The organism is Anaeromassilibacillus sp. SJQ-1 (assembly GCF_046693725.1).
Taxonomy (GTDB): Bacteria; Bacillota; Clostridia; order Oscillospirales; family Acutalibacteraceae; genus Anaeromassilibacillus.
The window spans coordinates 1-47,500 of sequence record NZ_JBKEIV010000010.1 but is presented as its reverse complement, the minus strand read 5'-3'; the positions used below and the strand labels follow the sequence as shown (position 1 = coordinate 47,500).

Sequence of the window (47,500 nt, the reverse complement as noted above, 5' to 3'; positions counted from 1 at the left end):
GTAACTGGCAAGGTTAAGGACTTCAGGTCTGGAGCCGCAGCGAGAGCAAGTCTGAAGAGGGCGTATGAAGTCAGTTGTACACGACCCGAAACCGGGTGACCTACCCATGTCCAGGTTGAAGTGGAGGTAAAACTCCATGGAGGACCGAACCGACTCCCGTTGAAATGGTAGCGGATGAGGTGTGGGTAGCGGAGAAATTCCAATCGAACCCGGAGATAGCTGGTTCTCTCCGAAATAGCTTTAGGGCTAGCCTCGTATTAGATTACCGGAGGTAAAGCACTGAATGGTCTAGGGGCCGAGAGGCTACCGAAACCTATCAAACTCAGAATGCCGGATAATTGATGTACGGGAGTCAGACAGTGTGAGATAAGTTTCATTGTCAAAAGGGAAACAGCCCAGACCCACAGCTAAGGTCCCAAAATATTGTTAAGTGGAAAAGGATGTGGGGTTGCACAGACAACCAGGATGTTGGCTTAGAAGCAGCCACTCATTAAAAGAGTGCGTAATAGCTCACTGGTCGAGTGACCCTGCGCCGAAAATTTAACGGGGCTAAACAGTATACCGAAGCTTGGGATTCCGTGAGGAATGGTAGGAGAGCGTCGAATGAGGGGTGAAGTCATAGCGGAAGCGGTGGTGGACTTCATTCGAGTGAGAATGCCGGAATGAGTAGCGCGAAATGTGTGAGAATCATATTGGCCGAAAGTCTAAGGTTTTTGGAGGAAGGTTCGTCCGCTCCAAGTAAGCCGGGAGCTAAGGCGAGGCCGAAAGGCGTAGTCGATGCACATACGGTGGAAATTCCGTAGCCGCCAAAAGATTTAAGATAAGGGACACCCTAGAAAGGCATGACCCGGGCGATGGTCGCCCCGGGCGTAAGGGACCGAAATTAGAGTAGGGAAGCATGCTGGACGGGGGCGAGAAAAGCTTATTGTATATCTGAGGCGCCCGTACCGCAAACCGACACAGGTAGATGGGAAGAGAATTCTAAGGCCAACGGGAGAAGGGTAGTTAAGGAACTCGGCAAATTGGTCCCGTAACTTAGGGAAAGGGACGCCACGGAGACGTGGCCGCAGTGAATAGGCCCAGGCGACTGTTTAGCAAAAACACAGGTCTCTGCTAAATCGAAAGATGAAGTATAGGGGCTGACACCTGCCCGGTGCTGGAAGGTTAAGAGGAGATGTGCAAGCATTGAATTGAAGCCCCAGTAAACGGCGGCCGTAACTATAACGGTCCTAAGGTAGCGAAATTCCTTGTCGGGTAAGTTCCGACCCGCACGAATGGTGTAACGATCTGGGCACTGTCTCAATTACCCGCCCGGCGAAATTGTAGTACCGGTGAAGATGCCGGTTACCCGCGACAAGACGGAAAGACCCCATGGAGCTTTACTGCAGTTTAATATTGGGTTTCGGTAATTTATGTACAGGATAGGTGGGAGACTGGGAAGCCAGCACGCCAGTGTTGGTGGAGTCACCCTTGGGATACCACCCTTAAGTTGCTGGAATTCTAACCTGCGGCCGTGAATCCGGCCGGGGGACATTGTTAGACGGGCAGTTTGACTGGGGCGGTCGCCTCCAAAAAGGTAACGGAGGCGCTCAAAGGTTGGCTCAGCACGGACGGAAACCGTGCTTTAGAGTGTAAACGCGTAAGCCAGCCTAACTGCGAGGGTGACGGCCCGAGCAGTAACGAAAGTTGGAGTTAGTGATCCGGCGGTATGAGAGTGGAATTGCCGTCGCTCAACGGATAAAAGCTACCCTGGGGATAACAGGCTGATCTCCCCCAAGAGTCCACATCGACGGGGAGGTTTGGCACCTCGATGTCGGCTCATCACATCCTGGGGCTGTATTCGGTCCCAAGGGTTCGGCTGTTCGCCGATTAAAGTGGTACGCGAGCTGGGTTCAGAACGTCGTGAGACAGTTCGGTCCCTATCTGTCGTGGGCGTAGGATATTTGAGGAGAGCTGTCCTTAGTACGAGAGGACCGGGATGGACGCACCTCTGGCGCACCAGTTGTTCCGCCAGGAGCACAGCTGGGCAACTATGTGCGGATCGGATAAACGCTGAAAGCATCTAAGCGTGAAGCCGACTCCAAGATAAGATATCCCATAGCGTAAGCTAGTAAGGCCCCTTGAAGACTACAAGGTTGATAGGCTGCGTGTGTAAGCATGGTAACATGTTCAGCTTGGCAGTACTAATAGGCCGAGGGCTTGACCATAGTTCCTTGGTTCAAAGCTTTTTCAGTTAGCTTCTATCTTAAATCTTTATTCAGTTTTCAGTGTACTGGCAAAAAGTATGCTGGCGAATGGTAAGTCGCGGAGGCGGCGAGACCACAGGTCTGCACCATTAGCTCAGTTGGTAGAGCACCTGACTCTTAATCAGGGTGTCCCGGGTTCGAGTCCCTGATGGTGCACCATGAAAGAAGTCGGACGACGGAGGTCGGAGAGATCTCTGGCCTCTGCGTAAGACTGAAAGATGTGGCCCGTTGGTCAAGCGGTTAAGACAGCGGCCTCTCACGCCGTTAACGTGGGTTCGATTCCCGCACGGGTCACCAAAAGCAAACAAGGAAAGTGAATATAGAGAGCTATTTAGACAGGAATGTACTAAATAGAGTTGGTGTCGATGACGATGAGGGTCCACCCGTTCCCATCCCGAACACGGAAGTTAAGCTCATTAGTGCCGACGATACTTGGCTGGCAACGGCCTGGGACAATAGGAAGATGCCAACATAAACATTCCTCCTTAGCTCAGCCGGTAGAGCATGCGGCTGTTAACCGCAGGGTCGTTGGTTCGAGTCCAACAGGGGAGCCACTTTTTGAAGGAACTACATCTTTTGTAGTTCCTTTGGTTTATCCGGATTTTTAGGTTCTGTTTTGCTATGTTTTATAATATTAGTAAGAATTATACGGGCCATTAGCTCAGTTGGTCAGAGCAGCCGGCTCATAACCGGTCGGTCCAAGGTTCGAGTCCTTGATGGCCCACCAAAAAGCTCTTGAATGATTGAAATCATTCAAGAGCTTTTTTTGTAATCAATAGACATCTTGAGTAATTTTATAGACTTATGAGAGATATGATATGGAAGAATCGATATTGTCTTGATGGGTAATTTGAACAATAAGTAAAAGGCCTTCAGAGAACTGGAGGCCTTTTATTTTGATCTGCATTAGCGAAAGGAGAACCCCCGGCTAAGGCGGGGAGAGAAAAAAATATATAAAGTAACGCCCCTTCAGGGGTCCGCTATGAGTCAGCAATGCAGTTAGCCGACCCATTCGTGGCCCCTTTAGGGGTGGGACCCGTATCATGCACTTCTAGCGCTTTCTCAAGCCCCAGGCTTTGCCGGGGGGCCTGACTTGTATAATTATATATTACTCATCGCTTCGTTTATTGAGTACAAGCAAACGTTATAATTTGGTGGAGGTATTTGGATAATCCATCTCCTTCTCGATCGATGAACTGCTGAAAACGTTCATCAGAGATATAGAGTTCACTTAATTGAATAAGCGTATCTTTGGAGCATGGATAAAAATACTCGTCTATAAAAGATCGATATTTTTCAAGCCATTCTTGTACGACTGGGTCGTCCGGAGTTCGTGGTTTAAGACAATTTAGTTCTTGAAAGAAGTTTTGCATTTTTCTTTCAATCTCTTTCCATACCTCTTTGGTATAGGTTCGCGTTCTCTCATGATATTTTTTATAAGTTGACGTATCTTTCCATCGTTGTTCTACTTCTTTTCGGTATTGATCTTTCATAGTACTGATTTCTTGATTGTCAAAGATTTTAAAATCCATCTGTGCCTCTCCTTCTAAGATTTGATTTGTAAGGGAGATAAGTCGTGTGATTCGTTCCTTTTTTAATAATAGAAGGGATTGATGCTTCCGAAGAGCTTCCAAGAGGTTAAATCCTGGCAAATCCAATAGAATTTTAATCTCCTTAAGCGAAAAATCGAGTTCACGAAAAAGAGAATCTGTTGTAATCGAATCAGTTCAGCTTCCCCATAAAGTCGGTAGCCGGCATCCGTTCTTTCAGAGGGGGAAAGGAGGCCGATTTGGTCATAGTGATGTAAGGTGCGAACACTGACATTGCAAGCTTTCGATACTTCTTTTATGGTTTGTTTCACCGAAATCATCTCCTCTTACATTTTTTACTATAAAGGATTACGCAACGTGAGAGTCAAGAACAAAATTATAAAGTGAAGAAATTTTATATATAAGGCGTCAAATGAGTGGTTTTATTTAAATGTACCTAAAAATAGAGAAATTATGGAACACTTTTGGAACACTTCTTCTGCTACAATACTATTGTAATCAAACAGGCTTTGCCTGAAAACAAAGGAGGAGAAGAAAAAACATGAAGAAGAGAGCATGGCGATCGCTTCTGTCGCTTGTGTTGGCATTCACAATGGTATTTACCATTTGGACGCCTGCATTGGCAAAGAGCGAAGCCGCGGGAGAGTGGGATCCTTCCGCAGAGTATAAGCTTCTTACTGTGTTGAAAGACGCAGGAATTGAAGTTTACTCTGGAGACACAAATCCCGGCGCAAAAGTCGACCTATGGTGGAACTATGAGGGCGATGCATTGTGCTGGAGGTTGATTCCGGATGATGAGGCAGAATACTATCGGATTCAGCCCAAAAATACCAATGCGACGGTTTTGATGCCCAAAGAATCAAATGCCGTAGCAGGTACAGCATTAACCCTTGGAAACATTGATGATGCGGACGATTCACAGTGGTGGAAAATCGTTCCTACGGATCAAGATGGCGAGTATATGCTGTTAAACAAAGCTTCTGAAGGAAGTGCAGAAGCATATATCGCTCTGGAGAATGATGGGGTGAACGATGGAACTCTTGTTATTCTCTCCGATGGAACAACAGCTTCGAGCTACTGGAAAGTCAGTAAGGTTGAAGTTGCCCCTCCGGAACCAGTAGATCCGGTTGTCAATGTATCTGCGGGAAAGACGCTTTTGGATGTTGATGAAAGTACTTCGGTAAGTGCAACTGCTTTTGATGAGTACGAAGAACAAATTGCAGTTACAGAAGTAAAGAGTAGCAATCCAGAGGTCGCAGAGGTAACTTCATCGGAAGGTATATACACTGTAACGGCCAAAGCGAATGGTGTTGCTTCCATCGTTGCTTCTGCCACATTGAGTGACGGGACAAAGGTAGAAGGTTATACACCGATCATCGTAGGCACCGAGCCGGTGGATGGGGCTATTTATCAGTTGACAGCGCCAAAGACAGATGTTTCAGCTTTGATTGCTTATGATGAGGCTTATGGAGCCGTATCTTATGCCGCGTTAAGTGATAATTCTGTTGTAGTATCTGCATCTCCGATGGGAATCGTTACAAGTGAGGGAGATTTCCGCAGCGGTCTGGAGTTTGTAGATGTAGAGGAGAGCAACGGAACAGAAGAGTATGAACTGATTGGAGCAAAGGTAAAATATGTCAATGCTCCTTATAAGCAGATGACATTCCAGTTTGAAAAAGCGGGCGTACCGTATGCTATCATTTTGAAAGTATTTGATGATGGCGTTGCGTTCCGTTACAGTATCGATGGAGATGAGAACACAGATCTGTCGATCTCTTCAGAGCATACAGGTGTCCGTTTGCCAGATGGTGCGTATACTTGGGCAATGAACTACAGCCAATCCAATGAAGATGTGGAAATTGAGCATGCCTCCATCAAAGAACTTAATTATCAGTATTCTATGCCATTGCTCTATGAGACCGAAGACGATGTCTTTGCTTTGGTAAATGAAGCCGATCTCAACGGTACATACTGTGGCGCACAGATGACTGGTGATGGCACTGGCTTGTTGAACATTGTCTTTACCCCAGAGCAAACAGACGATGTTGAAACGACTTTACCGTTCGCCAGCCCATGGCGCTATGTCGTTATTGGCGACTTGCAGACTATTACCAACAATACTTTGGCAGAGTCCTTGGCGCCTGCAAGCAAGGTAGAGGACACCAGCTGGATTGAGGCGGGAACAGTGGACTGGACCTGGTTGAATGGTGATCTCCGTCACGACCAGCTGCCAGATGGCGTTTCCTTTGAAACTGCTGGTTTGGAATACTATAAAAAGTATATTGATTTTGCCGTTGAAATGGGTTGGAAATACCAGCTTTTGGATGAAGGCTGGCAGCCTCGCGGCAATACAGCAGCTGGCGAACATGAATACGAAGGTTATTATGATTGGATGCCCGACTTGATTGAGTATGCTGCAGAAAAAGGCGTCGGCTTGATTGTTTGGGCAAGAAAGGCTAATTTGACCGATGATGATTATCGGCAAAAGCTCTTTAAAGAGTGGGCGGATATGGGCATCAAAGGCATTAAACCAGACTTCTTTGATTCCCAGGATCAGGAGACGATTCAGCTCATCGAAAAAATGATGGCGGAAACGGCTGAAAATCATATGCTGATCAACGTGCATGGTGCCGGCAAACCGACTGGTGAACGCCGCACTTGGCCGCATGCGATTGCCCGTGAAGCTGTTCGTGGTGCAGAGGCTTATGCGGTTGATAATATCGAGACTTGGGGTGCCGTCATGGATGCCCATCATAACTGCTCGTTGCCGTTTGTTCGCGGCGCAGTAGGTCCGATGGACTACACTCCTATGGTATCGTATGGTGCAAATGACAATTTGACCAATCATAATCCTGGCCGTTTTACCGTAGCACATATGACTGCGCTGCCGGTGATCTACGAATGTGGTTTGCAGTGCTTGGCGGACAAGCCCGATGTCTATCGTGCACATCCTGGATATGAGCATTACTTTAAGAATATGCCATCTGAATGGGATGAAGGAATCCTGATCGATGGTTATCCGGGCGACTATGTAAATATGGCCCGCCGCAATGGTGACGACTGGTATCAGGGAATCATCTGTGATGGTAAGCTGGACGCAACCTTCTCACTCGACTTCTTGGGTGAAGGTGAATATGTTGCCTATATTTACAAGGATTCTCCGGAAGTTCTGGCGGAAGGCCCTGCTGCATACGATCAATTTGGCCGTCATGACCAGGATGGAAGCAATCTGGTAGTCGACCAAGCGACGGTTGACAGCAGTATTGTTGAAGAAATCAAGGTTGTTACAAAAGAAGATACCTTGACAATCCCGCTGGCGGAGACCGGCGGTGCAGCGATCCATTATGTCCCAAGAGACCAAGTTGAAGAAGAGATTCCGGCTGTTTCAGAGGCAAAGCGGATTACAGACCGTCTAATTGAACTGGACTGGAATCAAGATGTAACTGGTGCTGATGAAAAGTCTAGCTTCAAAGTCATGGTCAATGGCCAAGAAGCAGCGCTCAACGATTATGGATATAATGCAGGAAATGGAGCTCTCTACTTCGATCAAATGACCACTTTGGAACTGAAAGAAGTTCCTGCACAGGATGCACAGATCACCGTTCAGGTGGTTGGTTCTGTAACCAATGAAATGGGAGAAGCTGCTGATACAGAGACTGTCTATGCTGTTGTCGCTGCTCCGTTCTATACACAGTCTGTTAAGGCAGATTGTGGGATCACGGTGAAGTCCAGCGACGCTGTGGAAAAATCCACACTGCAAGCTGCGGCGGATATTGTGGATGTGATGCTTTCTGCACGTTCCGATGTTGTGGAAAAAATGATTGAAAATGGTGCGGAATTGGCTGTGTATGGTAAGGGCGAAAGTGCTTACAGCATTCCTGAGCATCGCGCAACCTATGATCCCGATATGTACTATGTAGAGGGATACGGCGGGATGGTTGGTAACCCGGTTGCCAGCATCTATGATGCAAACGTTCTCCGCCTCCTGCAAAAAGATTCGCCGGACCATTATACTGGTTATGAAAATGAATCCGTATTGGTACATGAATTTGGTCATTCCGTGCATTTGCTTGGCGTCGATTCCATTCCGGAGTTGAAAGAGGAATTTGATGCAGTTTATGCATCTGCCAAACAAAAGAATCTCTGGCCGAACAGCTATGCGATTTCGAATCGGGAAGAGTATTTTGCAACATGTACGGCAATCTGGTTCAATGTCATGTCTGAGTCTGCCGACGGTTCTTGGGATGGCGTTCGCGGTCCGGTGAATACCCGTGAAGAACTCAAGGCATATGATGTTGATATGTACAATTTCCTTGCAAAGATTTATCCGGAAACAGAAGCCGTTTCGGATGCATGGGCAGACGTACCTGACAATTTCCATCCGGGCGAAGAGCCTGAGGAACCAGAATGGGATACAGAAGCCAGCTATAAGTTCCGGACGGTCTTGAACGACAGCTGCATCGAATCCAACAGCAACAACTCCAGTGCAGGTGCAATTATCGATCTGTGGTGGGATTTCGATGGCGAGGCCCAATATTGGCGACTCATTCCGGACAGTAACAATGAATACTTTATGATTCAGTTGGAATCGGCCAGTTCCACCGTTATGATGCCGACGGACTCCAACGCCGCAGAAGGTGTGGCGTTGACTCTTGGCAACATCGATGAAGAAAATGATGCGCAGTGGTGGAAGATCGTTCCAGCAGAACAAGATGGCCAGTATCGTTTGATGAACAAGGCGTCCGAGGGTTCTCCTCTGTATATCGCTTTGCAGAATGATGCGACTGAAAGTGGGACATTGGTAATCTTGGCAAAAGATACGGCCCCGTCCAGTGTTTGGGTAGTTGAGAAACAGGAAGTCAATGAGAATGTTCATAAGGCTGATCCAGATGCCATTTATCTGAGCGATCTGGAGTGGCTCAATGCAGTGGACAGCTGGTTCCTCGTACGTAAGGACCAGACCGTCAATCAGACGGAGATTTCCTGGAACGAAAATGGCCAAACGGTTATCTACGAAAAGGGTATTGGTACCTTTGCACCGTCTCAGGTAACCTTCGACATCACTGGCCTGCATGCAGAAACCTTTAAAGCCATCGGTTGCTTCCCGGCTGGCGCAGGGAGCTGTGAATTTATTGTGCTGGCAGATGGAGAACAAATCCTCTCTAAGACTCTTTCCTATGATGGAAATCAGATCTCGCCAGACAATGGTGCTTTGGAAGTGGCGATTCCGGAAGGAACCAAGATTTTGACCTTGTATGCAAAGGGCAGCAGTAGCACAACATGGGCAGATGCTCGCCTCTATTGCGATAAGGAAGCTCAGAAAGACTTGGCTCGTGTTACCATCAAAGCAGAGGAAACTCATCTTCAGAAGGGAGCAAGCTCTGCCATCAATCTGACTGGTTACATCGGTCAAGTTGGCTGGGGCGGTATGCAGAATATCGAAGCGGATCTGACAAATGCCATTATCACCTACAGCAGCAGCGACGAATCCGTTGCAAAGGTAGAGGATGGAAAGATCGTAGCTGTTTCGGACGGTACAGCAACCATTACATGCACCGTAGAACTGGACGGCGTGAAACAGTCCTCGACTTTGGATATCATTGTTGGCAATGGAAATGAGAACTCTTGGACCGTGGTGTCTCCGGATGGAAATATTGAGACTCTGTTCACCTTGCGCGATGATGGATCGGTTGTATTTACAACTTCGAGAAATGGAAATACCGTTATCGGAACTTCCCCGACTGGCTTGGTCACCAACTTGGGCGATTTCCGTACCGGTTTGACCTTCGTCGATTCTAAGACAGAAACCGTCAAGGATTCTTATGACTTGATCGGCGCGAAGAAGAGTCATGTGGATGCAATAGGCACCGAACTGACTTTGAATTTTGAAAAGGATGGCGTGACCTATCGCATCATCAGCCGTGCCTATGATGATGGTATGGCGTTCCAGTATGAAATCGAAGGCCAGGATGGCGAAGAGTTGACGATTTCTTCTGAAGCAACAGGCTTCTTGATGCCGGACGGTTCCGTTGCACAGACGATGGACTTCGATAAGGCCAACGAGGAGCGGTATTATCAGAAGGAAATCGAAGAACTGGAGGGCGGTTATTGCATGCCGCTGCTCTATGAGACGCCAAATGGCGATTGGGCACTGCTGTCTGAAGCAGCGCTTACTCCACAGTATAGTGGCGGACAGATTGTTGGCCATGACACCGGTATGTTGGACGTCGTGTTCTCACCGGAGCAGTTCAGCGATGTCGTAACGACCGCGCCGTTCACCTCTCCGTGGCGTTTCATGGTTATTGGTGATCCGGCAGATATTGCAGAAAATACCCTTGCAGAAACGTTGAGTCCGGACAGCGTAATCGAAGATACCAGTTGGATCGTACCGAGTCCGGTCGACTGGACTTGGCTGAATGGCGATCTCCGCCATGACAATCTGCCGGAAGGCACAACATGGGAAGAGACCGCACCGAAGCTGTACAAGCAGTATATTGACTTTGCAGCAGAGATGGGCTGGAAGTATCAGCTTTTGGACGAAGGCTGGCAGCCGCGTGTATACAACCGCGGCAATGACCTGTATGACGGTTACTATGACTGGATGCAGGAAGTTCTGGATTACGCAGAAAGTAAGGGCATTGGCCTGATTGTCTGGGCAAACAAACGCGATCTGGATACACCGGAAGAGCGCGAACGCATCAAAGAATGGGCAGAGATGGGCATTAAAGGCATTAAGCCAGACTTCTTTGATTCTCAGAGCCAGGAGATCATCCAGCTCCTGGACATCCTGACCAAGGAAGCCGCAGAAAATCATATGCTCATCAACATCCATGGCGCCGGTAAGACCACCGGTGAAAGAAGAACCTATCCGAACGCAATTTGTCGTGAGGCGATTTCGGGCGGCGAGAGTTGTGTAAATGATGCATACTTTGATTGTATGCTGCCGTTTACTCGCTTCGCAGTAGGCGCTGCGGACTTTACTCCGATGGCTTCCTATGGCAATACCTTTGGAATGAAGTCGGTTACCCAGGCACACCTGGTTGCACAGACCATTATGTTTGAATGTGGAATTCAGACGATGGCGGATAAGCCGGATGTATACCGTGGACATGTAGCATACGAGAATCTCTTTAAGAATCTGCCCACCTCTTGGGATGACAGCATTCTGTTGGACGGCGATCCGGGACATTATGTCAATATGGCACGCCGTACAGGGGACGATTGGTATGTAAGCATCATGGGCAATGAAGCTCGTATTGCAGAGTTCGATCTGGACTTCTTGGAGGATGGTGCAACTTATACCGCATATATTTTCCGTGACAGCGATGATCCGACAAATGATGATAGCAATAAAGCAATCATCACAGAAACCAAAACGCTTACAAAGGGCCAGACAATGTCCATCGATATTAAGGCAACTGGTGGCGCAGTCGTAAAGATCATTAAAAATGCAGAGCAGACCGACTGGACAGAACTGAAGGCTGCACTGGATGAAGCAAAGAGCCTGGATTCGAGCAAATATACGGCAGCCAGCTGGAACGTTTTGGAAACAGCAGTTAAGGCAGCAGAGCAACTCCCAGCGGATGCAGATCAGGCGGCAATTGACGCATCTGTAAAGGCAATTAAAGATGCTATCGATAAGCTGGTTAGAAAGTCCAGCGGCGGTTCTAGCAGTAGCTCCAGCAGTTCTTCGAGCGCTAACAATACGATGGGGTCTGACGGAGTGGTTGTAGCGGTCGGAACGGGAGCAGCAACGGCACAGCCGAAGGTTGTATCCGACACAACGGTTGACTTTACGGTAAAGAGTGGCAGTGCATACTGCTTCAAGATGACCGTAGTCAATGGAAATAATTTGATGCCGAGCTTTACAGTGGGCAATGGCAATGTGCTGAAGACTCAATTCGTGACTCAGATTGGAAACGACTATTACTTCCGGGTATGGGCCGTTGGCACACCGGGCCAGAGCACAGGCGTTTATACGACCTTGCCTGGCTATTCCGCAGTGAAGCATTGCACGATTACCATTGGTTAAACGTATTGAAAAATTCTTCTGCGGGAACTTCCCGCAGAAGAATATCCCAAAAAAGTTGAATAGCAAGTAAAAAGCGCCTCCTGCCGCAGGATTGCCCTGAGGCAGAAGGCGCTTCTTTCTTTCACGACCGGTTACGAAGTAAAATCTGCATAAATATACTCATATTCCGCATTGATATAATAAGTTTCAAAGTTGATTAATTTAGGATTTTTTAGTAAGGCGCTTTGGCGTATTTGAAGAGGTATCAAGGCGGCGTCTTCTAACAAGATCGTTTCAGCTTGTGCAAGTAGACTCATCCGGCTCTGCGGGTCCATTTGGCGATTAGCCGTTTGAAAACATTCGTCGTACTCTTCACTCGAATAACTGGCACAGTTATAGGAGGAATCCGATGTCCAAAGTTCCAGATAGGTTGCCGGGTCCGCGTATTCAGGAATCCAACCGGAGAGTGACATTTCAAATTTATGAATGGTATCCAAATTCATATGTGTGTTGTAGGGAACAGACAAGATATCAATTTGAATCCCGAGCGTTTCTTCCAACTGCTTTTCAATAATTTGTGCTTCTGTTACGGACCAATAATCGTCTGTAACCAATAATTCCAATTGAATATCCTCTGCTCTTTCAAGATCCAGTTCTTGTAGAGCCGTTTTTAGATAATTTCGTGCCTTTTGTGTATCTCCATTCAATGGAAATGCTTCCAAGGGGTATTCTTCTCCAAAGGTTTTGTGAGCGCCGGGGAGAATAGGGAGAACATAGCGTGCGCTGGCAGTTACATCGTCAGAACCAAGAGAATCAACGTAGTCGTTCCGATTAAGTGCATAGTTGAGAGCTAAACGTAGATTTTTGTTGTTTAAGGGGCAGCTTCCGTCCATATTTAAGCGAATAAAATCATTCGCACCATTAAAGTAGTAATGAATATAAGGGGTCATATCTGGGGATACGTCGGTGGTAGCGACAGGCATAACGTCCAGTTTTTGATCGAGAAACATCTGATAAAGCTTGTTAAAGTCAGTGGAAATAACGATCTCGACTTGATCCAATTGAATCTTATCGGCATCCCAATAATAAGGATTCTTTTCCAAAAGGATAGAATCATTTTGCTTCCACTCCTTTAGGCGGAATGGTCCATTGGAAAGAGAGTATTTGCCTATTTCAGAGCTCTCTTTTTCAGAAGGAATCGGACTGAACGTTGGCAATGCCAAAAGTTGTAGGAAATAAGGGGTGGGATTTTCTAAAATAAATTGTAATGTTGCATCATCAATTGCGCGAACTCCTAAATATTCCTCTGAGAGTTCCTTTTTATGAACCTCTGCCGCGTTTTTGATAGGATATGCCATAAAGGGGCGGGTTGAGTTCTCATCTGCCAACATACGTTGAATTGCATAGACAAAATCCTGTGCGCGTACGGGTGTTCCATCGCAATAAAATGCGTCCCGCAGGTGGAAGGTATATACCAATCCATCTGTGGAGATTTCATAAGATTTTGCAATTCCATAAAGAAGCTGATCTCCGTAAGTGCGCATCAATCCCTCATAAATGTGGTACGCAATGGTTGCTTCAGAAGTGGCGTCCACCTTTTGTGGGTCTAAAGTACTTGGCTCTTGTAATAGCGCATATCGCAAAACTTTGGGATGTGTATTGTCCACAGAAAGGGGTTGTGGAGAGGAACAAGAGGTTAAACCCAAGAGTAAACAGAGAAGTACGGCAAAATAATTCGTTTTTTTCACATATATCACCTGAAATAAATAACACAAATTTGTATATTTTTTAGCATATCATAAACTATTTTTAATAACAAGGCACCTACGAGATATAAAAAAATAAATTCTTAAGAAATTATTGGAAATGATTATTCAGTAGAATTTTGAACTTTACAAACTACGTTAGACTAAAAATAGGGAGGTCCCGTTGAAAAGAGGCACGCACATGAAAGTTTTACGAAGAGAAAATCGAAGGTTTATCTGGACAGCTTGTCTGTGTTTTCTGACCATCGGCGCGATGTTTGTTTTCCATGTCTTGGAACTATCGCGTGGACAAGATGTGCCCCATATCGAAAATAGCACCGTGGACTTGCGCGGAGTCGATTTTAACACAGGGGAACCTATTTTTTTAGATGGCGAATGGGAGTTTTTTTGGCAGAAGCTTTTGGTGACCGATCATTTAGAGGGAGAGGAACCCGATGGTTTGATGTCCGTTCCATCCTATTGGACACAACAAAAACAAGATGGACATTATTTGCCTTCAAAAGGATATGCCAGCTATCGGTTGCGGATGATAAACTGTCCCCCGAAGCAGATGTGTTAGTGGTTGTCCCAAATCTTCCATCGGCTTACCGAGTGTTTTTAAATGGGGAACCGTTTTCTGGAAGCGGAACTGTTTTGAAAAATCTGCGGAATATTGAAGTTTTTCCAAGTTTAAAGGAAGAAACCACTCTTCCTTTGCGCTCTTCTGAATGTGAATTGGTGATCGAGGTATCAAGCCGGGTGTATCCTGGATTGTGTTTGACCCCTATTTTGATTGATCGTTCTACGTATGAACGAAACGCAGAGCGGGACATGATCTTTAGCTCTCTGCTAATGGGAATTGCGATTGTTTTTATTATTTTCTATGCAATGGATCTCATTCTAAAGCCGCGAAGCGGCTACTCTATATCCATCCTTCTTCTGATGCTATTATTTCTAATAAAGAGTTTTTCCAGAGGACCTATCTTTTCCGCGCTGTGTTCGTGGTCTCCTGTGCCGTTTGATTATATGCTGTTTCCTTTTCACATCTTTGGCGCAGCAGCCTGGGTGATTTTGATTTGTGCCGCCCCCAGGGCGTCAACAGCCCGAAAAAGGAGGCGGCGTGTGTTCTGCGTATCTATGTTGGTTCTTACAGATTATTTCATTACGATCAGTGTTGGATTAATTTTCCACATTACCTGGTGGTGGGTGATATTCGATTTACTATTAGCGCCGATCTTTTTCGCTGTAATGGTGGTGCCAATTCTTCAGGAGGACCGCTCCGCCAATCCTTATTTTTTCCCGTATTATATTGGTTGCCTCTGTGTGTATGTGGGAAGTTTCCTGGGAGATATGGCTTTGTCAGGGCTCTTTTTGATCGACGACAGCTTTGCATTTCCCATCGGGTTAGTCTGCTTAACAATCGCGATCAAATATATGGATGGAAAACGTTTGAACGCCATCCAAAATGAGGCATTAAAGGTAGCCGAGATGCGTGTTGAGTTGCAAAAGGCTCAGATCAACCTTGCTTTGCATCAAATACAGCCCCATTTTCTCTATAATGCGCTTCTGGCAATCAAGGTGCTCTGTCGAAAAGAACCGGAAAAGGCAGAAAAGGCGGTTTATGATTTTTCGACCTATTTGCGCGGCAACATGGATTCCATTGAAAGTACCGAACCGATTTTATTTGAAGAGGAATTACAGAATATACGCGCTTATCTAAATATTGAACAAATGCGTTTTGGCGAACGTTTGCACGTTCATTGGGATATTCGATGCAGTAATTTTATGGTGCCGCCGTTGACAGTCCAACCCTTGGTAGAAAATGCAGTGCGGCATGGAATCTGTAAAAAAATAGAGGGGGGAACCGTTTCGCTGATTACCTATCAAAAGGATGGCTTTATCTGGATTGAAATTCTGGACGATGGGGTGGGATTTGAGATGGAACACCTACAATCGCCTTCTTTTGGTGGAATTGGGATTAAGAACCTTCGTTATCGTTTGAAAACCTTATTGAATGCGGAGCTGGACATTCAAAGTGTGGTGAATCAAGGGACAAGGCAGGTCATTCAAATACCAGAACAGGAGGCGCGGCTCTTTGATGAGGACGATGATTGTTGATGATGAACCGTTGGCAGTGGAAGAACTGGCAGATACCTGCGAGCAATTTGAGGATGTACAGATTGTTGGACGTTTTTTGCATGCAGCGGAGGCTTTAGCGTATGCAGAAAGTCATCCAATCGATTTGGCATTTTTGGATATCGAGATGCCGGGGATTCGAGGTCTGGATCTGGCTCATCGGCTGCATGCGATCAACGATCGGATTGCCGTCGTTTTTGTGACGGGTTATAAGCAGTATGCATTAGATGCTTTCAATGAGGATGCTTATGGTTACATCTTGAAACCCTTTGAGCCCAAAGCGGTGAGAAAGGCGATTGACAAAGTGAGCCGAATCGTGAGACCTGTTGAAAAGAAAAAGGCCTTTATTCGCACGTTTGGACGTTTTGGTTTGTTTGTTGATGACAAGCCGGTGGACTTTCGAAGCAGTAAGGCAAAGGAACTTTTTGCTTTTTTGGTGAGCCAGGATGGGGCGCTGGTGGATATGGATTCAATTATAGGGACCCTGTGGGAAGAAGAACAGTACGACAGTAAGGTCAAAGCAAAATATCGGAAAGCGTGTATGTACCTGCGACAGGCATTGGAGAAAGTCGGACTGGGAGAAGCGCTTATATCCGTTCGAGGAAAAATTGGTATCAATTGTGAGCGATTTGACTGCGATTATTTTCGATTGGTAGATGGAGATCTTCAAACCGCAGCATCTTTTGCAGGAGAGTATTTGTTTGAATACTCGTGGGCGGAAGAGATGTTACCGAGTGTGCAGAGAATGGCTGAAACCGTCTTGGCTTCAGGCCAGAAACAGGACTCTTCGTATAAATGATTTAAGCAGAAAAGAGGACAGTCTTGTTCTTTTGCTTTGAAATTCTGCTTGAAAGGAGCAGCGCATGCAGACAAATCGACTCTTTACGATTTTATATCTGTTGATGGAACATAAAAGCATGACGGCGGCCCAATTGGCAGAACGATTTGAAGTTTCTCCAAGAACGATTTATCGTGATATTGATTTATTGTCTGGCGCGGGGATTCCGATCTATGCCAGTAAGGGTAGGGGCGGTGGAATTCGCTTGCTACCCCATTTTGTATTAGAGCGTTCCCTTTTATCCTCTGAAGAGCAGGATGAGATTTTATTTGCCTTACAAAGCCTGCGGGCTGCCAATATGCAAGACACACAGGTTTTAACGCGCCTAAATGGCTTGTTTCAAAAACATGGGACGGACTGGATCGATGTAGATTTTTCAACATGGAATGGGGGACCGGCAGAACGGGAAATTTTTAGCCAGATCAAGACGGGAATCCTGGAGCACCGAGAATTGGAGTTTTGTTATTCAAATAGCTTGGGCGAGACAACACAGCGTTGTGTTGAGCCCTTAAAACTGCATTTTCGAAATAGCAGCTGGTACTTGCAGGCATTTTGTCTGAGCAAAAATAATTTCCGGACATTTAAGATTTCTCGAATGCGTCAAGTTCGCTTAACCGACCGTCGCTTTGTAAGGGAACGAACGGTACTCCCGGAGATTGCTGTTCCTTCTTATGAACCAGGAGCGCAGATTTCTTTGACGCTAAGGTTTTCTCCAGCGATGGCGTTTCGTGTATACGATGAATTTCTGCCGGAACAAATTTGTCGGGATAAAGATGGCTTTTTCTTGGTAAATCTACAGCATCCGGAAGACCCCTGGCTTTGTGGGTATCTGTTATCTTTTGGTGCTCATGTCGAGGTTCTCTCTCCAACAAGACTGCGAGAGCAGATGGCGAATATCGCTCACAAGGTTGCAGAATTGTATCAAAAATAATTGCTGACCGCTTTTTAATATGACATACTCCTGTCCTATTTTGTTGGATATACTGATTCCAACAAAAACGGGGGATTCCCCGAGAAAGAAGGATATTGTCATGAAATATGAGGTTGTGGCCCTACAGGAAAAGATCATCGCTGGAATTGCGACACGGACCAGTAACGCCGATCCGGAAATGAAGCAAAAAATCGGAAATCTTTGGGAGCGTTATTATCAGGAGATTGATACTTCTCTTGCCGAAAAGAAGAATCAAACGGTCTATGGTCTATATACCCATTACGAAAATGGTGTAAGTGGATCTTATGAAGCTTGGGTGGGCAAACAAGTCCAAGACGGCGACTCAATGCAGGAGGGAACTCGATATGTGACCATTCCTGCCGGGCAGTATGCAAAGTTTTCTTTTCATGGGTGTGCAGAAAAAGATGTAGAACGCTTTTGGCAAGAGATTTGGAAGGAAGGACTCCCGCGTAAATTTACGTGTGATTTTGAGGAATACGCTTTTGTGGAGGGAAGCGATTGCCACGAAGCGGATATTGCTATTTATGTAGCGTTGGCTGATTTTTGTCAAAGCTGTGGGATGCCAATGACAGAGGATAGCCACCGAGGGACAAATGCGGATGGAAGCAAAAGCAAAGAGTATTGTTGCTACTGTTATGCAAACGGCGCTTTCGTTGCAGATTGTACAATGGAGCAAATGATTGATTTTTGCTTGGATATAGAAAAGGATGCAGGGAGGTATCAAGATCGTGCGGAAGCCAAAAGAGCGATGATGGCGTATTTTCCTCTGTTGAAGCGGTGGAGCCAGAGGTGACAGGGGGATTGCCTTTTCCACGGTGAGTATGATAAGATGGAAAAAACGTGAAAAGAGGCATGAACAATGAAATCTTATCGGAAAGAGCTGTGGTTCCATGTCCCGAGGCGCAGAGGGCTGGTAAATATCACGCCACAAGTGGAGGAAGCGCTACGCGAGAGTGGAATTCAAGAGGGTTTGATTCTTGTGAAACGCAATGAACATTACAGCAAGCGTTTTTATCAATGACGATGAAGCGGGGCTCCACCACGATTATGAGGTTTGGTTGGAAAAGCTTGCTCCAGAGAAGCCGTATGACCAATATCAACACAACGGTTTTGAGGACAATGCGGATGCCCATTTAAAGAGAACCGTTATGGGACGCGAGGTGGTGGTAGCTGTTACAAATGGCCGCTTGGATTTTGGAACGTGGGAGCAAATTTTCTATTTTGAGTTTGATGGAAAGCGCGATAAACATGCTTTGATTAAAATCATTGGAGAATGAATTTGAGAAAAAGGAGGACCGCCCAAAGATTTCTTTGGGGCGGTCCTCCTTTTTGAACTTATCTGCGTTTTACATGGCGAACTTCATTGGGAGATTCACCAAAGTGCTTCTTAAAGCAGAAGCTGAAATAATGGGGATCGGTATAGCCGACCGCATGTGCGATTTCCAAGATCTTTTTATTGCTGGATAAGAGAAGTTCTTTCGCATGCTCCATTCGAATTTGATTCAGCACATTGGTGAAAGAATCCCCCATAGCTTTTTTAAAAATACTGCTAAAGTAATTGGAACTGATATGTAAGTGCTCGCTGACTGTTTTTAAGGATAAATCCGGATCTGCATAGTGCTTCTTCAGATAGTTATATCCGCGGGAGGAGAGAGAGGCATCGTTATCACAGAGCTGATAGGCGACATAATCCATCACATTGTGGCAGAGCCGCCGGAGCCACGCCTGAATTTCTTGGGCGATTCTTCACTGAAGATCTGCATAATTAGAGTCAAATTGCGTTCAACATTTAGATCAAACTCTGGAATTAATTTTTTAGCCGTGCGCGCAATGATAAAGTACAGCTGAATCACCTGCATTTGACATTCTGATAAAGAGACGCCCGGCGCAGACATATTTAAAAAGATCTCATCAATAAAGGCAGAGGCTGCTGCTTTATCGCCCGAACGAATGATGGAGTAAAGCGCTTCATCGCGCTGTCCGTTAAAGAGGGAGTTGAGAATCTCCCGACGGCTTAAAGGGCGTGCATCCAGCGATTCTCGGACCTTGCGCATGGTTTCTTCCAGTTCTCCTGCTTGGACAGGTTTTAATAAATAGCGTTCTACATGGTAAGTAATGGCCTCTTGTGCATAACGAAAGTCGTGTTCGGCGGTTAAAATGATAAGCTTTGTCAGTGGATTTCCTTCTCGAAGCGCTTTTGCCGAGAGAGGCCGTCCAAAGAAGGGAGGTGTATGTCTGTGATGAGTACATCCGGTTTTAAGATTGCTGCCGCTTCGCGCGCTTCTTGCCCATCGGTAATACTGCTGATGATTTCAAAACCAAGATCTTTCCAAGGGAGGAGCTGTTGAAGTGTTTTACTGAAATTGCGGTCAGCGTCTACGATCATGAGAGAATACATGCTGGTTTCCTCCTTGATGTGATGAATAAGATAGAAAATAGAGGATTTTTTGATAAATATTGTGTATAAAATACATTATATCACTTTATTAAAATCAGTCAATTATAAAACAAAAAGTATCAAAGGAATGTAGGTTATTGCAAATATAGCCTCTATAATGCGACTCTCGAATCGATTCGGCAATCACTGTTCCCATAAAGGAGCGGATGACTGCTTGCTTTTGCCCTTAAACGCGCTATAATAAACAAGAGATGAAATGGGGAGAGGATGACGATTGCCAAAGTTATATTTCAAGTATGGAGCGATGAATAGTTCGAAGTCCGCCAATGCCCTAATGGTAAAATTCAATTATGAAGAACAAGGGTACCGTGTCGCGTTATTGAAGCCCAGCTTAGACGACCGCGATGGGGTAGATATTGTTAAATCACGCATAGGACTGGAACAAAAGTGTTATGTGATTGATCGGACGGTCAACCTGTTGGAGTGGTATAGAGCGCATCGTGATTATCAAGTAATGATTGTGGATGAGGCACAGTTTCTCACGCCAGAGCAGGTTGAACAGCTGAAGGATCTTGCCGTGGATGCTATTCCTGTGTTGTGCTTTGGATTAAAGACCGATTTCCAGACAAAAATGTTTCCAGCGAGTAAACGCTTATTTGAACTAGCGGATTCTCTTTCTGAGATCAAATCAGTGTGCCGCTGTGGCAGAAAGGCTGAAGTGAATGCCCGTATCCACAATGGAAAAATTGTCAAGGAAGGGGAACAGATTTTTATTGGCGGAAATGAGAGCTATATCGGCATGTGTTATAAGTGTTGGAGAGATAACCAGCTGTCTGTACTTATGGATTCGCAAAATTCATCTAGCTTGTAAAAGAGAAACCCCGCAGAATCCACTGGGATTCTTGCGGGGTTTTTGTTCACACAAATACGGAAATCCTTCAAAACGCAATAGAGTCAGTAGGATTTCAAACAAAACAGCAAACATTATCGATCCTGAGGACATTCCTCATCTGTTTCAAGAGAAGTTGTTTTTGGGGTATGGTCAGAGCGCTTTTCCAGAGAACCACGAAATTGCATCTGTTCCTTTGTAAAACCCTTTTTATACAGACGTCTGCGGACCGATTCGCGCAGAAGCGTGTACAGGACGGAAAAGGTCGGAATTCCTAAAAGGATACCGACGATCCCAAACAAATTGCCACATAGAATAATTGAAAGCAGAACCCAGATGGGCGGCAGGCCAATCGAAGTACCTACCACGCGGGGATAAATCAAATTGCCCTCGATCTGTTGAAGAATCAGGAAAAAGACAATATAGGTAACAGTGTACCAGGGATTCACCAACAGGAGAATAAAACCAGCAGTAAACATGGAAATATAAGGACCAATGATGGGGATTAAGCTGCACAGAGCAACGATTGAACTAATCAATATGGCATAGGGGAGACGTAGAATGCTCAAACCAATATACACCAGGAAAAACCAAATGCAGGCCTCTGTAAGCTGTCCTCGCACAAAATTGGAAAAAATACGATTGGCCATACTGGATATTTCGATGGTACGCCTGGCGGCGCGGTTGGGAAGGAAAGCATATAAAAGTCGTTTTAAGTGTGTCGTAAGCTTTTCCTTGCCAAACAGCATATACATACAGAATATGAAACTCATTGCCATAGTGAAAATGCCATTCGCTACACTGGCCGTAATATTGAAGATCGACCCCATAAAGTTCGAGGTGACCTCTGTTGCCTTGGATAAAAGGGAGGCCCAGTCGATGGAGATGGAATTAATCTGTTCCTGTGTAACATTGTACTTTTGCAGCAGGCGAATAATCTCGTTGGAAAGGCGATTGATATATGTCGGAGCATTTTTCACGAGGACTTCCAGAGATGATACGAGCTCCGGAACCACAAATAGGATAATTGCCCCGAGAATGACGATTAATGTTAAAAAAGAGAGCACGACACATACTGCGCGGCGGCATTTGTTCCACAGTTTCAGATCTTTTTTGTTTAAAAATAGAAAGACCTTTTCTTCGTAGAACTTTAGAATAACATTGACCACAAAGGCAATTGCAATACCAATAAAAAATGGGGATGCAAGCGAAAAGATCGAGAGGATAAAGCCAAAAAGCTTGTCCAAATGGAACAGCGCGAAGATCAATAAAACGGTATAGGTAACGACCAAAATGACTCGCTTGGTCAATTTAGAATCTTCTACGAGCTGTTTGAAATTCATATCGTTCACTCCTCAAGCCCATTATAATACGCGCCGCGAGCGAAGTAAAGAAAAGACCGTTTTGTTTTATCTATCATTTGACCGAACAAACGCCGGATGCCATAGGATGCCCATGGTATCCGGCGTTATACACTTGTTCTAATAAATTTATTGGAACAAGGAGCATATGGATTGCCACAATTGCTTAAAAATGTTTACCACGCGGTCCCAAAAGTTGGTGGGCTGCTCATCTGGATCGAGGTCTTCGATGGATTCTTCTGTATCATCGACGGAGATCTCTTCCGTCCGCAAAATCACTTGGATGCTCGAGGGCGTGGGATTTTTACGGGAGGTGAAGGAGATCATTTCTTCTTCTGCATCCAAATTTAGGAATTTGCTGTCATCTTCGTACTGACCTAACTGATCATCCACAGCTTCCTTGATTGAACCATTTGCATTACGAAGGTCGGTGGTGCTGTCCGAGGCATTCAATGCTTGGGAAAGTGCGCCGATTAATCCATCCAAAGTCTGTTGCGTTCCAGAATTCAAATGTTCTCCACTTTCTTTCATCAAGGTTTTCAGATCCTGTAGGAACGCAGAGGTGCTGGTCAGTGTTGAACTGAGCTGTGCCGTCAGTTCGGAACAGTCCGATAGAAGAGAGCGCGTTCCTTCCTTGTATTGATTGAGCGTCTCATTTAAAGTCGCAACCGTAGAAAGAAAAGAGGAGCAAGTATCAATGGCTGCTTTTAATGAAGTGCCAGAACGGTTGAGTTCACCGATGACATCGGCAGCAGAATCCAAGTCAGATAGCCCTTTTAAGTCCTCCAAAAGATCATCTATAGAACGGCCGAGTCCATCTAAAGAACCAATTGTGTTACGGATATTTTCAAAAAGATCGCTCAGCTTCTTACGGGTTTGATCTAGCTTTGCGATATTTTGTCCCAATTGGTCGCGATACTTTTTCAGCGGAGCCAAAAGCGTATCGGAAACTCCTTGTTGCGTGAGATCTTCGATTACCTGATTCAGTTGATCGTAAGCGCCTTGAAGGCTGGCTTGAAGCTTTCCAAGGGGGTCCTCCTGTTGATCGATGGCATCCTGTAAGTCATTCAGATCATCTTCAAATGGGAGAACCGAACCCGTTACATCTTCAATGGCATCCTGGAGGTTAGAAAGGTGCTTACGGCTGATGGTAGCGTTGTTCAATGCCTCCTGTAAGTCTTCCATGCGGTTTTGTAACTGGGAGAGTGATTGGTATAGACTGTCTAGGTCGGTGCGAAGGAAGTCCGTGGTTTTTATCATGGAATTGATGTCTGCATTGACATCGTTGACCAGCTGTTCCCCGTTTTGTAAATGGGGGACTAACGCTACGATTTTTTGAGAGAGTGCGTCCAAATTGTTTAAAGAGGCGTCCGCTTCCTCATATAGATCCCCTTTGGCGGACTGGATGGATGCACGGGCCTGTTGAAGCGATTGCAAACCCTCCTGTGTCATTTTTAAGCTGCCAGACATATCATCCAGGACTTCCAATATGCGATCCAGGCTGGTATAGATGGAATCGGCCGAATCGCCGATGGTGTCTTTGGCTTCCTTTAATGTCTTAATCTCCTTCATTTGCTCTAGGGTTCCGGGAATCATCAACATGACTATGCCGGGGGTTTCAAAACAATCTGTACCAATACGAATGGTAAAAGTGGTATGCTCACCGGGAAGCGCTGCGAACAGGATAGCCTTATACGTACCAATGGATTGGGTTTGCGAACCCGGCGCCTCTATACTGAGAACATCTTCGACGTTGACCATCGTAGCAGCTTGCAGGAGCATGTTATTTTGATAGTAAGCTTCCGCACTGCCGTTAGGGATACACTCAATGCTAATTTCAACGAGTCCGGATGCGCCAGCCAGCTTGGGTGCTTCCGTGGGGACGCCATTGAGCTTATACGAGACTTTGAACGTCCACGGAAGGACGATGCTGTTCTGCTTCGGCGTACATTCATAGAAGAAGTGTTCCTTTGTGTCTGGAGACAACTTCCAAACAACGCCGTCATCTGTCAATTCCGGTTGATCATACCCCGACATGTTCGTAACCTTTGTATAAGAACCATAGTCGGTGAATTCCCGATTGCCATTGAGACTACATCCTTTGACAACACTCGTTCCAGTGATAGCACCATAGTAGTCCATGTTGACATAGACAGCTTCGTCCGTTGTGACCGGTATATTGGCCGCATGTGCAGGAACCGTTGCAATGGGAAGTAGCATGGACAAACTCAAAATATAGGCGAGAAAACGGTTACTTTTCTTCATGATGGGAATCCTCCTTCCAAGCTTCGTTCGCGTGTTCAAGCGATTTTTGCGATTTCTTTTGTTTGCGTTTTTCTAGCCAAGCTTTTCGTTTATGAAAACGCATCGCTTTCCGAATGGCACGTCGGCGCATCCGGCGTTTCGATTCCAACGTAAGCTGTACTTTTCGCATTTTTGCTGCTCGTAGTTTTTCGTATTGTGCGCGGCGATACATTTGATTAAATACAAGTTGATCGCTTAATACCAACAAAACCGGGAGAAGGAATAGCACTAACGTTAGGCTCAAAAGGGCGCCTCGTCCAACGAGATGTCCCATATCGGCAATAGCGGATACAGTTGAAATATAGTACAAACCATATCCTACAATCGTCAGAATAGAGCCCGAGGTGAGGATGGACAATGCACTTTGTGCAATTGCATGAATCGCCGCCTCTTTTTTGGGGAGATTCGTACGCGCATCCAAGTAGTTGTTGGTCATCAGAATGGAGTAGTCCACCGTTGCACCCAGCTGCAAGCAACTTACGATAATATAACCCATATAAATCATGGTATCGCCGGTCAAATACGGCATAGCCATATTGAAAAAAATGGCCACTTCAATGGGAATCATCACGACAATTGGAATAATCGCAGAATGGAACGTAAAAAGAATCACAATGGCGACGCCTAACAAGGAAAGAACGTTGACAAAATTGTAGTCATTCGTGATGATGGATTGGATATCCTGCGTGGAAGGCGTCATACCAACCAGGTAGGAATCTTCTGGATAATAGGATTCAACAATGGATCGAACTTCATCAGTACACTGGTAGGCATATGTACTTTCGTCCTTCGTCTTTAGGTAGATCAGCATACGGCTGTAGTGATCCGTATGGAGCTGACTGGTGAGGGACTCAGGGAGAAAATCCTCGGGAACTCCTTCGGGCAAGGTGCCGGCCAACGATGTGACGGATTTGACATATTTTAAATCCTGTAATTCTTGGGTGAGGGCACGTTCCGTCACATTATTGGTGTTGGGAATCAATGCGAGTACAAGATTGCTGCGCCCAAAGCGTGTGTTGATTGCTTGTTCGTCTTCATAAACTTTTGTCCCAGGGCTGGAACCCAACGCACCATTTCCATAGCGGAATTGGTTCATATTTTGGGCTGTGAATGCTGGAACAACAAGTAGAGCGACTAGAATCAAGACTCCATAGCGAACCTTAAAGACGACTTTGCCAAGCCCTTCAAAAGAGGGCATAAAAGAACGATGTGCGGTTCGTTCGATTTTGTCGCCCCAGCGGAGCAACAGGGCTGGCATCAGCAATAAAACAGTCAACAGGCTGATGACAATCCCTTTTGCAAGTACCAGCCCCATATCGAACCCGATTTTAAACCGCATTAGCATCAGGACAAGGAATCCTACAATTGTGGTTGCTCCGCTGGACAGAATGGACGTTACAGAACTTCTCACCGCATTTGCAACTGCTTGCACCGGTTCAATCCCCGCATGCCGCTCTCTTGTGAAGGAGTGCAGCAGAAAGACCGAGTAATCCATAGCAATGGCCAACTGTAAAATAGCGGCTGTACTGAATGTAAGAAAGGAGATTTCGCCTAAAAAGATATTGGTCCCCATATTGATGATGATGGCAACCCCCATAATGAACAGGAAGAGGAACGGCTCAAACCAGGATGTTGTGGTCAAACAGAGAATGACTGCGATCATGATGACGCCCATTACCATAGCAATCGCAATTTCCCGTGTCAAAGTCTCATCCAGGGATTTGTTTTGTACAGCCGACCCCATCAAGTATCCTTTGTCGCCAGTGATGTCCTCAATCTCTTGGATGGCATCATGCGTTTTGGGGTCGGAATCCCCCTCGTCAAAAATGATGTCCATGACAGCATAACCGTCTTTGTAGTAGTCTTCGATATTGTCATAATTGACGAATAGGTTGGACTGATAGACATCGGTTGCCGTATCGGCCCAAGAAACCATGTTAACGCCGTCGATGTCAGCAATACGGTCTTTATACAGTTTTGCTTCATAGAGTGAAACCTCTCCAACCATCACGCGCGCGGTACCAGGATAACCGAATTCCTCTTCCATGACATTAAGGCCGGCCTTTGACGGCGCATCGTCGGGGAGATATTTGCTTAGGTCATAATTAACCTTGACAAAGCAGAAAGCGATGGCACTGAGGATCACGGCAATCGCAAAAATACGTTCAATCCAGTTGCGCTTGTTGATGATGAAGTCGATTAGATTATGGGAAGTGTGCTTTTTCTTTTCCAATTCCGATCGCCTCCAATGAAAAAGTACTAGGAATGTTTTAGGATGGTTCTGCCTTCATAGGAAAAGAACGTTAACCTGTATTCCGTTGGGCAATGCCAATGATACTGGATAAAAATCAGACTTGTATATAATAAAAATACATAATATATAAAATATTCCATCTGAAATTCAAAAGAAAGTTTGAAGCAAACATACAAATTGGGAAGGTTAGCCGAGGCGGTTTGCTTTGGACAACCGCTGGCCGCGCTTGCGATACTGCTGCGGAGTCATACCTGTATAGCGCTTAAAGATCTGGATGAAATAGCTTTGGGATACAAAGTGCAAAAAATTGCTGATCTCCAAAAAGCTCTGATCAGACAACAGAAGCAGATTTTGTGCTTCACGTACGCGTGCCTGTTGGATATAGGAGGTTATCGTAGAACCTGTTTCCTGTTTAAAGAGGTGGGAAAGGTATCGAGGACTCAGCTGAACCTGTTCGGCAAGAATCGATAGGGAGAGATCTTCATGTAGGTGATCTGTGATATGTTGAATGCACTGTGTAACCGGTTCGGAATAAGTATTCTGCTTTTGTAGATTGGCCACTCGTTCGGTCAGATCAAATACTAAGCGTGCACACAACATGTAAACGTCTTTGACCTCCGTACAAGATTCCACTTGTTGTACATAGACATCGCTGAGGCGACAGGCGGATTCTGCACTCATCCCGCCGGCGATTGCAGCGCGAGCGATAACAGCGGCAATGGCGATGCAGGTATCCTTGCTTTGCCGCAGTGGATTGGAGGAAAGTGTTCCGGCGGTCCCCGAAATGTAAGAGTCCAACAATCGCTTCAATTCGGCGGTATTCCCAGTCTTAACACATTCTGTGAACATCTGCTCATGTTCAAAAGAGACCGGCATATTCGTCAGCTCTTTCTGGGAAAAATAACTGGATTCCAGCGCGCGGTCGATGGCTTCTTGCGGAAGTTGTTCTTGTTGAGCAATGAAAAAATCGGAGAGGCCGATTCCCTCTCCGAGTATCGTTAGATGCAACATCTGCGTGTACCGAATAAACTGTACGGTATTGTGAATGGGCAGTTGCTTTGCCGCATTGTAGAGCCGGTGTGTGTCCTGACAGGTATACAGTGGGGCAACACTGCTGATCTTACTCTGGGAGATTTCTCCCAAAAGCGCTGGCCCTAAAATGAGATAATAAGGGCGGTTGTCCCGGAAAAAAGAAATACAAGCATACGATAAAATGGAATGATACGTTTGTAGGACGGGGCACTGCTTGGCATGGGCAATCAAATTTTCTGCGATGGATTGGGAAAGGCCAATTCCTTGAAATTCCGGTAAAGAAGGACAGAAGAAGCGCGAGGAACCGCACTCGTCGAGAATAAGAATGGGGATTTGCGATACTTCATAAAGTAATTTGCAGAATTCGCAGATTCGCTCCCAGTCATTATGAAATTTCATGTCGATCTCCATTTCCCGCTTTTTCAAAAGCGTCAAGAAAAGTTCAAAAACTGGTAACATATTTTGTGCTGCAAAAGTCTATAGTGAATATACTATATAGAATATATTATATATAAATGAAAACTATTTGAACAAATTATTGCCAACGGAGGTGCAGCATGGAGATCATTGCGTTTAAAAATATGGTATGGGATCTGACGCGACAGATTTCCGATGGTATGGACGAATTGTTTCGCCCGATCAGCGCCCATTATGGGTTAACACATATGCAACTTCGTATTTTGCTGGAACTCTGGGCCGAGCCGGAGTCGCAAACAATCGGCAGCCTTGGACGTGCGCTGGGAGTGACCAGCGGGAATATGTCCTCTATGTGTAAGCGTTTGGAACAGGAAGGATTCCTCATCCGATTTCGTGATATAAAGGACGAACGCGTGGTAAAGGTTGCCCTATCTGAAAAAGGACAGGACGCGGCTCTGGAAATTGACCGGCTAGCAGAAGAACGATATGCTTCCTGCCTACAGAGGCTCGGAAAAGAGCGAATGGAAGTGATCGCTTCTGATTTGAAGGAAATTAACGCACTGTTGCATGAGATGTTGGCGAGTCATCAGAAAGGAAATGTAGAATGAAGGAACAAAAATCACCCAAGAAGCCACTTGTCTACTATTATGTAATTGTAGTGGTGGTGCTCCTCCTCTTGAATGCATTGGTTTTTCCAAGCCTCTTTGGGACACGTGTCACAGAGGTCACGTATGATGCATTTCTGTCCCAGTTGGATGATGGAAAAATCACGCAAGTGGAGGATCAGGAAGACAAGATTGCCTTTATCGGCCAGGATGAAAAAGGTAAAGAAGCGGTTTTTGTCACAGGCAAGATGGAGGATGGAGATACTCTAAGTAAACGGTTGCAGGAAGCTGGCGTGCAATATGGCAAAGAGATTCCAAAGGAGGAATCTCCACTGCTGACCTTTATCCTTTCCTGGGTATTCCCGATCCTCATGTTTGTTATTTTGGGACAGCTTCTTACGCGATACATGCAGAAGAAACTGGGCGGTCCGAATGCCATGACTTTCGGAAAGAGCAATGCAAAAATATATGTAGAGGCCAAGACCGGCAAAACTTTTACCGATGTGGCTGGACAGGATGAAGCAAAGGAAGCGCTTTCTGAAATCGTAGATTTTCTACACAATCCCTCTAAGTATGCCGATATTGGCGCAGCTTTGCCAAAGGGCGCTTTGCTAGTGGGCCCTCCCGGAACCGGTAAAACCCTTTTGGCACAGGCGGTGGCAGGAGAGGCAAATGTGCCGTTTTTTTCGATTTCCGGCTCAGAGTTTGTGGAGATGTTTGTCGGAATGGGTGCAGCAAAAGTGAGAGACTTATTTAAACAGGCCCAGGAAAAAGCGCCCTGTATTGTATTCATCGATGAAATCGATACCATTGGAAAGAAACGCGAGAGCGGTGGCATAGGTGGAAATGATGAACGAGAACAAACCTTAAATCAGCTGTTGACAGAGATGGACGGTTTCGATGGAAAGAAAGGCGTTGTGATTTTGGCAGCCACAAACCGGCCCGACTCTCTGGATAGTGCACTCCTGCGTCCGGGACGTTTTGACCGCCGGATTCCAGTGGAATTGCCTGATTTGGCTGGACGAGAAGCAATTCTAAAAGTCCATTCCAAAAAGATCAAGGTAGCGCCGGACATCGACTACAATGCAATTGCCCGTGCAACAGCAGGAGCTTCTGGTGCAGAGTTAGCCAATATCATCAATGAGGCGGCCCTGCGTGCAGTACGTTGCGGCCATTTCAGTGTGACACAAGCGGATCTGGAAGAGAGTGTAGAGGTTGTCATTGCGGGTTATCAACGTAAAGGTGCAGTGATTTCCCCGAGAGAAAAAGAAATTGTCGCTTACCATGAAATTGGACATGCGTTGGTCGCCGCCATGCAAAGCGATTCAGCCCCTGTGCATAAGATCACAATCATCCCTCGAACTTCGGGAGCCCTGGGCTACACCATGCAGGTGGAAGAGGGAGAAAGGTTTCTGATGTCCCGTGAAGAGGCGTTTAATAAGATTGCTACGTTGACGGGAGGCCGCGCGGCGGAGGAGTTGATCTTTGGTTCCTATACCTCCGGGGCGTCCAATGATATTGAGCAGGCCACAAAGCTTGCTCGTTCTATGGTGACCCGTCTTGGTATGAGCAAGGCTTTTGATATGATGGCACTTGAAACCGTAAGCAATCAATATTTAGGGGGTGACGCCTCTTTGACCTGTTCGCCAGAAACTGCCGCAAAGATCGACCAGGAGGTCTTAGAGTTGATTCGCTCTGCCCATGAAAAAGCGATTGCTATTTTGAAAGAACACACAGAGAAGCTCCATGCGTTGGCACATTATCTATTGGAAAAGGAAACGATTACGGGCGACGAATTTATGGAGATCCTGAAAAAATAACCGAACAGGACGGCCGGGCGATTCCTTTGGGGATTGTTCGGCCGTCGGTCGTGGCGATTCCATTTTGCTTTTATCAGGGGCCTGTGTTATAATCAGACTCGGCTGATATGTGGAAAGGTTATTTGTGGTAGAAAAAGGCGTGATAATTGCCAAACAGGCATGGTCTATTCTTGTAGAGTAAAAGTGTAAGTAGTCAAAAAAACGGGTACTTCCCGGGAAATAGGAGCGTATCTATGGCAGAACAGTGGAAAATGGTGATCCCATGCCTACTCGGCGTTGAGGGTTTGGTAGGGGACGAATTGCGTGCAATGGAGGTACAAAATGTGGAGCCGCAAAATGGCCGTGTCTTTTTTACCGGCGATGCAGCGACGCTTGTACGTACAAATCTTGGCTCGCGATATGGGGAACGTGTTTTGGTCGAGCTGGGAAATTTTGAAGCGCGCAGCTTTGAAGAACTCTTTCAAGGGGTCAAAGCATTGCCATGGGAACAATGGCTCGAAAAGGATGATGCGTTTCCAGTCAAGGGCCGCTCGCTCAATTCAAAGTTGGCCAGCGTTCCGGATTGTCAATCCATTGTCAAAAAAGCGGTGGTGGAGAGACTAAAGGGAAAGTACCATTTAAATTGGTTTGAAGAGACCGGCGCATTACATCAGATTCAGTTTTTGATTATGAAGGACCATGTCAGTGTGATGCTGGATACTTCGGGAGCGGGACTTCACAAACGCGGATACCGGGCGAACGCCACGGAAGCGCCGATCAAGGAAACGTTGGCGGCGGCGATGGCGTACCTTGCCCGTGTGCGTCGTGACGGTATCGTCATCGATCCATTCTGCGGTTCAGGGACAATTCTGATAGAAGCCGCGCTCTATGCAAAAAATATTGCTCCGGGTTTGCAACGTACATTCACAGCGGAGCGTTGGAGGAATATTCCATCTGCTGTTTGGAAACAGGAGCGTGCACGCGCGCAGGACTTGGTGCGCCGGGATGCGGATTTTAGCGCATATGGGTATGATATTGATGGGGCTGCGGTTCATCTAACCTTGGAGAATGCACGAAAGGCAGGCGTGATTTCTTGCGTTCATGCGGAAAAGCGGGATGTGGCCTCTTTCCAGCCTTTGGGAGAACGCGGCGATGTGATCTGTAATCCACCCTACGGGGAACGCTTGTTGGACATCCGGGCGGCAGAAGAACTCTATCGGATAATGGGGAAGGTATTTACCCCAAAGAAAAAGTGGAGTTACAATATCATAAGCCCCGATGAGACCTTTGAAGAATGTTATGGTAGAAAGGCAGACCGGCGCAGAAAACTATACAACGGTATGATTAAATGCCAGTTTTATCAGTACTATAAAATGGGATTTAGCAAATAGGGAATTCGTTCGCTATGGTGAAAAGACGGGGTATACCGTGTAAAGAGACAAAAAGGACCGGACCAAAAGGGAGCGCGGATTGGTACAAAGCAACTTATTCGCCAGTGCCAAGACATAATGGCCGGAATTGCATGTGCAGTTCATCAAGCTCTCCTGGAAATCCGGCCCTTTTTTGCATATTTCTGGACGAATTGTAAATAATTTATGAAATTGCATTTTTTCGGGAAAAACCCCTTGATTTTTCAGCAGCAAGTGGCTAAAATAGTCTTAGCACTCAAAGATAAGGAGTGCTAAGATCATATCGTTTCAAGCGGCGCGATCAGAATACCGAGCAGTTTGAAAGGGTACGCATTGATTTTGTATGATATATTTCTGAAGGAGGAAATTTAAATGACAATCAAACCGTTGGCAGACAGAGTTCTGATTAAGATGGAAGAAGCAGAAGAGACCACAAAGAGCGGGATTATCCTGGCAGGTTCTGCAAAGGAAAAGCCGCAGGTCGCGGATGTCATCGCAGTGGGCCCCGGCGGTATGGTAGATGGCAAGGAAGTTGTCATGAATGTCAAGGTGGGAGATCGCGTAATTACCAGTCAGTACGCTGGCACAGCAGTCAAGATGGACGGCGAGGAATACACCATCGTTCGCCAGAGCGACATCCTTGCAGTGGTTGAATAAGTTATATTCGAACATTCATATCATCATATTTGGAGGAATGGATTATGGCAAAGCAGATCATCTATGGCGAAGAAGCAAGAAAAGCTCTGCTGAGCGGTATCAACCAGCTCGCAGATACGGTTAAGATTACATTGGGACCGAAGGGCCGCAACGTTGTGTTGGATAAGAAGTTTGGTGCTCCGCTCATCACAAACGATGGCGTGACCATCGCAAAAGAAATCGAACTCGACGACCCGTTCGAGAACATGGGCGCACAGCTGGTGAAGGAAGTTGCGACTAAGACAAACGACGTTGCTGGTGACGGCACAACGACGGCAACCTTGCTGGCACAGGCGTTGATCCGTGAGGGAATGAAAAATGTCGCGGCTGGTGCGAACCCGATGGTTCTGCGCAAAGGCGTACAGGATGCAGTGGACGCTGCTGTAGGCGCTCTGCGTAAGCATTCGAATAAGGTCACCTGCTCTGACGATATTGCCCGTGTTGCAACGGTTTCCGCTTCGAATGAAGAAGTCGGTAAGCTGATTGCAGATGCAATGGAGAAGGTTACCTCCGACGGTGTAATCACCGTTGAAGAGAGCAAGACAGCGGTCACCGACTGCGATGTTGTAGAAGGCATGATGTTCGATCGTGGTTACATCAGCCCCTATATGGCAACGGATACCGACAAGATGGAAGCGGTTCTGGATGATGCTTACATCCTGATTACCGATAAAAAGATTTCCAATATTCAGGAAGTTCTGCCGCTGCTCGAACAGATTGTACAGGGCGGTAAGAAGTTGCTGATCGTCGCAGAGGACGTTGAGGGCGAGGCGCTCACTACGCTGATCCTGAATAAGCTGCGCGGCACCTTCAATTGTGTTGCGGTCAAGGCCCCGGGCTTTGGTGATCGCCGCAAGGAGATGTTGCAGGATATTGCCGTATTGACCGGCGGCCAGGTGATTTCTTCCGAGCTGGGTTTGGAATTGAAGGATACCACCATGAACCAGCTGGGCCGTGCGCGCCAGGTAAAGGTTGACAAGGAGAACACGATCATTGTCGATGGCGCGGGCAATCCGGACGACATCAAGGCGAGAGTGCATCAGATCCGCAGCCAGATTGAGACCACCACGTCCGACTTCGACCGTGAGAAGTTGCAGGAGCGTCTGGCAAAGCTGGCCGGTGGCGTAGCAGTCATTCGCGTTGGCGCTGCAACCGAGATCGAAATGAAGGAAAAGAAACTCCGCATCGAAGATGCTCTGGCAGCAACAAAAGCAGCTGTCGAAGAGGGCATCGTAGCGGGCGGCGGTGTTGCATTGATTGACACCATCCCGGCGGTGACGAAACTGTTGGAGAGCGCAGAGGGCGATGCAAAGACCGGCGTGCAGATTGTTTTGAAGGCATTGGAAGAGCCGGTCCGCCAAATTGCAGCAAATGCGGGCGTAGAGGGTTCCGTGATTGTGGAGAACCTCAAGAAGGAAGCAAAGGTTGGCTATGGCTACAATGCTCTGAGCGGCGAATATGGCGACATGATTTCCTTTGGTATTGTCGATCCGACCAAGGTTACCCGTTCTGCCTTGCAGAACGCAGCTTCTGCTCGCACAGACCGTCCTCACCACCGAGAGCCTGGTGGCAGACAAGAAAGAGCCGGTTCCGCCGGCAGCACCGGCAGATCCGGGCATGGGTGGAATGTATTAATTATAAATACCGTGGATGTTTCAAAGGACTTGGATTCCAAAAATCGGAATCCAAGTTCTTTTTGCGTTTTTTCCAGTTTTTACCGAATAATAATTACAAATTTGTAAGCAATCTATGAAAAGCGCCTTTTTTCGCGATTGCGGAAGCCTGGATTCCCTCAGAACGTCCTGCTTAGGAGAAATGAGTAGCTTTTCTAAAGACGCCGAAATCCGCCTTCTCTGTCTTTTTCCGCGGTTTGAGGAATTCGACGGGGTATGATAAGATAAGCACATCACCAGAAAGGAGGTGCGACAATGGGAATGAGTTCTATTTTCTGGCTGGTGGTCATCGTCATCGCTGTCGTTGTAGAAGCTTGTACCGTTCAATTGGTTTCTATTTGGATGGTAGCCGGCGGCATTGGGGCGTTGATCGCCGATCTGTGTGGAGCGCCATTTTGGATTCAAACAGCTATTTTTGCCGGCGTGACAGCTTTGGCGCTCGTGATAAGCCGCCCCATGGTCAAAAAGGTGATGCACTTTCAAAAGGTGGACACCAATGCGGGTCGATACATAGGGAAAACTGGTATCGTAACCGCGCAAATTGACAACACAGAAGGTGTAGGTCAGGTGACTGTGCTCGGCAGTGTCTGGACAGCGCGCTCTTCGGACGGCTCCATACTTCCCGAAGGAGAAAACGTCGTAATCAAAGCAATTGAAGGGGTTAAACTGATTGTAGAGCCGGAACGCCGGCGTCCTGAGGCCGAATAACAACTGAGTTGAGAAGAATAAAGGAGAATTGTTTATGCCATATGTCATTATTATCCTTGTCTTGTTGTTGGTCGTAATTGTTATCGCCAACATCAAAATTGTTCCACAGGCCCACGCATACGTTATGGAACGGTTGGGCGCTTATCATGTAACGTGGGAAACCGGGCTTCATGTCAAAATTCCATTTTTGGATAAAATTGCAAAGAAGGTCTCCTTAAAGGAACAGGTGATCGATTTTCCACCCCAGCCGGTTATCACAAAGGATAACGTTACCATGCAGATCGATACAGTGGTCTATTTCCAGATCACAGATCCGAAGCTCTATGCCTACGGCGTAGAAAGCCCAATTTCTGCAATTGAGAATTTGAGCGCGACTACACTGCGTAACATCATTGGCGATTTGGAACTCGATCATACGTTGACCTCTCGCGATGTGATTAACACAAAAATCCGTCAGATTCTGGATGAGGCGACCGATGCATGGGGGATCAAGGTCAACCGTGTGGAACTGAAGAATATCTTGCCTCCGGCAGAAATTCAAGATTCCATGGAGAAGCAAATGAAGGCAGAGCGTGAACGCCGCGCCCGCATTTTGGATGCAGAGGGACAAAAACGCAGTGCAATTTTGATTGCAGAAGGCGAAAAGGAATCTGCAATTCTGCATGCAGATGCACTGAAAGAGGCTAAAATCCGGGAGGCGCAAGGCGAGGCAGAGGCTATCCTTTCTGTGCAGAGGGCTCTTGCGGACAGTATTAAAATGCTGAATGAGGCAAATCCCGGAGAAGGGGTCATTGCGATCAAGAGTTTGGAGGCATTCGAAAAGGCTGCGGACGGCAAAGCAACCAAGATTATTATCCCGTCCAATTTGCAATCTCTTGCAGGATTAGCAACGTCTTTCAAAGAATTCGTATCGGATGACTCGAAGCTCGCAAAATAATCCGCTTCTGTGTTAGAATATACAAAATACAGGATAAAAAGAAGGAAACGTCGTCCGAACTGGACGAAAACACGAATTCCCTGGAAATCGCTTGCTTTTGTACGAAAAATATCCTAAAATAGAGGTAGAAATTTGCCGTGCCGGCCGTGGCGTCCGGAAAAGCCGGAGGCAGAAAGCAGCGGAGGAATGGCAATGAAGAGGATTTTCGTTCGTAAAGGGGCATTCATGGGAATGGTTGACGGGATGGGTGTATCCTTATCCCTTTCTATATAAAAATTTAGGCTGCGTCGTTTTGCCGTCGCAGCCTTGTTTTTATGTCCGCTTCGAAACGAAAATTTTCAGACTACTAAGAAACAGGAGCGTGTAAAAGTATGGCAGTCAAAAAAGTGGCAGTGATTATGGGCAGTGACAGCGACTTTCCAACGGTGTCTGCGGCGATTAAACGGCTGAAAGCGCTTGCAATTCCGGTGGAGGTGCACGTGATGTCCGCACACAGAACGCCCCATGCGGCGGCGGACTTTGCACAGAATGCTGTGAAGAATGGCTTCGGTGTCATCATTGCGGCAGCCGGCAAAGCGGCACATCTGGGCGGTGTATTGGCAGCTCATACCACCCTTCCAGTGATTGGTATTCCGATTAAGTCTTCCACCTTGGATGGTTTAGACGCTCTATTGGCAACCGTACAGATGCCGAGTGGGATTCCGGTGGCAACCGTTGCCATCGACGGCGCCGACAATGCAGCGATTTTGGCAGCACAGATGCTGGCACTTTCGGATGAAACGTTGGCAGCAAAACTCCTAGAGATGAAGCAGCAGATGGCGGATGGCGTTGCAAAGAAGGATGCTGCGATTCAGGAAAAGGTAGCGGAATTATAATTTTGTGTGACCGGCTCTGCCGGAGAGGAGAAACGTATGAACAATAACAGCTATAGTGATCGTTATAAAGAGGCGGGCGTGGATGTGACTGCTGGCTATAAGGCAGTCGAATTGATGAAAAGCCATGTGGCGCGCACTGAAATCCCAGGGGTAGTTTCTGGAATTGGCGGTTTTGGCGGTCTCTTCCAGCCAGATCTCGGAGGGATGAAAGAACCAGTGCTTGTGAGTGGCACGGACGGTGTGGGAACAAAGTTAAAAATCGCTTTCCTGATGGACAAACACGACACCGTAGGAATTGACTGTGTTGCCATGTGCGCCAATGACGTTGTTTGCTGCGGCGCGAAACCGTTGTTTTTCTTGGATTATGTAGCCGTGGGAAAAAACGTGCCAGAAAAAGTGGCTGAGATTGTCGCTGGCGTAGCAGAAGGCTGTGTCCAATCCGGCTGCGCGCTGATTGGCGGCGAGACAGCGGAGATGCCGGGCTTTTATCCAGTGGACGAGTACGATCTGGCAGGTTTCTGCGTGGGAATGGTAGACCGTGAAAAGATCATTGATGGTTCAAATTTGAAGGCGGGTGACGTTTTAATTGGCCTTCCTTCGTCCGGTGTCCATTCCAATGGATTTTCATTGGTTCGTAAGCTCTTTGCGATTGACGAGGAAAATATAAAACTCTATGTTCCAGAATTGGGCGCGACCCTTGGGGAGACGCTGCTGACTCCGACAAAGCTTTATGTAAAGCCTGTGCTTGCCCTGTTGGACCGCTGTGAAGTAAAGGCGATTTCTCATATCACAGGCGGTGGATTCTTTGAAAATATTCCACGCATGTTGAAGAGCGGATTGACTGCCAAGGTGGAAATTGCTTCCATTCCGAAGCTTCCGATCTTCGACCTGATGCAGAAGAAGGGCGACATCCCCACCCGCGAAATGTACAATACCTTTAATATGGGTGTGGGAATGTGTATAGCCGTGGCAAAGGAGCAGGTGGATATAGCGCTGTCAGCCCTTAAAGAGGCGGATACCAATGCGTTCGTCATGGGTGAAGTCGTTCCTGGCGAGGAGGGCGTCATCCTATGTTAAATATTGCCGTTCTGGTTTCTGGAGGCGGCACCAATCTACAGGCGTTAATCGATGCACAGACCGTGGGGCAAATTCAAAACGGGACCATTTCATTGGTGATTTCCAGCAGGGCGGATGCTTTTGCTTTGGAGCGCGCCCAGAAGGCCGGAATCCCGACACGTGTTTTGCTGCGCAAGGAGTTTGCACAGCAGGCGGATTACGATGCGGCTCTGCTCGCATTGTTGAAAGAATTCCAGATTGAGCTGGTGGTGTTGGCTGGCTTTATGACCATTATCAGCGAAGAAGTCATCCGGCAATATGAGAATAAGATCATCAATGTACATCCAGCTTCGATCCCGTCTTTTTGTGGGCCGGGTTATTATGGATTGCATGTCCATGAGGCGGCCTTGGAAAGGGGGTCAAAGTAAGCGGCGCGACGGTCCACTTTGTAAATGAAGTTTGTGATGGAGGGCCGATTATTCTACAGAAAGCAGTGGATGTATTTCCGGATGACACACCGGAAACCTTGCAGCATCGGATTATGGAACAGGCGGAGTGGGAACTTTCGCCGCGAGCGGTGGAACTGTTCTGTGCAGGAAAGATTGCAGTAGAGAATGGTAAGGCCAGCATTATGGAGTAAGGGAAAGGGCGGGGATCGATATGGTAACGAAGAATCTGGCGGAGGAATTGTCCTCCAATTCTTATCCGGGGCGCGGCATTGTTCTGGGCCGCAGTGCAGATGGGAAGAACGCGGTGATTGCTTATTTCATCATGGGTCGTAGCGAGAACAGCCGAAACCGTGTATTCGTCACAGATGGCGCAGGGATCAAAACCAAGGCTTTTGACGAGAGTAACATGGTGGACCCATCCCTCCCATCATTTATTCCCCCGTTCGCGTTTTGGACAAAACGACCGTTGTGACCAACGGCGACCAGACGGATACGATTTATGATTTTTTGCAGAAGGGCAAGAGCTTCGAGGACGCGCTTCGCACGCGCACATTTGAACCAGACGGCCCCAATTTTACCCCGCGTATTTCCGGTGTGGTGGAGTTGGAAAACAACTGCTACAAGCTCTCCATATTAAAGAGCGCGGATGGAGATGAATCCTCGACCCGGCGTTATTTCTTTGATTACGATGCCCCGCGTGCTGGCGAGGGCCATTTCATCCATACTTATGAGGGAGATGGCAATCCGCTTCCGTCGTTTGAAGGAGAACCGACTCAGGTGAAGTTGGATGGGGACATCGACGCCTTTACGGCGTTGGTGTGGAACGCACTCAATGAGGACAATAAGGTATCCCTGTTTACCCGGTATATTGACTTAGAGTCAGGGGAGACAGAAACCCGAATCGTAAACAAAAATCAGGAATAGGGGGAGTATAAAATGGCAAGCGAACTCTTGTTGAAATATGGATGTAATCCAAATCAAAAGCCTTCCCGCATTTTTATGAAGGATGGCGGCGTGTTGCCAATTGAAGTTCTGAACGGGAAGCCCGGTTGATCAACTTTTTGGATGCGTTCAACAGTTGGCAATTGGTTAAAGAGTTAAAAGAGGCGACGGGGCTTCCCGCTGCAGCTTCTTTTAAGCATGTCAGTCCTGCTGGCGCGGCTGGGGCTGCCGCTGAGCGATGTGGAAAAGATCTATTTTGTGGACGATTTGGAGCTCTCTCCGGTCGCTAGCGCTTATGCACGCGCCCGAGGAGCGGACCGCATGTCCTCTTATGGCGATTGGGCGGCACTTTCCTGATGTTTGTGACAAAGAGACGGCAACATTGTTGGCCCGTGAAGTGTCCGACGGCATTATTGCGCCCGGTTACACCGAAGAAGCGCTGGAAATCCTCAAGGCAAAGCGTAAAGGTAGCTATAATGTCGTCAAAATCGATCCGGACTACAAGCCTGCCCCAGTGGAGTGCAAGGATGTATATGGCGTAACTTTTGAGCAGGGACGCAATGAAGTGAAGATCGACGAATCGATGCTCGCCAATGTGGTAACGGACAACAAAGAAATCCCAGAGGATGCAAAGCGGGACCTGTTGATTTCCCTGATTGCGCTGAAATATACACAGTCCAACTCGGTTTGCTATGCAAGGGAGGTCAAGTGATCGGTGTGGGTGCCGGTCAGCAGTCCCGTATCCATTGTACGCGCTTAGCTGGCAACAAGGCGGACATCTGGTTCCTGCGCCAGCATCCGAAGGTGCTCGGATTGAAATTTAAAGAAGGAATCCGGCGTCCTGACCGCGACAATACCATCGATGTCTATATTTCGGATGAGTATATGGATGTATTGGCAGATGGAGTTTGGGAGAATCTTTTTGAGGAGAAGCCCGAGCCATTGACCTGTGAAGAAAAACGTGCTTGGCTGGATACATTGACTGGCGTTTCTCTGGGTTCCGATGCGTTTTTCCCGTTTGGAGATAACATTGAGCGTGCTCATAAGACGGGCGTACAGTATATTGCAGAGCCGGGCGGTTCGATCCGTGACGATCATGTGATTGAAACCTGTAATAAGTATGGCATTGCGATGGCCTTCACCGGACTGCGTTTGTTCCACCATTGATGCAAGCGGGAGGATGACGATGAAAGTATTGGTCATTGGCGGAGGCGGGCGTGAGCACGCGATCATCCGCAAACTAAAGGAAAGTCCAAAAGTGGATAAAATCTATTGTGCTCCCGGCAATGGAGGAATTGCCAAGGACGCGGAATGTGTTGCAATTTCTGCGATGGACTTGGACGGAGCAGTCACTTTTGCAAAAGAAAAACAGATCGATCTGGTCTTTGTTGCGCCGGATGATCCACTTGCAGCAGGAATGGTAGATCGATTTGAGGAAGCTGGAATTCCGGCGTTTGGCCCGAATGCAGCAGCGGCACAGATTGAAAGCAGCAAGGTTTTCTCGAAAAATCTGATGAAGAAATATCGGATTCCCACAGCCAAATATGAGGTGTTCAGCGATCCCAAAGAGGCGGTCGCCTATATTGAAAAGAATAACCAGTTTCCGATTGTTGTAAAAGCGGATGGTCTCGCCCTCGGCAAAGGGGTACTGATTGCGGCCGATTTAACGGAGGCTAAGGATGCTGTCAAGAAGATTATGGAGGACAAGGCATTTGGTGCTTCTGGAAACCAGGTGGTGATCGAAGAGTTCCTGACAGGCCCAGAAGTGTCCGTATTGGCGTTTACAGACGGCAAAAGCGTCAAGCCGATGGTATCCAGCAAAGATCACAAACGCGCCTTAGACAATGACCAGGGCTTAAATACAGGTGGTATGGGGACCATCAGCCCGAATCCACATTATACGGAGGCTATGGCGCAGACGTGTATGGAGACAATTTTTGTTCCAACCATTCGTGCGATGCAAGAAGAGGGCCGTCCTTTTAAAGGGTGCCTTTATTTTGGCTTGATGCTGACACCGGATGGTCCAAAGGTAATTGAGTATAATTCACGTTTTGGTGACCCGGAGGCCCAAGTGGTACTCCCACGGATGAAGACCGATTTGGTGGATGTGATGCAGGCGGTCATTGAAGAACGTTTGGAGGAACAACCCATCGAGTGGTACGATGGAGCGGCAGCCTGTGTAGTTATGGCGTCGGGAGGTTATCCGGCGTCCTATCCCAAGGGGCTGGAAATCACTGGATTGGACGAAAATGGCCAAGTCGCTGATGCGGTAGTCTATCACGCGGGAACGAAGTTGGAGAATGGCAAATTCTACACCAACGGCGGTCGTGTTCTTGGAGTTACTGCAAAGGGCGTTACTCTTGAGGAAGCCTTAAAAAAGGCGTACGCCGCTGTGGATAAAATCCACTTCGACGGTGCGCACTATCGCCATGATATTGGTAAAATCACGAAATAATCCATGAAAAGGAAAGCCCGTTTTGTCTGAGAGAATCGGACAAAACGGGCTTTTTTGAATGCAATTTTCAAAACACTGGAGTTAAAACAAACCTCTCCAAAGATGGCGCCTCTTTCTCTGGAGTGTCTGCCCCGATCGTTTTTTAAAATGACTGTGTATGAGAATCACCACATGATGCTTGCGGTTAACCACAGGCCAGGGATTTAGCAGCAGGGAAATGCAGCATTTTTTCTGGAAATCCTTGTACAAAGCGGACGATCTGTTTTGTAATTGTAGTATGCCCCTTTTCATTGGGATGAATGCCGTCGTCACAAAAACAGGACTGGTAATGACACATTTCCAGAAAATCCGATGTGATGTCGATCACTGGGACCTTTTCAGCACTTGCTACGCGGTATACCGCCATATTATACATCTCATGCCAGCGATAGATGTGTTCCTCATCACCTAAAAAGCGGAGAATCGCATCGGCATCCAATCCTTGAGAAATCCACTGGAAGTACCGTTCTGCGTCGATGGGAGGAAGGGAGAGCATCAGAGGCGTACCGCCATTTTGGCGGATGAGCTGAACCATCCTTTGATACGTATCCACAAAGGTATTCAGCGGGGTTTTACACAATTGGGCGCAGCTGGCGCTTCAGCCACTTTGGCCCAATCAAAATCACAGTCGTTTCCGCCAAATTCCAGAACAATATAGTCGTAGTTGCGAATTTGGTCCAAATGTTTTTCTAATATTGCCAACCCTTTGGTTACCGTGCAACCGAATTTGGCGTAGTTTGTCACGGAAATGGAAAGTATTTCAGCCAATTGGTCAGCAAAATTATTTTTTAATAAGCTATATCGATTTTTTACGTTGTCCAGTACAACCCCTTTAGCGACGGAATCACCGAACACACAGATTTTATCGGTCATTAAAAACACCTCTAAACAACATCTAGTTTTTAATACTATATATCATGTTTATTATAATGTCAATAATAAGATGATAGAATTAGAAGATTGTTTACAAATCTAAAGGTGTTTATATTTTTAACGAGGATACCGGATGGTATACATAAAATCATTATTTTGTGAGAGATTCCATTTTTCCGACCAATGAAGCGTTCCGTGTAGCAGAGACATTGTTCAAGAACAGGACATCCTGAATGTTGTTGGACTTGACAAATTCAGGAATGTTTCCATTCCAATAGCGATAGTCAATCACATGAACGGTCTGATAGTTTGCTGCAAGATATGGGATAAACGCATTGCCAAAGGATTCCTTGATAACCAGACAGGAAGAACCATCCGTCAGATCGGCATTTTGAATGACCGTATAGGGATTGTCTCCACCAATAAAAGTACTGTATTTGGAGGATGCTGCCCAGTTAGAGACATCGGAAATCAGTGGCCAGTCGAAGGTATTGCCTTCTCTGTCGGTATACTGCATTTTAATTGTTCCAGGCGGGACATAGGCTACAACAGTATCTGGATTCTGTGTTAGGGCCGGGTTCTTATTGGTATCCGAATAAAAGGCCCCTAAAAATCCACTGAATTCTTTTCTTTCGCACTGGGAAAGTTCCACTGGGGAAATCCCTTTCAACTCGGCAAACGACCGATAGGCGTAATATGCGCCCAATGCGGTCCAGTGATGATCGGTTCGGAAATAGATGTATTCGTCTGCATGGGCTTTCAATGTGTCATAGATGGGAACCGATTGGATTGAGGGGGAAAGAGAGCCGCTGATATAGGCGATGGCATCTTTCTGAGAAGAGGTATTCAAATTTTGACGGAAGCTCTCCGGTAGGATAATGTCCATACTGGTGGGAACCACCATGTCGTAAACCTGCGCGGACCCTTCTAATTTTTGTGCTGTATGGTTGAGCATACCGATGTATTGATCCGCTACCTCTCTGGAGAAGTTGTAATATTCATACCCACTATCTCCAACAATCAATACGGCTCCAAGGCTTTGTGTCACTTCGCCGGTTACATCTATTTCAGGCGCAGGGGACTCCGAGGAGGTCTGCGAGGAAGAAGCTGTTTCCTCTGGGTGGAAGAAAGCCCGTTATCCGTTTCGGAAGAGGTTGCCTGCGAAGAAACAGGCGGCTGCATAGGCGCGGAAGGAATCGCGTCGCCCTCTTCAACGTCTCCGCTTACCTGCACAGGCTGTATTCCGTACAGTTTTTTCAAGTAGCTATTACCAGTAATCAGTGCATCGCGGAAAGGAAACGTATCCGAGAACCAGAGATCAATATTGTCAAAGTAACTGCCGTCTGAAAGGGCCTGTATACTGAATGTGGGAAATTTGGTCAGCTCCCGTTTTTCAAACTCAGAATAGGTCGGCCGCAACGGTACGATCCAGGAGGCTATCGAGAGCAGTCCCAGAGAAATGGTAAAGAGTAAAATTTTACGCGCATCAAAAGAGTGGTTTTTTTTCATCAAAATGCCTCACTTTAAAACTGGAAGTACAGGAACGGGTTATAACTGTTGCCCACCAACGCTGCTGTAGAGAGCAGTAGCAGCAGGGGAGGCACAAATAGCTGCACAGTATTATAAACATACGCGGTTCGAAGGCCATTGGAACATCTTTCTCCCAGCTTTTTGAGCAAAGGCGTGGTTGCAATTGCCGCGGCAAGAAGAAAGAAGATATGGTTAAGAAAAATCGTGTTAAATTCAAAGCTGGTAAGAGGGTTTCCGTTTGCGCCAAACATTCCCCCAGCACGGTATTCAACAAGACCGGCTGGCGGAAGCGGAAAATCGCCCAACCAAAAAAGACAATGATCAAAAGATAAAGATGGGAGAATACGGCGGGAATCCGTTCCAGAAGTTTTCCCAAGAAGAGGCGTTCAACTGCAATAAAAACAAAGAAATATAAGCCCCACAGGACAAAATTCCAGCTGGCGCCATGCCACAGGCCGGTTAAAAACCAGACGATAAATAGATTTGCAATGGTTCGGGGCAATCCACGCCGGTTACCTCCCAGCGGGATATAAACATAATCGCGGAAGAAGGAACCCAGAGAAATATGCCAACGGCGCCAGAATTCAGATACGGAACGGGAAAGGTACGGATAATTGAAGTTTTCTTTATAATGAAATCCGATCATTAAGCCCATACCGATCGCCATATCGGAGTAAGCGGAAAAATCCAGATAGATCTGAAACATAAAGGCAAGGACGCCCAACCATAGAGAGAGGACTGGACGTGCCTGCAATGTCGCCAGATTTTGAGAAAGGGAAGCAGCATTTGAAGCGACTGCATCGGAGAGAAGAAGCGTGTCTGCTAAGGCTCCACAACTATTGGCGAGCAGTGCCTTCTTGGCAAGACCGGTACAGAACCGGCTAATGCCGCGGCTGATTTCCTCCCGTGAGGCTTTACGGCAGAGAATTTTGCGACTGACATCCTGATAGCGAACAATTGGTCCAGCAATGCATTGGTGGAATAGACTGACATACATGAGCAGAAGCCAAAACTTTTTCTGTGCTTCCACCTCTCCACGATAAACATCGACTACATAAGAGATTAATTGGAAGGTATAAAACGAGATACCAATCGGCAAAGCGATTTGTGGAATGACAGATGGAAATCCAGTCAACTGATGGAATGTTTCAGCAAGAAATCCTGTGTATTTAAAGGTTCCCAGAAGGCCTAAACTGACAATTAGCGCGCCAATTAACCCGACTTTGGAAAGGGACATTTTGCCGTCGTCTCTCCCTTTTTGAATCAAACGGGCGAAGAACCAATCTGCAAGCGCCATTCCAACCAGAAGAAATACATATACTGGTTCTCCCCAGGCATAAAAAAACAGAGAGAACATCAGCATAATGATGTTTCTTGTTCGAATCGTCTTTGCCAGGGAATAACACAACAAGTTGAGCGGGAGAAACACAAACAAGAAGAACAGATTGGAAAAGACCATAAACCACAACTCTTTCTCTTAAATTGGAGGATATATTTTAGATGACTTTGGAATGAAAAAAGACGGAGATTTCCAAATTTTTTCGTTTCTTTGACAGGGGAAATATCTTTTATTATTGTACCATGTTTCCACGGGATGAACAGCCCGTAGATCATCATTTTAAAAAAATCAGGCTGGAAACCATTTTTTGCAATCTTAATATGAAATTTATGTATCTTTTGGCAAATTGTATGTTTAGCGAAAACGGGCTTCCGCAACGGATTATGAAGTACTTTATAAAATATTTAGGGTCAATCCCTATAGGGACCTCATAATAGCAAGCTTCCGCGAGAGATAACAAATATATCGACTTGCCCCACAGCCTATAAAAGGATGTTTCCTATACCAATGCTAACGTCCGTTTGCATTACCGGTAGTAATCTAAACAAATCAGGCCCGTGGATTTATCAAAAAGGGAAAATCATGTTTCATATGACCTTTCCCTATAGTGAAGCGTGTGATTCAGATAAGTATAGCGTTCTCGTTTTCTTGCAATCGAAGCTCTCTGATTCTCCACCACAGAGGAGAAACCCCATTTTGCTAAATCAAACAAAAAAGAAATGCGACAGACAGAAACTTTCTGACTGTCGCTTTATATACGCACGAAATAATCGATTAAATATTTACACCAGCCCTTTGTAAAGCGCTATAAAGCGCTTGCACATCGGATTGGTATTGATAGGCATACATTCCACATTGTCTGGCTGCCTCTACATTTTCTGCGCGATCGTCTATAAAGAAGCATTCTTCCGGTTCTAACTGATACCGCTTACATAGCAGTTGGTAGATTGCCCCGTTAGGTTTGACCAACTTTTCATCGGCGGACACGATATATCCGTTTAATAGTGGAAACAGGGGAATCTTATGAGCGTATTGGTGAAAACTGTATGCTGCGTTCGATAGGATATACAGACTGTACCCTTTTTGTTTTAATCGCTGTCCTAACTCGTTGGTTTCAGGGATGATCGTCAATTGATCGAACCAATGGTGGAATAGCTCTTTTGCACGTTCCTGCAAATTCTTTGGAAGCCGGCCACAGACTTGGGCGAGCGCTACTTCCGGCTCAATTTTTCCTTCATCCAATAACGGCCATTCGGGACCATCAAAGAGTTCCCGACAGACAAGCGTTGCTTCCGCTGGATCGGAGAAAAATCGCTGGGTATATTCCATGGGTCGATAATCCACCAGAACATTTCCCATGTCAAAAACAATGTGATGAATCAATCTTTATTCCTCCTTTGTAATGGCTTTAAACGTTCTGACAACCTTTATAGAATCATTTTGAAGAGTTTATGATAGAGCCTTTTGGGAAGAAGCATTGGAAAATCAAAACGGTCAAAAAGTTAATTTCATTATATCATGCTCTTCTTCGAAAGCGAAGTTTTTCTGGCATTTTTTAGGAATGGATGGAGCGCTCATTTAAGAAGGATGAAATATTGCGAACGGTTCGCTCATCAATAAAATGTTCTATCCGTTCAACTTGCTCAAGTTCATTTTCAGAATGGTTAATATAACAGAGAAATTGGTTCAGTAGATTGTGCCGGTAAAGGAGGTAATCTCCGAGAGCAACCCCTTCCGCAGTGGGACTGATACAACCATATCGTTCCGCTTGAACAAGGCCGGAGTCCTTTAAATGGTCCACCATTTTGGATGCGGATGATGGCTTGACATTGAGGTGCTCTGCCAAGAGGTGGACACGAGTGTATCCATGGTCCCGGCTCAACCGGCAAATCATTTCTAAATAGTCCTCCATAGCGGCTGTCAACTTGCTTTGTGCTGCAAGCTCATATCCTTTTTGAGTATGAAATTTTGATGGCATTTCC

33 protein-coding genes, 4 tRNA genes, 2 rRNA genes and 5 pseudogenes (1 of these 44 cut by a window edge) are annotated in these 47,500 nt (G+C 46.5%); 27 read left to right on the top strand and 17 right to left on the bottom strand.

Annotated features, from left to right (window positions below):
• The 6 genes from ACGCCZ_RS03200 to ACGCCZ_RS03175 all read left to right on the top strand — a co-directional run.
• Window positions 1–2,207 (top strand): 23S ribosomal RNA (locus tag ACGCCZ_RS03200); it begins 624 nt to the left of the window's first position.
• Window positions 2,208–2,329: 122 nt separating this feature from the next.
• A tRNA-Lys gene (locus tag ACGCCZ_RS03195) sits at window positions 2,330–2,405 on the top strand.
• Between the two features lie 63 nt (window positions 2,406–2,468).
• Window positions 2,469–2,543: transfer RNA gene (locus ACGCCZ_RS03190), tRNA-Glu, on the top strand.
• A 58-nt stretch (window positions 2,544–2,601) separates the two neighbouring features.
• A 5S ribosomal RNA gene (rrf, locus tag ACGCCZ_RS03185) occupies window positions 2,602–2,718 on the top strand.
• A gap of 7 nt (window positions 2,719–2,725) precedes the next feature.
• Window positions 2,726–2,800, top strand: a tRNA-Asn gene (locus ACGCCZ_RS03180).
• Between the two features lie 96 nt (window positions 2,801–2,896).
• Window positions 2,897–2,973 (top strand) — tRNA-Ile (locus ACGCCZ_RS03175).
• Between the two features lie 397 nt (window positions 2,974–3,370).
• Here the strand turns inward: ACGCCZ_RS03175 and ACGCCZ_RS03170 are convergent.
• Both ACGCCZ_RS03170 and ACGCCZ_RS03165 read right to left on the bottom strand, forming a co-directional pair.
• Window positions 3,371–3,904: a TipAS antibiotic-recognition domain-containing protein gene (locus ACGCCZ_RS03170; protein ID WP_411655279.1), complete on the bottom strand. Its 534-nt coding sequence runs from the start codon at window positions 3,902–3,904 to the stop codon at window positions 3,371–3,373.
• Window positions 3,841–4,116 carry a MerR family transcriptional regulator gene (locus ACGCCZ_RS03165; protein ID WP_411655278.1) on the bottom strand — a complete coding sequence of 92 codons (276 nt, stop codon included), beginning with the start codon at window positions 4,114–4,116 and terminating at the stop codon, window positions 3,841–3,843. Before ACGCCZ_RS03165 ends, ACGCCZ_RS03170 begins: the two co-directional genes overlap by 64 nt.
• A gap of 221 nt (window positions 4,117–4,337) precedes the next feature.
• On the opposite strand from ACGCCZ_RS03165, the gene ACGCCZ_RS03160 reads away from it, so the two are divergent.
• A complete protein-coding gene (locus tag ACGCCZ_RS03160; protein WP_411655277.1) occupies window positions 4,338–11,828 on the top strand; it encodes a glycoside hydrolase family 97 catalytic domain-containing protein in 7,491 nt (2,496 codons plus the stop codon).
• Between the two features lie 131 nt (window positions 11,829–11,959).
• On the opposite strand, the gene ACGCCZ_RS03155 is transcribed toward ACGCCZ_RS03160, so the two are convergent.
• On the bottom strand, window positions 11,960–13,351 hold the full coding sequence (locus ACGCCZ_RS03155) for a peptide ABC transporter substrate-binding protein (protein WP_411655340.1): 1,392 nt from the start codon (window positions 13,349–13,351) through the stop codon (window positions 11,960–11,962).
• 403 nt (window positions 13,352–13,754) lie between these two features.
• On the opposite strand from ACGCCZ_RS03155, the gene ACGCCZ_RS03150 reads away from it, so the two are divergent.
• From ACGCCZ_RS03150 to ACGCCZ_RS03125, 6 genes and pseudogenes are all read left to right on the top strand, one after another.
• Window positions 13,755–14,132, top strand: coding sequence for a hypothetical protein (locus ACGCCZ_RS03150; RefSeq protein ID WP_411655276.1), 378 nt, complete (start codon window positions 13,755–13,757; stop codon window positions 14,130–14,132).
• Between the two features lie 542 nt (window positions 14,133–14,674).
• On the top strand, window positions 14,675–15,670 hold the full coding sequence (locus ACGCCZ_RS03145; protein WP_411655275.1) for a sensor histidine kinase: 996 nt from the start codon (window positions 14,675–14,677) through the stop codon (window positions 15,668–15,670).
• Window positions 15,651–16,487: a response regulator gene (locus ACGCCZ_RS03140; RefSeq protein ID WP_082402204.1), complete on the top strand. Its 837-nt coding sequence runs from the start codon at window positions 15,651–15,653 to the stop codon at window positions 16,485–16,487. The genes ACGCCZ_RS03145 and ACGCCZ_RS03140 overlap by 20 nt, the downstream gene beginning before the upstream one ends.
• 64 nt (window positions 16,488–16,551) lie before the next feature.
• Window positions 16,552–17,457 carry a helix-turn-helix transcriptional regulator gene (locus tag ACGCCZ_RS03135; protein WP_054324134.1) on the top strand — a complete coding sequence of 302 codons (906 nt, stop codon included), beginning with the start codon at window positions 16,552–16,554 and terminating at the stop codon, window positions 17,455–17,457.
• Window positions 17,458–17,557: 100 nt separating this feature from the next.
• A complete protein-coding gene (locus tag ACGCCZ_RS03130; RefSeq protein WP_054324133.1) occupies window positions 17,558–18,271 on the top strand; it encodes a zinc ribbon domain-containing protein in 714 nt (237 codons plus the stop codon).
• A gap of 66 nt (window positions 18,272–18,337) precedes the next feature.
• A pseudogene (locus ACGCCZ_RS03125) lies at window positions 18,338–18,755 on the top strand (secondary thiamine-phosphate synthase enzyme YjbQ).
• A gap of 58 nt (window positions 18,756–18,813) precedes the next feature.
• Here the strand turns inward: ACGCCZ_RS03125 and ACGCCZ_RS03120 are convergent.
• The 3 genes from ACGCCZ_RS03120 to ACGCCZ_RS03110 all read right to left on the bottom strand — a co-directional run bounded on the left by ACGCCZ_RS03120 (window position 18,814) and on the right by ACGCCZ_RS03110 (window position 19,876).
• Window positions 18,814–19,173, bottom strand: a complete 360-nt coding sequence (locus ACGCCZ_RS03120) for a helix-turn-helix transcriptional regulator (RefSeq protein WP_411655274.1) — start codon at window positions 19,171–19,173, stop codon at window positions 18,814–18,816.
• A complete protein-coding gene (locus ACGCCZ_RS03115; RefSeq protein ID WP_411655273.1) occupies window positions 19,173–19,532 on the bottom strand; it encodes a hypothetical protein in 360 nt (119 codons plus the stop codon). Before ACGCCZ_RS03115 ends, ACGCCZ_RS03120 begins: the two co-directional genes overlap by 1 nt.
• Window positions 19,533–19,648: 116 nt before the next feature.
• On the bottom strand, window positions 19,649–19,876 hold the full coding sequence (locus ACGCCZ_RS03110) for a response regulator (RefSeq protein ID WP_411655272.1): 228 nt from the start codon (window positions 19,874–19,876) through the stop codon (window positions 19,649–19,651).
• A 274-nt stretch (window positions 19,877–20,150) separates the two neighbouring features.
• On the opposite strand from ACGCCZ_RS03110, the gene ACGCCZ_RS03105 reads away from it, so the two are divergent.
• Window positions 20,151–20,747, top strand: coding sequence for a thymidine kinase (locus tag ACGCCZ_RS03105; RefSeq protein WP_054324131.1), 597 nt, complete (start codon window positions 20,151–20,153; stop codon window positions 20,745–20,747).
• 113 nt (window positions 20,748–20,860) lie between these two features.
• Here ACGCCZ_RS03105 and ACGCCZ_RS03100 read toward each other — a convergent pair whose 3' ends face one another.
• From ACGCCZ_RS03100 to ACGCCZ_RS03085, 4 genes are all read right to left on the bottom strand, one after another.
• Window positions 20,861–22,108, bottom strand: a complete 1,248-nt coding sequence (locus tag ACGCCZ_RS03100) for an AI-2E family transporter (RefSeq protein WP_054324130.1) — start codon at window positions 22,106–22,108, stop codon at window positions 20,861–20,863.
• A gap of 147 nt (window positions 22,109–22,255) precedes the next feature.
• Window positions 22,256–24,391 carry a hypothetical protein gene (locus tag ACGCCZ_RS03095; RefSeq protein WP_411655271.1) on the bottom strand — a complete coding sequence of 712 codons (2,136 nt, stop codon included), beginning with the start codon at window positions 24,389–24,391 and terminating at the stop codon, window positions 22,256–22,258.
• Window positions 24,378–26,663, bottom strand: coding sequence for an efflux RND transporter permease subunit (locus tag ACGCCZ_RS03090; protein WP_054324127.1), 2,286 nt, complete (start codon window positions 26,661–26,663; stop codon window positions 24,378–24,380). The genes ACGCCZ_RS03095 and ACGCCZ_RS03090 overlap by 14 nt, the downstream gene beginning before the upstream one ends.
• A 207-nt stretch (window positions 26,664–26,870) precedes the next feature.
• Window positions 26,871–28,142, bottom strand: coding sequence for an AraC family transcriptional regulator (locus ACGCCZ_RS03085; RefSeq protein ID WP_411655270.1), 1,272 nt, complete (start codon window positions 28,140–28,142; stop codon window positions 26,871–26,873).
• Window positions 28,143–28,273: 131 nt separating this feature from the next.
• On the opposite strand from ACGCCZ_RS03085, the gene ACGCCZ_RS03080 reads away from it, so the two are divergent.
• The 13 genes and pseudogenes from ACGCCZ_RS03080 (at window position 28,274) to purD (ending at window position 41,737) form a co-directional block, all read left to right on the top strand.
• On the top strand, window positions 28,274–28,741 hold the full coding sequence (locus ACGCCZ_RS03080; protein ID WP_054324125.1) for a MarR family winged helix-turn-helix transcriptional regulator: 468 nt from the start codon (window positions 28,274–28,276) through the stop codon (window positions 28,739–28,741).
• Window positions 28,738–30,558 carry an ATP-dependent zinc metalloprotease FtsH gene (gene ftsH / locus ACGCCZ_RS03075; protein ID WP_411655269.1) on the top strand — a complete coding sequence of 607 codons (1,821 nt, stop codon included), beginning with the start codon at window positions 28,738–28,740 and terminating at the stop codon, window positions 30,556–30,558. Before ACGCCZ_RS03080 ends, ftsH begins: the two co-directional genes overlap by 4 nt.
• Before the next feature lie 233 nt (window positions 30,559–30,791).
• Entirely contained in the window at window positions 30,792–31,928 is a 1,137-nt protein-coding gene (locus ACGCCZ_RS03070; RefSeq protein ID WP_054324124.1) for a THUMP domain-containing class I SAM-dependent RNA methyltransferase, read from the top strand.
• A 390-nt stretch (window positions 31,929–32,318) separates the two neighbouring features.
• A complete protein-coding gene (locus ACGCCZ_RS03065) occupies window positions 32,319–32,603 on the top strand; it encodes a co-chaperone GroES (protein ID WP_054324123.1) in 285 nt (94 codons plus the stop codon).
• A 44-nt stretch (window positions 32,604–32,647) separates the two neighbouring features.
• A pseudogene (gene groL / locus ACGCCZ_RS03060) lies at window positions 32,648–34,277 on the top strand (chaperonin GroEL).
• A 293-nt stretch (window positions 34,278–34,570) separates the two neighbouring features.
• Window positions 34,571–35,023, top strand: coding sequence for an NfeD family protein (locus tag ACGCCZ_RS03055; RefSeq protein WP_411655268.1), 453 nt, complete (start codon window positions 34,571–34,573; stop codon window positions 35,021–35,023).
• A gap of 34 nt (window positions 35,024–35,057) precedes the next feature.
• A complete protein-coding gene (locus tag ACGCCZ_RS03050; protein ID WP_054324121.1) occupies window positions 35,058–35,960 on the top strand; it encodes an SPFH domain-containing protein in 903 nt (300 codons plus the stop codon).
• A 371-nt stretch (window positions 35,961–36,331) separates the two neighbouring features.
• Window positions 36,332–36,835 (top strand): 5-(carboxyamino)imidazole ribonucleotide mutase, encoded by a 504-nt coding sequence (gene purE, locus ACGCCZ_RS03045; protein ID WP_054324120.1) that lies wholly within the window; start codon window positions 36,332–36,334, stop codon window positions 36,833–36,835.
• A gap of 36 nt (window positions 36,836–36,871) precedes the next feature.
• Complete coding sequence (gene purM / locus ACGCCZ_RS03040) at window positions 36,872–37,912, top strand: phosphoribosylformylglycinamidine cyclo-ligase (protein ID WP_054324119.1); 1,041 nt, start codon at window positions 36,872–36,874, stop codon at window positions 37,910–37,912.
• Window positions 37,906–38,531, top strand: a pseudogene (gene purN / locus ACGCCZ_RS03035) (phosphoribosylglycinamide formyltransferase). Before purM ends, purN begins: the two are co-directional and overlap by 7 nt.
• 20 nt (window positions 38,532–38,551) lie before the next feature.
• A pseudogene (locus ACGCCZ_RS03030) lies at window positions 38,552–39,264 on the top strand (IMP cyclohydrolase).
• A gap of 12 nt (window positions 39,265–39,276) precedes the next feature.
• Window positions 39,277–40,449, top strand: a pseudogene (locus tag ACGCCZ_RS03025) (phosphoribosylaminoimidazolecarboxamide formyltransferase).
• Between the two features lie 19 nt (window positions 40,450–40,468).
• Window positions 40,469–41,737 (top strand): phosphoribosylamine--glycine ligase, encoded by a 1,269-nt coding sequence (gene purD / locus ACGCCZ_RS03020; RefSeq protein ID WP_411655267.1) that lies wholly within the window; start codon window positions 40,469–40,471, stop codon window positions 41,735–41,737.
• 184 nt (window positions 41,738–41,921) lie between these two features.
• Here purD and ACGCCZ_RS03015 read toward each other — a convergent pair whose 3' ends face one another.
• The 7 genes from ACGCCZ_RS03015 to ACGCCZ_RS02985 all read right to left on the bottom strand — a co-directional run bounded on the left by ACGCCZ_RS03015 (window position 41,922) and on the right by ACGCCZ_RS02985 (window position 47,496).
• Entirely contained in the window at window positions 41,922–42,356 is a 435-nt protein-coding gene (locus tag ACGCCZ_RS03015; protein ID WP_411655266.1) for an SGNH/GDSL hydrolase family protein, read from the bottom strand.
• The gene (locus tag ACGCCZ_RS03010) at window positions 42,338–42,649 is read right to left on the bottom strand and encodes an SGNH/GDSL hydrolase family protein (protein WP_411655265.1); all 312 of its coding nucleotides are present in this window, start codon (window positions 42,647–42,649) and stop codon (window positions 42,338–42,340) included. Before ACGCCZ_RS03010 ends, ACGCCZ_RS03015 begins: the two co-directional genes overlap by 19 nt.
• 151 nt (window positions 42,650–42,800) lie before the next feature.
• Window positions 42,801–43,673 (bottom strand): DHHW family protein, encoded by an 873-nt coding sequence (locus ACGCCZ_RS03005; protein WP_411655264.1) that lies wholly within the window; start codon window positions 43,671–43,673, stop codon window positions 42,801–42,803.
• Between the two features lie 38 nt (window positions 43,674–43,711).
• Window positions 43,712–44,158, bottom strand: a complete 447-nt coding sequence (locus ACGCCZ_RS03000; RefSeq protein ID WP_411655263.1) for a DHHW family protein — start codon at window positions 44,156–44,158, stop codon at window positions 43,712–43,714.
• Window positions 44,136–45,638, bottom strand: coding sequence for an MBOAT family O-acyltransferase (locus ACGCCZ_RS02995; RefSeq protein ID WP_411655262.1), 1,503 nt, complete (start codon window positions 45,636–45,638; stop codon window positions 44,136–44,138). The genes ACGCCZ_RS03000 and ACGCCZ_RS02995 overlap by 23 nt, the downstream gene beginning before the upstream one ends.
• Before the next feature lie 654 nt (window positions 45,639–46,292).
• Window positions 46,293–46,901 carry an HAD family hydrolase gene (locus ACGCCZ_RS02990; RefSeq protein WP_054324114.1) on the bottom strand — a complete coding sequence of 203 codons (609 nt, stop codon included), beginning with the start codon at window positions 46,899–46,901 and terminating at the stop codon, window positions 46,293–46,295.
• A gap of 172 nt (window positions 46,902–47,073) precedes the next feature.
• Window positions 47,074–47,496 (bottom strand): metal-dependent transcriptional regulator, encoded by a 423-nt coding sequence (locus ACGCCZ_RS02985; RefSeq protein WP_411655339.1) that lies wholly within the window; start codon window positions 47,494–47,496, stop codon window positions 47,074–47,076.
• Between the last annotated feature and the right edge of the window lie 4 nt (window positions 47,497–47,500).

Excerpts from the sequence above, each read along its gene's own strand:
- ACGCCZ_RS03165 (WP_411655278.1), bottom strand. The coding sequence starts at position 4,116 with ATGATTTCGGTGAAACAAACCATAAAAGAAGTATCGAAAGCTTGCAAT.
- ACGCCZ_RS03160 (WP_411655277.1), top strand. The coding sequence starts at position 4,338 with ATGAAGAAGAGAGCATGGCGATCGCTTCTGTCGCTTGTGTTGGCATTC.
- ACGCCZ_RS03155 (WP_411655340.1), bottom strand. The coding sequence starts at position 13,351 with ATGCGCACTTACGGAGATCAGCTTCTTTATGGAATTGCAAAATCTTAT.
- ACGCCZ_RS03150 (WP_411655276.1), top strand. The coding sequence starts at position 13,755 with ATGAAAGTTTTACGAAGAGAAAATCGAAGGTTTATCTGGACAGCTTGT.
- ACGCCZ_RS03140 (WP_082402204.1), top strand. The coding sequence starts at position 15,651 with ATGAGGACGATGATTGTTGATGATGAACCGTTGGCAGTGGAAGAACTG.
- ACGCCZ_RS03135 (WP_054324134.1), top strand. The coding sequence starts at position 16,552 with ATGCAGACAAATCGACTCTTTACGATTTTATATCTGTTGATGGAACAT.
- ACGCCZ_RS03130 (WP_054324133.1), top strand. The coding sequence starts at position 17,558 with ATGAAATATGAGGTTGTGGCCCTACAGGAAAAGATCATCGCTGGAATT.
- ACGCCZ_RS03120 (WP_411655274.1), bottom strand. The coding sequence starts at position 19,173 with ATGGATTATGTCGCCTATCAGCTCTGTGATAACGATGCCTCTCTCTCC.
- ACGCCZ_RS03115 (WP_411655273.1), bottom strand. The coding sequence starts at position 19,532 with ATGCGCAAGGTCCGAGAATCGCTGGATGCACGCCCTTTAAGCCGTCGG.
- ACGCCZ_RS03110 (WP_411655272.1), bottom strand. The coding sequence starts at position 19,876 with ATGTATTCTCTCATGATCGTAGACGCTGACCGCAATTTCAGTAAAACA.
- ACGCCZ_RS03100 (WP_054324130.1), bottom strand. The coding sequence starts at position 22,108 with ATGAATTTCAAACAGCTCGTAGAAGATTCTAAATTGACCAAGCGAGTC.
- ACGCCZ_RS03095 (WP_411655271.1), bottom strand. The coding sequence starts at position 24,391 with ATGAAGAAAAGTAACCGTTTTCTCGCCTATATTTTGAGTTTGTCCATG.
- ACGCCZ_RS03080 (WP_054324125.1), top strand. The coding sequence starts at position 28,274 with ATGGAGATCATTGCGTTTAAAAATATGGTATGGGATCTGACGCGACAG.
- ftsH (WP_411655269.1), top strand. The coding sequence starts at position 28,738 with ATGAAGGAACAAAAATCACCCAAGAAGCCACTTGTCTACTATTATGTA.
- ACGCCZ_RS03070 (WP_054324124.1), top strand. The coding sequence starts at position 30,792 with ATGGCAGAACAGTGGAAAATGGTGATCCCATGCCTACTCGGCGTTGAG.
- ACGCCZ_RS03065 (WP_054324123.1), top strand. The coding sequence starts at position 32,319 with ATGACAATCAAACCGTTGGCAGACAGAGTTCTGATTAAGATGGAAGAA.
- ACGCCZ_RS03055 (WP_411655268.1), top strand. The coding sequence starts at position 34,571 with ATGGGAATGAGTTCTATTTTCTGGCTGGTGGTCATCGTCATCGCTGTC.
- ACGCCZ_RS03050 (WP_054324121.1), top strand. The coding sequence starts at position 35,058 with ATGCCATATGTCATTATTATCCTTGTCTTGTTGTTGGTCGTAATTGTT.
- purE (WP_054324120.1), top strand. The coding sequence starts at position 36,332 with ATGGCAGTCAAAAAAGTGGCAGTGATTATGGGCAGTGACAGCGACTTT.
- purM (WP_054324119.1), top strand. The coding sequence starts at position 36,872 with ATGAACAATAACAGCTATAGTGATCGTTATAAAGAGGCGGGCGTGGAT.
- purD (WP_411655267.1), top strand. The coding sequence starts at position 40,469 with ATGAAAGTATTGGTCATTGGCGGAGGCGGGCGTGAGCACGCGATCATC.
- ACGCCZ_RS03010 (WP_411655265.1), bottom strand. The coding sequence starts at position 42,649 with ATGACCGATAAAATCTGTGTGTTCGGTGATTCCGTCGCTAAAGGGGTT.
- ACGCCZ_RS03000 (WP_411655263.1), bottom strand. The coding sequence starts at position 44,158 with ATGAAAAAAAACCACTCTTTTGATGCGCGTAAAATTTTACTCTTTACC.
- ACGCCZ_RS02995 (WP_411655262.1), bottom strand. The coding sequence starts at position 45,638 with ATGGTCTTTTCCAATCTGTTCTTCTTGTTTGTGTTTCTCCCGCTCAAC.
- ACGCCZ_RS02985 (WP_411655339.1), bottom strand. The coding sequence starts at position 47,496 with ATGCCATCAAAATTTCATACTCAAAAAGGATATGAGCTTGCAGCACAA.